Raw genomic sequence first — 57,671 nt, forward strand, 5'->3', positions numbered from 1 at the left:
GGCGGTTAGAGGTTCGACTCCTCTAGGGTGCATAAAGCGGTAGCTTTAGATCGGGAAGTAGCTCAGCTTGGTAGAGTACTTGGTTTGGGACCAAGGTGTCGCAGGTTCGAATCCTGTCTTCCCGATATTATGGCGGTGTAGCTCAGCTGGCTAGAGCGTCCGGTTCATACCCGGGAGGTCGGGGGTTCGATCCCCTTCGCCGCTATATTGTTGATCTTGTTGGACCTTTAGCTCAGCTGGTTAGAGCTCTCGGCTCATAACCGAGTGGTCGTAGGTTCAAGTCCTACAAGGTCCATTGTTATCTTGGAGGATTACCCAAGTCCGGCTGAAGGGAACGGTCTTGAAAACCGTCAGGCGTGTAAAAGCGTGCGTGGGTTCGAATCCCACATCCTCCTTAATATTAACGCGGGATGGAGCAGCTCGGTAGCTCGTCGGGCTCATAACCCGAAGGTCGTAGGTTCAAATCCTGCTCCCGCAATTTGGCTCGGTAGCTCAGTTGGTAGAGCAATGGATTGAAGCTCCATGTGTCGGCGGTTCGATTCCGTCTCGCGCCATTTCTTTTAATAATAAGCGGGTGTAGTTTAGTGGTAAAACTACAGCCTTCCAAGCTGTTGTCGCGAGTTCGATTCTCGTCACCCGCTTTGAACATAGGTTCTTTACCAAGTTTTTAACTTGGGCGCGTAGCTCAGGTGGTTAGAGCGCACGCCTGATAAGCGTGAGGTCGGTGGTTCGAGTCCACTCGTGCCCATTTTGGAGAATTACTCAAGAGGCTGAAGAGGACGGTTTGCTAAATCGTTAGGTCGGGTAACCGGCGCGGGGGTTCGAATCCCCCATTCTCCGTATAATTTCGAAGTTTGAGATGTCATCTCAAACTATTTTTTATATTTTTGAAGGTTTTGTCTATGTTCTTGAATCGATTCTTTAAAATTTTTAGTTTTGTGTTTGTTTTAACTGTTTCAGGAATTTTATTTCTTTTTCCATCTGTTAGAACTTCGATTGTTTTAAAATCTTCTGATCTATTAGCTATTGTTGATAAGACAGTATCGGTACCATTTGTTTTTGTGGAATCTAAGGCAAAGGATTTAAAGAATTTATCTGAATTAAATGATGAAAACCGTTCGTTAAAATCACGTCTTTATCAAAAGGATATAGACCAGTCAAAACTTAACCGTTTGGAATCAGAAAATAGAGAATTAAAGGATTTGATGTCAATCAAGAATTCTGTATCGGGTTCTAAACAAGTCGTTAGTGAGATTATTGACCGTAATTATGGTTCGTGGGATCAGGAATTTGTTATTGATAAAGGTAGTTCAGATGGAATTTCTGATTCTATGTTTGTTCTTTCGTCTGGTGGCGTCATTGGTGTGGTAGAAAGTATAGAGAAACATTCTAGTAAAGTAAAATTATTAGTCGAAGATACTATTTCTTCACAACACCTGACGTTTAAAATTGAGAGTCAAGGTCAATCTATTTTTGCCTTATTAAATGGTTATGATGAGAAGACGGGTGAGTTTCGGTTGTTGCAAATTGGAGATCCAGTTGAAATTAAAAAAGGATCTCTGGTTTCAACAAGTGGTTTAGGAAAATATAAGAGTAGTGACTTACCTCTTGGTACAGTGACTTCTACTCAAAAGGCATCTGATCAGTTAGGGCAAGAAATTCGTGTGAAACCAAAGGCTAATTTAGATGTCAATCGTTATGTACTATTGATCGGAGAGTAGTGTGAAAGTCATACGTAAGTACCATTTTTTCCCTTTAATCTTATTCTTATCTTTATTTGTTGACGGGCAGATCTCTCTTCTTATTTCTCGTTTCTGTCCAAACTCCTTTGAACCTACTTCATTTTTATTTCTATATGGTTTTATGTTATTGAGTCTCTATTTCTCTGAGATAGCTAGTATTTGGTGGGGAGTCTTCTTTGGTTTTTGTTTTGATGTGTATTTTTTACACACTCTAGGAATTGCCTTCCTAGTATTTCCTTTACTTCAGGTGATTTTTTATCGGTGTAATCAGATTATTTTAGTCAATCGATTGACTCGTTTTTTTACATTTTTATTAACGATTCTATTATTTCAGATTTTAACAAACCTTCTTTTGGTTCTTTTTATCGGTATAAAATTTAACTGGATTACACTAATTATTTACCAAATTTCCCCAAGTTTAATTTTGAATGTACTTCTATTATTAGTATTACAGCCTTTACTTGAAAAGATTTATTTATAAACTCGCAATAAAAATGTAACAATAGCGTAATATAAAATTTCAAAAAATTTGTTATACTAGTTAGTGTCTTATTAGAAAGGGAAAATTTATCTAATGAAGAAAAAATTATTTGCCACAATCTTATTGAGTACAGTTGCTTTATCACAAGGTGCTGTCGTAGCTGGTGTATCAGCTGATTCAACAGATGATAAGATTGCTGCTCAAGATAACAAAATCAATAGTATTAATCAACAACAACAAAGTGCACAAGCTCAGGTAGATCAAATCCAAGGTCAAGTATCTGAAATTAAACAACAACAAGAAAATCTTCAAGCTGAAAATGACCGTTTGAATGAAGAATCTGAACGATTGTCAGCTGAGATCGATGAGTTGTCAAAAAATATTGTTGCTCGTCAAGAATCACTTGCAAATCAAGCACGTAGTGCTCAAACAACTGGAACTGCAACAAGCTATATTAATGCGATTGTTAGCTCTGGATCTTTGACAGAAGCTATCTCACGTATTTCTGCTATGAATGAAATTGCAGATGCTAACAACAAAATGTTGCAAGAGCAAAAACGTGATAAAGAAGATATTGCACAAAAACAAAAAGAAAACAACGACGCTATCAATACTGTTATTGCAAATAAACAGCAATTAGAAGATGATGCGCAAGCTTTGTCAACTAAAGAAGCTGAGTTGAAAGTGGCACAATTGAATTTGGCAGCTGAAAAATCATCTGCTGAAAACGAAAAGAACGCTTTGTTGCAACAAAAAGCTGAAGCTGAAAAAGCAGCGGCAGCAGCGGCAGCAGCTGAGGCAGCTTACCGTGCAAAACAAAAAGAACAACAAGCAGCTGTAAAAGCTTCTGCTAATACAACTCTTCAAGCACAAGTTCAGGCAGCAGCACAAACACCTGCTGCAACACCAGCGGCTGCACAAACTCAAGCAGCAGCTCAACCTGCTGTTCAAACTCAAGCAGCAGCAGCTCCAGCAGCTCCAGCAGCAACTGTTTCTCGTCCAACTTATAGTACATCTGCATCATCTTATCCAGTTGGTGAATGTACATGGGGTGCGAAGACATTGGCTCCATGGGCTGGTGATTACTGGGGTAATGGTGGACAATGGGCAGCAAGTGCAGCGGCAGCAGGATTCCGTACAGGATCTCAACCACAAGTTGGTGCCATTGCATGTTGGAATGATGGTGGATATGGACACGTAGCAGTTGTTACAGCCGTTCAATCTACAACGAGCATCCAAGTCTCTGAGTCTAACTATAATGGTATCCGTAGTATTGGGAACTACCGTGGTTGGTTTAACCCAACAACAGCACAAGGTACTGTTACTTATATCTATCCAAACTAAGAATTACACTGAAGCAGAACATTTGTTCTGCTTCTTTTTTGATAGAATTTAGGTAGTGATAGATTTTGTAGTTTCCATAAATTAATATTTGAATATTTGCTTAAAAAGCGATAAAATGGTTACAGGAGAAATTTGTGCTGACTGTACAATATGGTTTTAGATTTTACTGGAGGAAATCATGTCATTTTCTGATTTAATGCTCTTTGCTTTGTCGTCAAATCAAGAATTGGCTCAACGTGTGTCTCGAGAAATGGGACTACCACTTGGAAAGTCAACGGTTCGTCAATTTTCTGATGGAGAAATTCAGGTTAATATTGAAGAATCAATCCGTGGGAAAGATGTTTATATTTTGCAATCCACTAGCTCGCCGGTTAACGATAATCTAATGGAAATTTTGATTATGGTAGATGCGTTGAAACGGGCTAGTGCGCAATCCATTAATGTGGTGATGCCATATTACGGCTATGCTCGTCAAGACCGGAAAGCTCGAGCTCGTGAACCAATCACTTCTAAGTTGGTAGCCAATATGCTTGAGGTTGCTGGTGTTGATCGCCTCTTGACAATTGATTTGCACGCCGCTCAGATTCAAGGTTTCTTTGATATTCCTGTTGACCACTTGATGGGTGCGCCTTTGATCGCCGACTATTTTGAACGTCGTGGGATGATTGGGAAAGACTATGTTGTTGTCAGTCCAGACCATGGTGGTGTGACTCGTGCTCGAAAATTAGCTGAATTTTTGAAGACACCGATTGCGATTATTGATAAACGTCGAAGTGTCGATAAGATGAATACGAGTGAAGTGATGAATATCATTGGGAGTGTTGAAGGCAAGACTTGTATTTTGATTGATGATATGATTGATACAGCTGGTACAATCTGTCATGCCGCGGACGCCCTTGCAGAAGCAGGTGCTGTTGAAGTTTATGCGAGCTGTACTCACCCTGTTTTATCAGGACCAGCGATGGACAATATTCAAAAATCAGCCATTAAGAAGTTGGTGGTGTTGGATACGATTTATCTACCGGAAGATCGATTAATTGATAAGATTGAGCAAATTTCGATTGCGAAACTCCTTGCAGAGGCCATTGTTCGCATTCACGAAAATCGCCCTCTTTCTCCTCTATTTGAAATCGGAAATGCCAAAAAATGTTAACAATAAGGAGGCTGGGTAACTGGCCTCTTTTATTTAGGAGGATATACAAATGGAAATCAGAAAATGGTTGGAAAATCTAAAAAAAGAAAAGAAACGGAAAAAACTGGTTCAAGCAGCTAAAGAACTAGAAGCAAAGGCTGATCCTAGTTTGCCCAAGAAACGATTGCCAAAAAATGGGGTGGTGAAATAGGATAGAAAAGATTTCTATTTTTTAAATACATTTTTATATATGAATAGAGTATTTTTCCAAGATGGTTTTAAATTCGTAGTTCTATATCTCAAATGGATCAAAAGATTAAACTTTTTTTAAAAAATAATGGAAAAAGTCTTGACATAGGCAGAATATCCTAGTATACTAGTCATAGTTACGAAGTAACGAATAATTTTTGAAAAGAAAAAAGGAGATAAAACAATGAAAAAAGTTTTATTATCATCAGTAGCAGCTCTTGCAGTATTTGCTGCAGCAGCACCAGTTCTTGCCGAAGGTGGAGTCAACGGTGGAGCTAACAATCCTAGAGGACCTCAAGATACTGACGTCGCTTCAAAATACTATGATCAATCTGAATTTGTAAGTGCTCGTACAGTTGAAGAATACCTTAACGGTCACATGGACGAAATCAAAGCTGAAGCAGCGGCTGATCCAGCAGTAGTAGCAGCTAAAGCTGAATTTGATGCTGTTGAAGGTGGTTCACACCTTTACGGAGAAAAGAAAGCAGCTTATGAAGCAGCATTCAATACTGCATTCTTGAACGTACGTAACAAATATGTACAACAATTCCAAACTGTTCAAAACACAGCTAAGAAAAAAGAAGGCCGTTACTATATCTTGAATGAAACTCCAGAACAAGCTAACGCTCGTTACTTGAAAGAACATGGAATTAATCCAGAACAAGCTAACGCAGACGCAGCTAAAGCAGACGCAGCTAAAGCTGACGCAGCTAAAGCAGAAGAAGCAGCTAAAAAAGCAGAAGCTGGTAAAGCTGGTTCAAAACAAGCTGGTAAAGCTCTTCCAAAAACAAGCGCAGTTAAATAATTTGATTATTAATTAGCTCGTAAAATATCACTGGACCTTCGGGTTCAGTGTTATTTTTTAGAAAAAATCATCAAGAGGAGATCAATCAATGAAAAGAGCTGGGGAAAAAAGTTCAAATAAATTGGGTCTTGTAATTGCTGCTCTTGTTGCAGTTGTTGTTCTTGTTGCTGGATTTATTTTCTTTAATCCATTTGGAGGAACTAAGTCATCTGGCACGGCTAAAAAAACAACTGGAACAAGCTCAACCAAGCAAGAAACTAAATATGAACCAAGCCAAGAAGAAAAAGATTACTTGAAAAATCGTTTTGCTCAGTTAACAGCTGTTAACCCTGAGGCAATTGCTTATGTCTATGCACCGGGTACTGAGTTGGATGAACCTGTTGTACAAACCACTGACAATGAAACTTATTTGAATAAGACGTTTGATGGTGGAAATGAACCATACATGGGGACAGTCTTCATGGATATGGACAACAAGAAAGACTTCAGTGATCGTTTGACTTGGTTGTTTGGTCATGCTCGTGGTAGTAAGGTCGGCGATCATCGCATGTTTAATGATGTCAACTACTATGACAAACAAGAGTATTTGGACCAACATCCGTATGTTGTGATTGAGACACCAGAGCGGAAATATTATTATGAAGTAATGGGATTGGTCATTGTCCCAGAGGACACCGCTTTCTACCGTACAAGCTTTACTGATGACAATGATTTTACGACACAATTGAAGAATATCTATGAGTCAGCTCGTACGAAGAATCCTAATATCAAGATCAAAGCATCTGATAAATACTTAGTATTGTCAACTTGTCGTGAAGAGGATGAAACCATTCGTTCTAACCTCTACCTTCGTCAAATTCCTGATTCAGAAATGAAGGATTTTGTGGCAAAACATGCGGATCAATTGAAATATGTGGCAACACGTGGTCAACAATAATGGCTTGAAAGACTTAGCATTGCTAAGTCTTTTTTTCATGGAAGGATTTTTGAAATGTCCTTTGGTGGTCAGCAAAAGGTGGGGATCTGGCTTGTTCTTTTGCGATGGGGTCCTATTTATAGTATAATGAATATAAGTGTTTTTGGAGGTGTTCTATGGATTTAACGAAACGTTTTAATAAAAATCTGAATCGGATTGAAGTTTCTTTGATTCGTCAGTTCGATCAATCAATTTCTTCCATTCCTGGTGTCTTGCGTTTGACTTTGGGGGAACCGGATTTTACAACTCCTGAACATGTAAAAGAAGCAGGAAAGGCTGCCATTGATGCGAATTTTAGCCATTACACTGGGATGAGTGGTTTGCTGGCTTTGCGTGAGGCTGCGAGTCAGTTTGTGGCTGATAAATATGGTATTTACTACCGTCCTGAAGATGAGATATTGGTGACGATCGGTGCGACTGAAGCCCTATCTGCAACCTTGACAGCAATCTTGGAACCTGGGGATGTAGTACTTCTTCCGGCGCCGGCTTATCCTGGTTATGAACCGATTGTGAATTTGGTTGGGGCGGAAATTGTCGAAATTGATACGACAGCAGATCGTTTTGTCTTGACTCCTGAAAAGTTGGAAAAGGCCATTCTAGAGCAGGGTGAAAAATTGAAGGCTGTTATTCTCAATTATCCAGCTAATCCAACGGGTGTCACTTATTCGCGCGAACAGATGGCAGAATTGGCTGCTGTCCTAAAAAAATATGAAGTCTTTGTGATTTGTGATGAAGTTTATTCAGAGCTAACTTATACTGGAGAAGCGCATGTCTCTATGGCCTCCTTTATTCCTGAGCAGACCATTGTTATCAATGGCTTGTCCAAATCTCATGCCATGACAGGCTGGCGACTTGGCTTTATCTTTGCCCCGGCTGCGTTGACGGCCCAACTCATCAAGAGCCATCAGTATTTGGTAACGGCTGCTGGAACCATGAACCAGTATGCTGCGATCGAAGCTTTGACGGAAGGTCGAGATGATGCGGAACCGATGAAGAAGGAATATGTGAAGCGTCGGGATTATATTATCGAACAGATGTCCGCGCTTGGGTTTGAGATGATTAAGCCAGATGGTGCCTTTTATATTTTTGCTAAAATCCCAGCTGGTTATAATCAAGATTCCTTTGCTTTCTTGCAGGATTTTGCGCGTGAAAAAGCGGTTGCCTTTATTCCTGGTGCTGCTTTTGGTCAATATGGCGAAGGTTATGTGCGTTTGTCGTATGCAGCCAGCATGGAGGTTATCAAGGAAGCTATGAAACGCTTGAAGGAGTATATGGAAGAACATGCTGGAGTCAATTGAGACCCGGGGCATTGTGCTGTATAATCGGGAATTTCGTGAGGATGACAAATTGGTCAAGATCTTCACGGAGAAGTCAGGTAAGCGGATGTTTTTTGTGAAACATGCGGGAAAATCACGATTGAATCCCATGTTACAACCTTTGGTAACGGCGGATATGTTGCTGAAAATCAATGATGATGGCTTGAGTTATATTGATGATTTTCAAGATGTGCAGGTTTATAAGAAAATCAATGCAGATCTTTTTGCCCTTTCTTATGCGACCTATGTTCTGGCGCTTGCAGATGCAAGTATTCAGGATAATCAGGTGGATCCAGCCCTGTTTGCTTTTTTGGAAAAGACCTTGTCTTTGATGGAAGAGGGACTGGATTATGAGGTTTTGACCAATATTTTTGAGATTCAGATTCTATCACGATTTGGAGTTATCTTGAATCTGCATGAATGCTGTTTCTGTCATCGGGTTGGACTTCCTTTTGATTACTCTTTTCGCTATAGTGGGGTCCTTTGTCCGGATCATTATGATCAGGATGAGAGACGCGCTCACTGGCATCCGAATGTTCTCTATTTATTGGATCAGTTTCAAGCAGTACGATTCAATGAGTTAGAGACGATTTCTCTACAAGCAGAGATGAAAGCAGCTCTGCGTCAGGCAATTGATCAGTTGTATGAGGAGTATGTAGGGATCCATTTAAAAGCTAAAAAGTTTATCGATTCCTTGAGTGATTGGGGAGCGATTATGAAAGATTCATCTGGAGGTGAAACATGAAAAAAATTGCAGTAGATGCAATGGGGGGCGATAATGCACCTCAAGCCTTGGTAGAAGGTGTGAATCAAGCCATTCGTGATTTTGATGATATTGAGATTGTCTTGTATGGCGATGAGGCAAAAATCAAAGACTATTTAACCGCAACAGAACGTGTATCGATTGTGCATACGGAAGAAAAAATCGATTCAGATGATGAGCCAACGCGGGCCATTCGTCGGAAGAAACAGGCTTCGATGGTCTTAGCTGCCAAGGATGTGAAGGATGGTGAGGTCGATGCCATGCTATCTGCGGGGAATACAGGTGCCTTGTTGGCAGCAGGTTTCTTTATTGTTGGCCGCATCAAGGGCGTGGAACGTCCAGGTTTGATGTCGACACTTCCGACGGTTGATGGTCGTGGGTATGACATGTTAGATTTGGGTGCTAATGCGGAAAATACACCGGAGCACTTGCATCAGTATGCTGTGATGGGGTCCTATTATGCTGAAAATGTTCGTGGGATTCAAAAACCGCGCGTGGGTCTATTGAACAATGGGACAGAAGCTAGTAAGGGAGATCCTTTGCGCAAGGAAACCTACCAATTGTTATCTGAGGATGAGTCGATTCATTTTGTTGGAAACGTGGAAGCGCGTGACTTGATGGATGGCGTTGCTGATGTCGTTGTGGCGGATGGTTTCACGGGAAACGCTGTCTTGAAAACGATGGAAGGAACGGCTTTTGGGATCTTGAAGCAATTGAAACAAGCAATTGCCACAGGAAACTGGAAGGCGAAATTAGGAGCTTTTCTGCTCAAGGACCGTTTGAAATCATTGAAGCAAACCTTGGATTTCTCAGATGTTGGAGGAGCGGTCTTGTTTGGTCTTCAAGCACCTGTTGTTAAAACGCATGGTTCGAGTGATGCCAAAGCTGTCTATAGCACGATTCGTCAGATTCGGACCATGTTAGAGACAGATGTTGTTGGAAAATCAGTGAAGGAATTATCGAAGGAAGGGTAATGTATGAGTAAACAAAACGAAATTTTAGTTACAATTGAGGAATTTCTCAAAGATCGCAAGGGTCCAGACTTTCAAGTATCTTTGGAATCTGACTTACGTAAGGATTTACAGGCGGATTCTGTTGAATTGATGGAATTTATTATCAATCTTGAGGATGAATACCAAATTGAGATTCCGGACAAGGCTATTGATGAATTTAACACAGTAGGGGATGTTGTCGACTATATCGAAAAACGAACTGCTGGTCACTAATGAAAAAGGGATCGTTCAGAGATTATTCTGGATGATCTTTTTTTCTGTCCTTTTTATTCGGATTCTGCTTATATTGTACGGAATTTTATTGAAAATACACTTTGTATGTGATAGAATGAAGGTGATAAAATACGAAAGGCGAACAAAGTCATGACCAATCAACTGATTTATACTGGAAAAGCTAAGGATATCTATACTACTGAGGACGAAAATGTGATTAAGTCGGTCTATAAGGACCAGGCAACCATGCTTAATGGGGCTCGTAAGGAGACTATTAAGGGAAAAGGTGTGCTAAATAATCAGATTTCGTCTCTTATTTTTGAAAAATTGAATGCTGCGGGTGTAGCTACTCACTTTATCGAACGTATTTCTGACACAGAACAACTCAACAAGAAAGTAAAAATTATTCCTTTGGAGGTGGTTCTTCGTAATGTGACTGCGGGTTCTTTCTCTAAACGTTTTGGCGTGGAAGAAGGTTTGGACTTGAAAACTCCAATCGTTGAATTTTACTACAAGAACGATGATTTGGATGACCCATTCATCAATGATGAGCATGTGAAGTTCTTGGATATTGCCAATGATGAGCAAATTGCCTATATCAAGGAAGAAACACGTCGCATCAATGAATTGTTGAAGGATTGGTTTGCACAAATTGGTCTTCGCTTGATTGATTTCAAATTGGAATTTGGTTTTGATAAGGATGGCAAGATCATCTTGGCAGATGAATTCTCTCCAGATAATTGCCGCCTTTGGGATGCTGAAGGGCACCATATGGACAAGGATGTTTTCCGTAGAGATTTGGGTAGCCTAACGGATGTATATAAGGTTGTGTTAGAGAAGTTGCAAGACTTGAAATAATTTGGTTGAAACGGAAAACCTTCGTCTTCAAGAGCATTTTTGAATAGAAGTAAAGGAAATAAAATGGATAAACGTATTTTCGTTGAGAAAAAAGCTGATTTTCGTGTGAAATCGGACTCTTTAGTAAAAGAATTGCAGCATAATCTTCAGTTGAAAACCTTGAAGGATCTTCGGATTGTTCAGGTTTACGATGTTTTTGGTTTGGCAGAGGACTTGTTTGCGCGTGCGGAAAAACACATCTTCTCTGAGCAAGTGACCGATACTGTTTTGGATGAAGCTACGGTTCAGACTGATCTTGAGAAATATGCTTTCTTTGCGATCGAAAGCTTACCTGGTCAATTTGACCAACGTGCGACATCTTCACAAGAAGCTTTGCTGTTGTTGGGTAGTTCAAATGACGTAACAGTGAATACAGCGCAATTGTACTTGGTTAACAAGGATATCGATGCGAATGAGTTGGAAGCTGTTAAAAACTACCTTTTGAACCCAGTGGATTCTCGTTTCAAAGATATCACTGTTGGCATTGCGAAACAGGATTTCTCTGAGTCTGACAAGACCATTCCAAGCTTGGATTTCTTTGAAAGGTATACGGCAGAAGATTTTGCACAGTATAAGGCTGAGCAAGGATTGGCAATGGAAGTGGATGACCTTCTCTTCATTCAAGATTACTTCAAATCCATTGGACGTGTACCAACTGAGACTGAGCTTAAGGTTTTGGATACTTATTGGTCTGACCACTGCCGTCACACAACTTTCGAAACTGAGTTGAAAAACATCGACTTCTCAGCTTCTAAATTTGAAAAACAATTGCAAGCGACTTATGACAAGTATATTGCCATGCGTGATGAGTTGGGACGTACCGAAAAACCTCAAACCTTGATGGATATGGCGACTATTTTTGGCCGTTATGAGCGTGCTAATGGTCGTTTGGATGACATGGAAGTGTCTGATGAAATCAATGCCTGCTCAGTTGAAATTGAAGTGGATGTCAATGGTGTCAAAGAACCATGGCTTCTTATGTTCAAGAATGAAACACACAACCACCCAACGGAGATTGAACCATTTGGTGGAGCGGCTACTTGTATCGGTGGTGCCATTCGTGACCCATTGTCAGGTCGTTCATACGTTTACCAAGCCATGCGTATCTCAGGTGCTGGTGATATCACGGCTCCAATTTCAGAAACTCGCGCTGGTAAATTGCCACAACAAGTGATTTCTAAAACAGCGGCTCATGGTTATTCTTCATATGGTAACCAAATTGGTCTTGCAACAACTTATGTTCGTGAATACTTCCACCCAGGTTTCGTTGCTAAGCGTATGGAGCTAGGTGCAGTTGTCGGTGCGGCTCCTAAGGAAAATGTTGTCCGTGAAAAACCTGAAGCAGGTGATGTGATTATCTTGCTTGGTGGTAAGACTGGACGTGACGGTGTCGGTGGTGCGACAGGTTCTTCTAAAGTTCAAACGGTTGAATCTGTTGAAACAGCTGGTGCTGAGGTTCAAAAAGGGAATGCCATCGAAGAACGTAAGATTCAACGTCTTTTCCGTAATGGGGAAGTGACCCGTCTGATCAAGAAATCAAATGACTTTGGTGCCGGTGGTGTCTGTGTGGCGATCGGTGAATTGGCAGATGGTCTTGAAATTGATCTAGACAAAGTGCCATTGAAATACCAAGGTTTGAACGGTACAGAAATTGCTATCTCAGAATCTCAAGAACGGATGGCTGTAGTGGTTCGTCCAGAAGATGTAGATGCTTTCGTTGCTGAATGTAACAAAGAAAATATTGATGCTGTTGTCGTTGCAACAGTAACTGAAAAACCAAATCTTGTCATGCACTGGAATGGTGAAACCATCGTTGATTTGGAACGTCGTTTCCTTGATACAAACGGTGTACGTGTGGTTGTAGATGCTAAGGTGGTTGACAAGGATGTCAAGCTTCCAGAAGAACGTCAAACATCTGCTGAAACCCTTGAAGCGGATACTCTTGAAGTCTTGGCTGACCTGAACCATGCCAGTCAAAAAGGGTTACAAACCATCTTTGATAGCTCGGTTGGTCGTTCAACAGTCAATCACCCACTTGGTGGTCGCTACCAAATCACACCAACGGAAGCTTCTGTACAGAAATTGCCAGTCCAACATGGCGTGACAACAACTGCATCTGTTATGGCGCAAGGATTCAACCCTTATGTAGCAGAATGGTCTCCATATCATGGCGCTGCTTATGCGGTCATCGAAGCCACAGCTCGTTTGGTTGCTGCTGGTGCAAACTGGTCTAAGGCTCGTTTCTCTTATCAGGAATACTTCGAGCGTATGGATAAACGAGCAGAGCGTTTTGGTCAACCAGTCTCAGCTCTCCTTGGATCAATCGAAGCTCAGATTCAACTTGGTTTGCCATCTATCGGTGGTAAAGACTCGATGTCTGGTACCTTTGAAGAATTGACAGTACCACCAACCTTGGTTGCTTTTGGGGTCACAACTGCAGATAGCCGTAAGATTCTTTCTCCAGAATTCAAAGCTGCTGGTGAAAATATTTACTACATTCCTGGTCAAGCTTTGGCACAAGAAATTGACTTCGATCTTATCAAGTCTAACTTTGCTCAATTTGAAGCCATCCAAGCTGATCATAAAGTCACATCTGCATCAGCTGTCAAATATGGTGGTGTCGTTGAAGCGCTTGCTCTTGCAACATTTGGGAACCATATCGGAGCAAACGTCGAATTAGCTGACCTTGACACTAGCTTGACAGCCCAATTGGGTGGATTCGTCTTCACATCGCCTGAAGAAATTGCAGGTGTTGCCAAGATCGGACAAACAGTGACTGACTTTACACTCACTGTCAACGGTGTAACGCTTGATGGACACAAACTTGACAGTGCCTTCCAAGGTAAATTGGAAGAGGTTTACCCAACGGAATTTGCACAGGCAACTGAGCTGGAAGAAGTACCTGCAGTGGCATCAGATGCTGTGATTAAAGCTAAAGAAACAGTTGATACACCAGTGGTTTACATCCCAGTATTCCCAGGTACTAACTCTGAGTACGATTCAGCTAAGGCCTTTGAAAAAGAAGGTGCAAAAGTTAACTTGGTACCATTTGTCACACTGAATGAAGAGGCGATTGTCAAGTCTGTTGACACTATGGTTGACAACATCGAAAAAGCCAACATTATCTTCTTTGCAGGTGGCTTCTCAGCAGCGGATGAACCAGATGGATCAGCTAAATTTATCGTGAACATCTTGCTCAATGAAAAAGTACGTGCAGCCATCGATCACTTCATTGAACGCGGTGGTTTGATCATCGGTATCTGTAACGGATTCCAAGCCCTTGTTAAATCAGGTCTTCTTCCATACGGTAACTTTGAAGATGCAAGTAGCACCAGTCCAACCCTCTTCTACAATGATGCCAACCAACACGTGGCTAAGATGGTTGAAACACGGATTGCCAACACCAACTCACCATGGCTTGCTGGAGTGCAAGTTGGGGACATCCATGCCATTCCAGTATCACACGGTGAAGGTAAATTTGTCGTGACAGCTGAGGAATTCGCAGAGCTTCGTGACAATGGTCAAATCTTTACCCAATATGTTGACTTCGAAGGTAAACCAAGCATGGATTCTAAATATAATCCTAACGGATCTGTAAATGCTATCGAAGGTATCACAAGTAAGAACGGTCAAATTATTGGTAAGATGGGTCACTCAGAACGTTTCGAAGATGGTCTCTTCCAAAATATTCCAGGAAATAAAGACCAACATCTCTTTGCATCAGCGGTTAAATACTTTACTGGAAAATAAAAGGTATACAACATGACATACGAAGTTAAATCTCTTAATGAAGAATGTGGTATTTTTGGGATCTGGGGACACCCAGATGCTGCAAAACTGACTTATTTCGGATTACACAGTCTTCAACACCGTGGTCAAGAAGGGGCGGGGATCCTTTCGAATGATGCGGGTCAACTAAAACGGTATCGTGATACGGGTCTTCTCTCAGAAGTATTTCGAAATCCTGCTAACTTGGATAAGTTAACAGGAACGGGAGCGATTGGCCATGTTCGCTATGCGACAGCTGGGGAAGCTTCGGTGGATAACATCCAGCCCTTCCTCTTTCGCTTTCATGATACCCAGTTTGGACTGGCCCACAACGGGAATTTAACCAATGCCAAGTCCCTTAAACGGGAGTTGGAAAATAACGGAGCGATCTTTAGCTCAACTTCTGATTCAGAAATCTTGGCCCACTTGATTCGTCGGAGCCACAACCCTTCTTTCATGGGTAAGGTGAAAGAAGCCTTGAATACGGTGAAAGGTGGATTTGCTTACCTTCTCATGCTGGAAGATAAGCTGATTGCGGCCTTGGATCCAAATGGTTTCCGTCCTCTTTCGATTGGGAAAATGGCCAATGGCGCTATCGTAGTTTCCTCTGAAACCTGTGCCTTTGAAGTGGTTGGTGCTGAGTGGATCCGCGATGTGAATCCAGGTGAAGTCGTGATCATCGATGATAACGGCATCACTTACGATAACTATACAACGGACACCCAATTGGCTGTTTGCTCGATGGAGTATATCTACTTTGCCCGTCCGGACTCCAATATCCAAGGGGTCAATGTCCATACAGCACGTAAACGTATGGGCGCTCAATTGGCACGTGAATTCAAACATGAAGCAGATATTGTGGTCGGTGTACCTAATTCATCACTTAGCGCAGCCATGGGATTTGCGGAAGAATCTGGCCTACCAAATGAAATGGGCTTGATTAAAAACCAATATACCCAACGGACCTTTATTCAACCAACACAAGAACTACGGGAGCAAGGGGTTCGGATGAAGCTCTCTGCCGTATCCGGTGTCGTGAAAGGCAAACGGGTTGTCATGATTGATGATTCTATCGTACGTGGGACAACATCACGTCGAATTGTGAAGTTATTGAAAGAAGCAGGAGCTACAGAGGTCCACGTAGCAATCGGTAGCCCAGCCCTTGCCTACCCATGTTTCTACGGGATCGATATTCAAACACGTAAGGAATTGATTGCTGCCAATCACACAGTAGAGGAAACACGCGATATTATTGGTGCAGATAGCTTGACGTATTTGTCAATCGATGGCTTGATTGATTCTATTGGAATTGATACAGATGCTCCAAATGGCGGTCTTTGTGTGGCTTACTTTGATGGAAAATATCCAACGCCTTTATATGACTACGAAGAACGCTATGTGGAAAGTTTGAAAGAACATACTTCTTTCTATTAAGAGCAGTGCAAAAGAAAAGGAATGAAACAAATGACAAATAAAAATGCGTATGCACAGTCTGGTGTGGATGTTGAAGCGGGTTATGAAGTTGTTGAACGGATCAAAAAACATGTGGCTCGTACGGAACGTGCGGGTGTCATGGGAGCTCTTGGTGGTTTCGGTGGCATGTTTGATCTTTCAAAAGCAGGTGTCAAAGAGCCTGTTTTGATCTCAGGTACAGATGGTGTTGGTACTAAGCTGATGCTTGCCATCAAGTACGACAAACACGATACGATCGGTCAAGACTGTGTGGCCATGTGTGTTAACGATATCATCGCTGCAGGTGCTGAGCCCCTTTACTTCCTTGACTATATCGCAACTGGTAAAAATGAACCAGCTAAATTGGAACAGGTCGTTGCTGGTGTTGCAGAAGGTTGTGTGCAGGCTGGTGCAGCCCTTATCGGTGGGGAAACAGCTGAAATGCCTGGTATGTATGGTGAAGATGACTATGATTTGGCTGGGTTTGCTGTCGGTGTTGCAGAAAAATCTCAAATTATCGACGGTTCAAAAGTGGCTGAAGGGGATGTGATTCTTGGACTTGCTTCAAGCGGTATCCACTCAAATGGTTACTCACTTGTTCGTCGTGTCTTTGCGGACTATACAGGTGAAGAAGTTCTCCCTGAATTGGAAGGGAAGAAACTTAAAGACGTTCTTTTGGAACCAACTCGTATCTACGTCAAAGCAGCTTTGCCACTCATCAAAGAAGAATTGGTTAACGGAATTGCCCACATCACAGGTGGTGGTTTCATCGAAAATGTACCACGTATGTTCTCAGATGACTTGGCTGCTGAAATTGACGAAAGCAAAGTGCCAGTTCTTCCAATTTTCAAAGCCCTTGAAAAATATGGCCAAATCAAGCATGAAGAAATGTTTGAAATTTTCAACATGGGGATTGGTCTCATGCTTGCAGTGAAACCAGAAAATGTGGAACGTGTTAAAGAACTTCTTGACGAACCTGTTTATGAAATCGGTCGTATTGTGAAGAAAGATGGCGCAAGTGTGGTGATTAAATAATGGTGATATCACCATTTTATACGGAGAAATTGTAGAAAGGAGTGTTTAGTTAGCTAGCCTAACTGAACACGGGACTCATTTTCTAGGAAAAAAGAGAAATTATTTTGTGTGCAAGCACCCAGCAATGATTTCCTATTTTTCTACGAAACTGTTCGGCTAGCCGAAACGTCCCTTTGTATCGAATATGAAAATCGCTGTATTTGCCTCTGGCAACGGCTCAAACTTTCAGGTGATTGCAGAACAATTTCCAGTAGAATTTGTCTTTTCAGATCACCGGGATGCCTATGTCTTAGAACGTGCCAAGAACCTTGGTGTGGCTAGTCATGCCTTTGAACTCAAGGAATTTGACAATAAAGCAGCTTATGAAGAAGCTATCGTCAAACTCTTGGATGAATACCAGATTGACTTGGTTTGTTTGGCGGGTTATATGAAAATCGTCGGTCCAACCTTGCTAGCAGCTTATGAAGGCCGTATCATCAATATTCACCCGGCTTATCTCCCTGAATTCCCTGGTGCTCATGGCATTGAGGATGCTTGGAATGCAGGTGTTGCTGAGAGCGGTGTGACCATTCATTGGGTGGATTCTGGTGTTGATACCGGTAAGGTTATTCAGCAAGTGCGCGTGCCGCGCCTTGAAGGGGATACCCTTGATACTTTCGAAACTCGCATCCATGAAACAGAGTACAAGCTCTATCCAGAAGTCTTGGAACGTTTGGGAGTAGCACGAAAATAAGGAAGCCATTGATCGGAAAGAACATTTTCGACTGTAGCAGATAAAGAACTTTTTTAAAAAGGAAAAGAAAGAAAATGACTAAACGCGCACTAATTAGTGTTTCAGACAAAGCGGGCATCGTTGAATTTGCCCAAGAACTTAAAAAACTTGGTTGGGACATTATCTCAACAGGTGGGACTAAAGTTGCCCTTGACAATGCTGGTGTTGATACCATTGCCATCGACGATGTGACTGGTTTCCCAGAAATGATGGACGGTCGTGTGAAGACCCTCCACCCAAATATCCACGGTGGTCTCCTCGCTCGTCGTGACCTCGATAGCCACCTTCAAGCAGCTAAGGACAATAATATCGAATTGATTGACCTTGTTGTGGTCAACCTTTACCCATTCAAGGAAACGATTCTTAAACCAGACGTAACTTACGCGGATGCGGTTGAAAACATCGATATTGGTGGGCCATCCATGCTTCGATCAGCAGCTAAAAACCACGCTAGCGTAACAGTTGTGGTAGATCCTGCTGACTATGCCGTGGTTTTGGACGAATTGGCAGCCAACGGCGAAACAAGTTACGAAACTCGCCAACGTTTGGCAGCGAAAGTCTTCCGCCACACAGCAGCCTATGATGCTTTGATCGCAGAATACTTCACTGCTCAAGTGGGTGAAGAAAAACCTGAAAAACTCACTCTGACTTATGATCTCAAGCAACCAATGCGTTATGGGGAAAACCCTCAACAAGACGCAGACTTCTATCAAAAAGCTTTGCCAACGGATTACTCTATTGCTTCCGCTAAACAGTTGAATGGGAAAGAATTGTCCTTCAACAATATCCGTGATGCGGATGCCGCTATCCGAATCATCCGTGATTTCAAAGACCGTCCAACCGTTGTGGCTCTTAAACACATGAACCCATGTGGGATTGGTCAAGCTGACGACATCGAAACTGCTTGGGACTACGCTTATGAGTCTGACCCAGTATCCATCTTCGGTGGTATCGTCGTTCTCAACCGCGAGGTAGATGCTGCGACAGCTAAGAAGATGCATGGTGTTTTCCTTGAAATCATCATTGCACCAAGCTACACAGACGAAGCGCTTGAAATCTTGACTACCAAGAAGAAAAACTTGCGGATTCTTGAGCTACCATTTGACGCTCAAGATGCTAGTGAAGTGGAAGCAGAATACACTGGTGTTGTTGGTGGTCTCCTCGTTCAAAACCAAGACGTGGTCAAAGAAAGTCCAGCTGACTGGCAAGTGGTTACCAAACGCCAACCAACTGAGACAGAAGCGACAGCTCTTGAGTTTGCTTGGAAAGCTATCAAGTATGTGAAATCAAATGGTATTATCGTGACCAACGACCACATGACACTTGGTGTTGGCCCAGGTCAAACCAACCGTGTGGCTTCAGTCCGCATCGCTATTGACCAAGCCAAAGACCATCTTGATGGTGCTGTTCTTGCTTCAGATGCCTTCTTCCCATTTGCAGATAATGTGGAAGAAATCGCTAAAGCAGGGATTAAAGCGATCATCCAGCCAGGTGGATCAGTTCGTGACCAAGAGTCAATCGAAGCGGCTGATAAATACGGCTTGACCATGATCTTTACAGGAGTCAGACATTTTAGACATTAATCAAAAAGGCTGGGCAAAAAATGTCCAGCCTTTGATGTTTGATAGGAATAACTGCAAGACGCAGTGGTTGATTGCTCAAAGCACTGCTTTGAGGTGGCGGATAGGACTTGCGAAGCAAGTTTCCTAAATCTTTTTTCGCTTTTTAAGCTCCAAAGATAACCTAATGAAGGAAACAAAGTTTCCTTTATCCACAACCTTCAACAGTCTCCCAGACTGTTGAAGCTGTGCGGGGTGGGAAGATTGAAAAGGTTTGGGGAACCTTTTCAACCTTTTTTAAATAGTCTGAGTTCTTTCCCACTCCCTTTCTGCTGGTTATGAAGACCTTAATCTGGGTAGATGTAGGTGACGGTTCCCCAGATGGGGTTGGTTGGATCGAACCAACCACGGAAGTTGTCGATATAGCGATGGCCGTTGTAGTTAGCCTCTTGGATCTGAATTTTTTGGTCATGTTCGACGTCTGTAACCAAGGCAACATGGCCATATACCCCATTGTCCCAACAGGCGATGGCACCGACCTCGGGGGTATCTCCTGTCCGGAATCCAGCAGCGCGTGCACTAGCTGCCCACATGCCGCCATTTCCCCACCAGTTGTGGGCCCAAGGGGCTAATTCTTTGGCTCCCCAGGTACATTCACCGATCGGATAGGTGTTTCCCGGGTGTGTCGCGAGTGGAGTGAGCTTTGGCTTTGCCTTTTCCACTTGAAAGCTAGTGGGGAATAGCCCTTTTAGTTGTCCCTGGCTTTTCTGATAGACATGTAGGTGAAATAACCCGCTTCCCTTGTGTTTTTGAGCCTGAAAGCGCAGTTGGAAATGTCCAGGTGCAATCTTCTTTGCGGGATACCAGACCAGATCATCTTGCCCATTTTCTTCAGACCAGATGGGGAAGACAATCTCGTCAACGTCTTCGAACAACTTTAGGTCTACCTCAAATTCTTGTGAGGAGATGGGTGTGATCGTAATCTTGGGTTGGGAGGAAGCCAGGTCTTTTTGCTGGACGCTGGTCGTGAGAGGGTAAAGGCCGGTTAGCTGTTCATTTGCCTCCACCCCATAGACATGGACATGATAAAGTCCGGCTTGATCAGAATGATTGGTCAATGGCACTTGTAGGTCAAATCCCTTGTCACTGCGTTCTACAGGATACCAAATCAGGTCATCTTGGCCATTTTGGTCAGACCAGACGGGAACTTGGATCTTTTGATACTTATCCGGGACGTTTCCAAGATGAATCATCAGCTGCCCTTTTTCGGCATAGATAGCATTGGTCGCTTGATCTGCATGGGCAATAGAGGCTTGCATCCCCCATGTCGCACAAGTCAGCACGACAAATTTTTTGATTGTTTGCATAATACTCCTTTTCGTCAATTAGTAGGTCTCACCTATACTATTCGGAAAAAAATGAGAAATAGGAGAAAATAGCAAAAAATGTTTGGGTTCTACTGGAAATAGGAGACTTTTGCTGAAATCATTAGAATAAAACGAACGATTATGATATAATTTAATAAAATAATTCGCAAAAGAGGTTCGAGATGAAACTTTTGGTTGTTGGATCTGGCGGTCGTGAGCATGCGATTGCTAAGAAATTGTTGGAGTCTAAAGACGTTGAGCAGGTTTTTGTGGCTCCTGGTAATGACGGGATGCGATTAGATGGTCTGGATTTGATCAATATCGGAATTTCCGAACATTCTAAGCTGATTGACTTTGCAAAAGCGAATGATATTGCTTGGACCTTTATCGGTCCAGATGATGCCCTTGCGGCTGGTATCGTGGATGATTTCAATGCAGCGGGTCTCAAGGCTTTTGGTCCGACCAAGGCTGCGGCTGAGCTGGAGTGGTCTAAGGATTTTGCTAAGGAAATCATGGTCAAATACGACGTTCCGACAGCAGCCTATGGCACATATTCAGATTTCGAAGAAGCCAAGGCCTACATCGAAGAAAAAGGAGCTCCAATCGTCGTCAAGGCAGACGGCTTGGCCCTAGGGAAAGGTGTCGTCGTTGCGGAGACAGTTGAGCAGGCAGTTGAAGCCGCTCACGAGATGCTTTTAGACAATAAATTCGGTGATTCAGGTGCGCGTGTGGTCATCGAGGAATTCCTTGACGGGGAAGAGTTCTCTCTCTTTGCTTTTGTCAATGGGGATAAGTTCTACATTATGCCGACGGCTCAGGACCACAAACGTGCCTACGATGGCGACAAAGGTCCTAACACTGGTGGGATGGGTGCCTATGCACCAGTTCCTCACTTGCCACAGAGCGTGGTTGACACAGCGGTTGACATCATTGTCAAGCCAGTTCTTGAAAGCATGATCAAAGAAGGGCGTCCGTACCTAGGTGTCCTTTACGCGGGGCTAATCTTGACAGCTGATGGACCGAAAGTCATCGAGTTCAACTCTCGTTTTGGAGATCCTGAAACGCAAATTATCTTGCCTCGTTTGACATCTGACTTTGCGCAAAATATCACTGACATTTTGGATGGAAAAGAGCCAGCCATCACTTGGACGGACAAGGGTGTGACATTGGGCGTGGTTGTAGCTTCAAACGGCTACCCACTCGCTTATGAGAAAGGTGTCAAGCTTCCAGCCAAGGCAGAGGGCGACATCATCACTTACTATGCTGGTGCAAAATTTGCTGAAAATGGTCAAGACCTTCTCTCAAATGGCGGACGCGTCTACATGCTTGTCACAACAGCGGACACCGTCAAAGATGGTCAAAATATCATCTATAACCAACTCGACAAACAAAACACAGAAGGCCTCTTCTACCGAAACGATATTGGTAGTAAGGCTAACAAATAAAACTCTTTGAAAACCTTCGATTGCCTGTGTTAAAGCTCCTTGCTGAACGTTAGTTCTATCTTCGTCGCTTTGCCTTGTCACTCTGTGGTTTTCTTCGAGTTTTCAAATATCATTGCTATTTTAGGCGACGAAGTCGCCAAACCCGATAATGGTCGCCGTGGTGAAAAGACCAGAACAGTTTCTGTTCTGGTCGGGGGAAACATTGAGACCTTAGGCTCAATGTTTAGGAATGAAACCGAAGGTTTGCTTCCGTCCCCACCACCTAAGACCATTATCAAAAAAGGAGAAAAAATGAAACCAGTAATTTCCATTATCATGGGCTCAAAATCCGACTGGGCAACCATGCAAAAAGCAGCTGAAGTCCTCGACAACTTCGGTGTCGCTTATGAAAAGAAAGTTGTTTCCGCCCATCGGACGCCCGACCTCATGTTCAAACATGCCGAAGAAGCACGTAGCCGTGGCATCAAGGTCATCATCGCGGGTGCAGGTGGCGCAGCTCACTTGCCAGGGATGGTTGCTGCTAAAACAACCCTTCCAGTTATCGGCGTACCCGTCAAATCACGTGCTCTTAGCGGTGTAGATTCGCTCTATTCCATCGTTCAGATGCCAGGTGGGGTACCTGTTGCAACCATGGCAATCGGTGAAGCTGGTGCGACCAACGCGGCCCTCTTTGCCCTCCGTCTCCTTTCAGTAGAGGATCAGGCTATTGCGACAGCGTTAGCAGATTTCGCAGAAGAACAAGGAAAAATCGCAGAGGAGTCTACAAATGAGCTCAACTAAAACCATTGGCATCATCGGTGGTGGCCAGCTCGGTCAGATGATGGCAATCTCAGCTATCTACATGGGCCACAAGGTTATCGCCTTGGATCCAGCAGCGGATTGCCCAGCCTCTCGTGTGGCGGAAATCATCGTGGCCCCTTACGACGACGTAGACGCCCTTCGTCAGTTGGCTGATCGCTGTGATGTTCTCACTTATGAATTTGAAAATGTCGATGCTGACGGTTTGGACGCTGTTATCAAAGAAGGACAGCTCCCACAAGGAACTGACCTGCTTCGCATCTCCCAAAATCGCATTTTTGAGAAGGACTTTCTTTCCAACAAAGCACAAATCACTGTGGCCCCTTACAAGGTCGTAACTTCTAGCAAAGACTTGGCAGATATCGACCTCTCGAAAAATTATGTCCTTAAGACAGCGACCGGTGGTTACGATGGCCATGGTCAGAAGGTCATTCGCTCAGAAGCAGACTTGGAAGAAGCATACACTTTAGCGGACTCAGCAGACTGCGTTTTAGAAGAGTTCGTCAACTTTGACCTTGAAATTTCGGTCATCGTGTCTGGAAATGGCAAGGACGTGACGGTTTTCCCCGTTCAGGAAAATATCCACCGCAACAACATTCTTTCAAAAACCATTGTACCCGCTCGCATTTCAGAAAGTCTAGCTGAAAAAGCCAAGGCCATGGCAGTGCGAATCGCAGAACAACTGAACTTGTCTGGTACACTTTGTGTAGAAATGTTTGCGACAGCTGATGATATCATCGTCAACGAAATCGCGCCACGCCCACATAATTCAGGGCACTACTCAATCGAAGCTTGCGACTTTTCACAGTTTGATACCCATATTCTAGGAGTTCTCGGAGCACCACTTCCTGCTATTCACCTCCATGCGCCTGCTGTCATGCTCAATGTACTCGGCCAACACGTCGAAGCTGCTGAAACATATGTGACAGAAAATCCAAGCGCTCACCTCCACTTATATGGTAAACTAGAAGCAAAGCACAACCGCAAAATGGGACATGTGACCTTGTTTAGTAGTGAACCAGATAGTGTGGTTGAGTTCGGGAAAGGGATTGATTTTTAAGTGAAAATCGCGATTCTAGGACTTGGAGTCATCGGGACCACTTATGCCTACGCCTTTCAAAAAGCAGGCCATCAAGTGGAACACGTACTGAGAGATAGTAAGAAAAGTACAGCTCCGAAGGAGTTGTCGGTTGATCTACTAGATGGTCGCTATCATTCCAAAGGTGAGAACAAACACGACACCTATGAGGTTCATGTGGCGGAAGCTGATTCGGAATATGATTTTATTTTTCTGAGTGTGCGTCATGGTTTTGTCAAAGAAGCTGTGGAGACCTTGCGAAAAAATAATATCAAAGGCACCCTTGTTTTCTTCTGTAATTTCTGGGATACTCGAGAAGAGGTCCAAGAGTGGGCAGGGGATTACGACTATATTCTGGCCTTTCCGACAGCGGGTGGTCATATGCAAGAGGACCATTTGGATGGTGTCTTGTTTGACCATTTAATGCTCGAAGGTGAGCAAAAAGCACACATTTCTAACTATGCGGATCTGACGGATTTACTGACTTCTGCAGATTTGAAGTGGGAAGTTCCTCATGATATGGTTGAGTGGATTTGGATTCACATGGCGATTAATGCGGGTGTTACTTCGACAGCTGCTCGTTCAGGGAATCTGGAAAACCCAGAAGAATTGGCTTTGAACTTGATGAATAGTTCTTCGGAATTATCATTAGCCATCAAGGCCATTCGAGAAACTTTGAAAGTCGTAGAAGCGCGTGGGGTGAATTTGAAGCTTTATAAGGCAGAACTCTTACCCTACAAAATTCCCGCTTGGATAGCCGGCAAAGCCATGAAAGTCATGTTTGCGAAAAATGAGCTGACCCGAAAAATCATGACCTTACACAATGATAAACAGGACATCTTCTATTGTTGTCAAAGTGTTTATCAGACTGGTCAGGAGTTAGGTGTCAAGATGCCTATTCTGGAAGCAAATATGAAGGGCATTTCGATTTAGGAGGTTTTATGATTCAACTCATTGTCAACGCATTTGTCGAAAAAGAGAAGACAGGAGCGGTCGTCGAAGTCTTATATGCTAGTAGCGATCACGAAAAAGTAAAAGCTAAGTATGAAGAGCTGACTGCTCAATATCCTGAAAACTATTTAGCTATCTATGACGTCCCGCTGGATACGGATTTGAATACACTCGATCACTATCCATCTGTGTGGATCGGGAAAGAAGAATTTGAATAAAGTGATTGCCGCTTGCTAACTGATGTAAAACATCAAAAGAAAGGAAAATTAAACATGATTGATAGATATAGCCGCCCAGAGATGGCGAACATTTGGACTGAAGAAAATAAATACCGTGCTTGGCTTGAGGTGGAAATCTTGGCTGACGAGGCATGGGCTGAATTGGGAGAAATCCCTAAGGAAGATGTGGCTTTGATTCGTGAAAAAGCAGACTTTGACATCGACCGTATTCTTGAAATCGAGCAACAGACTCGTCACGATGTGGTTGCCTTCACACGTGCGGTTTCTGAAACGCTTGGTGAAGAACGTAAGTGGGTTCACTATGGGTTGACATCTACTGACGTGGTCGATACGGCCTATGGTTACCTCTACAAACAAGCCAACGACATCATCCGCAAGGATCTTGAAAACTTCCTCAACATCATCGCTGACAAAGCGAAAGAACACAAGTTCACTATCATGATGGGTCGTACCCACGGTGTGCACGCTGAGCCTACAACTTTTGGTCTGAAATTGGCGACTTGGTACAGCGAAATGAAGCGCAACATCGAGCGTTTCGAGCATGCGGCTGCTGGTGTGGAAGCTGGTAAGATTTCTGGTGCGGTTGGTAACTTTGCCAACATTCCACCATTCGTTGAAAAATACGTCTGCGACAAATTGGGTATCCGTGCTCAAGAAATCTCTACACAGGTGCTTCCTCGTGACCTTCACGCTGAGTACTTTGCAGTTCTTGCGAGCATCGCAACTTCTATCGAGCGGATGGCGACTGAAATCCGTGGTCTTCAAAAATCTGAACAACGTGAAGTGGAAGAGTTCTTTGCCAAAGGTCAAAAAGGATCTTCAGCAATGCCACACAAACGTAACCCAATCGGTTCTGAAAACATGACAGGTCTTGCGCGTGTGATCCGTGGTCACATGGTAACAGCTTATGAAAACGTAGCCCTTTGGCATGAACGTGATATCTCTCACTCATCAGCTGAGCGTATCATTGCACCAGACACAACCATCTTGATTGACTACATGCTCAACCGTTTCGGAAACATCGTTAAGAACTTGACAGTCTTCCAAGAAAACATGATTCGCAACATGAACTCTACATTTGGTTTGATCTTCAGCCAACGTGCCATGTTGACTTTGATTGAAAAAGGGATGACACGTGAGCAAGCTTACGACCTTGTTCAACCGAAGACTGCCCAATCATGGGATAACCAAGTAGACTTCAAACCACTTCTTGAAGCAGATCCAGAAGTAACTTCACGCCTCACTCAAGAAGAAATCGACGAAATCTTCAACCCAACCTACTACACTAAACGGGTGGATGAAATCTTCGAACGCATCGGTTTGGGTGACTAATCGCAACGAAAAAGGGAATTTGAAAAATAGACGAAAGAGGCTGGGACAAAAGTCCTAGCCTCTCAATTATTTTTGGATTGTCGAGCAAGACGCAGTGGTTGAGTGGTCTCTACTACGCTGATTTCATCAGCTTTTACAGCCCTACTCAACTGTGCGGAGGTGGGACGACGAAATCGAATTCTAACGAATTACCGATTTCTGTCCCACTCTCTTTTTAAACTTTTTATAGCTAAACTATCACTAATTATATATATTTTTAAAGAGGTCTTTAGAAATCGTTTTCAACATGCTATACTGGAGCTATAAAAAAGACCGAGATGTCTCAGTCTTTTTGGTTCTTAGTGATCGCGGTCACAGGAGATGAACTTGATCTTGTAGTAGTCACCGCGTTTATAGGTTTCCGTGTATTCAAGGATTTGGCCAGTAGCTTCTAACTTGGTCGTCTTCACTTGTTTGACCGTTGGGAAATTTTCGTCGATCTTCAATACTTTAGCAACCTTGCTTGGTGTAGGAAAGACGATTTCGTTGACTTCTTCGAAGTGCTCATCATTCATATGAATGTGATAGTCTTCTTTGAAGCGATCATAGATAGAGCTGTAGTATTCCAAATTTGGATAGTTTGGATTGATGTATTGTTCAGGAATATAGGTTTGGTGGAAGATATAGGTATCATCCCCTGTCTGGCGAGTCCGTTCGATCTTATAGTAGAACTGCGTTGGGTTGAGGCCTAGTTTGTCTAGGATGCTCAAGGTATTTCCACGTTTAATAGAGAGAACTTTGACTTTGGCCTTTTGGATTGGGAAGGTTTCAACATCTGAAAATTCTACCAGTTTGTGTTTTCGAGCACGAGAAACAAAGGTTCCCTTTCCTTGCTGACGGACAATGTAGCCATCGGCGGCGAGGTCGTTCAAAGCACGGACAACGGTGATAGAGCTGACATCATAAATTTTGATGAGTTCAGCTTCCGTATAAAATTTATCTCCATTTTCAAATTTTCCGGAGATAATTTGCTGCTTCAATTCATCTTTGATGTGTTGGTACTTTGGAATTGCCATAGTGCTACCTCTCTTTAGATTTCTCTTATTTAACCCTATTTTAACATATTTTTTATAAAAGTGTTGACATTTTTTAAATAATTTATTATATTAATAAATGAAAAGGGTTACATATAAGAAAGGGGGGCGTTTATGGGAGTTTTTGAGATTCGCGATGCTTTCTATTTAAAAGGTCAACCCTTCAAGATTTTGTCCGGAGCGATCCATTATTTCCGAATTGACCCAGCAGACTGGTATCATTCCTTGTATAATCTAAAGGCTTTGGGGTTTAACACGGTTGAGACCTATGTCCCTTGGAATGCGCATGAACCCCGCAAAGGGCAGTTTGACTTTAGTGGTCGATTGGATCTAGAGCGTTTCATTCAAACCGCCCAATCCCTTGGACTTTACATGATTGTAAGGCCGTCGCCCTTTATCTGTGCAGAGTGGGAATTTGGTGGATTACCAGCCTGGCTCTTAGAAGAAGACCTGCGAATCCGCTCATCAGACCCAGCCTTTATCGAAGCAGTGGATCGTTATTATGATCGCTTGCTTGGCTTGTTGACACCCTACCAAGTGGATCAGGGTGGTCCAATCCTCATGATGCAGGTGGAAAATGAGTACGGCTCTTATGGAGAGGATAAGGATTATCTTCGTGCCATTCGGGATTTGATGAAGGAAAAAGGCGTGACCTGTCCTCTCTTTACATCAGATGGACCATGGCGAGCAACGCTAAGAACAGGAACCTTGATCGAAGAAGACCTCTTTGTGACGGGAAACTTCGGTTCCAAAGCAGCCTATAACTTCGGTCAGATGAAAGAATTCTTTGACGAATACGGCAAGAAATGGCCCTTGATGTGTATGGAATTCTGGGATGGCTGGTTTACCCGCTGGAAGGAACCCGTGATTCAAAGGGACCCAGAGGAGTTGGCAGAAGCTGTCCATGAGGTCTTGGAGCTTGGTTCCATCAACCTCTATATGTTTCATGGCGGAACCAATTTCGGCTTCATGAATGGTTGCTCAGCTCGGGGAACGCTCGACTTGCCACAGGTGACGTCCTATGACTATGGGGCTTTGCTCAATGAGCAGGGAAATCCGACGGAGAAGTATTATGCTATTCAAAAAATGATGGCGACCTATTATCCGGAATACCCACAGCAGGAACCGCTCATCAAAGAGTGTTTGCCAGAACAAACCTTGCAACTGGCAGCCAAGACTAGTCTTTTTGGAAATCTGGACAATCTGGCTCAGGTTGAGACCAGCCTTTATCCTGAAAAGATGGAAGAGTTGGGGCAAACCACAGGTTATCTCCTATATGAGACAGACCTTGAGTTGGATGCGGAAGAAGAAAGACTGCGCATCATTGATGGTCGGGATCGGGTACAGATTTACCTGGATGATCAACATGTAGCAACGCAATACCAAACAGAGATCGGTGAAGATCTTTTTATCAAAGGAAAAAAGAAAGCGGTTACGAATTTAAAAATCTTGCTTGAGAATATGGGACGTGTCAACTACGGGCACAAGCTCTTAGCTGATAGCCAGCACAAGGGCATTCGCACAGGTGTCTGTGTAGATTTGCACTTCCATCTTCATTGGAAGCAGTACCCACTGGATTTACAAGATCTCAGTCAGCTCGATTTTTCAAAGGAATGGCAGGCAGGTGCTCCAGCATTTTACCGATATGATTTTCAGCTGGACCACACCCTTGATACTTATCTGGATATGACAGGATTTGGGAAAGGGGTCGTCTTTGTCAATGGCCATAACCTTGGCCGCTTCTGGGAGGTCGGACCGACCACTTCACTTTACGTGCCTCATGGTTTCCTCAAAGAAGGAGCCAATAGCCTGATCGTCTTTGAGACAGAAGGGCGTTACCAAGAGACACTTCAACTTGTTCAACAACCTACATTCAAAGAAGTAAAGGGGGAAAACTTATGACTATTGTAGGATGCCGTATCGATGGACGTTTGATCCACGGGCAGGTAGCCAATCTTTGGACTACCAAACTAAATGTTTCACGTATCATGGTGATCGATGATGAAGTCGCTCAAAATGATATTGAAAAAAGTGGCTTGAAACTAGCGACACCACCTGGTGTTAAGCTCAGTATCTTGCCAGTCGCAAAGGCTGCGGAAAATATCTTGGCTGGAAAATATGATAGCCAACGACTCTTTATCGTAGCTCGCAAACCTGATCGTTTCCTTCGTTTGATCGAAGCAGGCGTTCAGCTTGAAACGCTGAATGTCGGCAATATGTCTCAATCTGATGAGACACGTGCGATTACCCGCTCGATCAATGTGGTGGACGCGGACGTGGAAGACTTCAACAAGATCCACGAAAAAGGTGTAAAGATTACGTCTCAGATGGTGCCAAACGACACTGCAGAAGACTTTATGAAGTTATTAAAGTAAAAGAAAATTTTTAGGAGGAAATTGTCATGATACAATGGTGGCAAATTTTACTACTTACTTTGTACTCAGCTTATCAAATCTGTGATGAGTTGACGATTGTTTCATCAGCAGGATCACCAGTCTTTGCTGGTTTCATTACAGGACTTGTCATGGGGGATTTAAAGACAGGTCTATTTATCGGAGCTTCTCTTCAATTGACAGTGCTCGGTGTAGGTACTTTCGGTGGAGCTTCTCGTATTGACGCAACATCTGGTGCCGTTCTTGCGACTGCCTTCTCAGTAGCAAAAGGGATTGATCCAGAGATTGCTATTGCTACAATCGCTGTGCCGGTAGCAACTTTGTTGACCTACTTTGATATTCTTGGTCGTATGACTACAACTTACTTCGCTCACCGTGTAGATGCTGCGATCGAACGTTACGACTATAAAGGAATTGAACGCAACTACCTTCTTGGTGCTGTTCCTTGGGCTCTTTCTCGTGCCCTTCCAGTCTTCTTCGCGCTTGCCTTTGGTGGTTCTTTCGTAGAAACTGTTGTTACAGGTCTTGCTAATGTACAATGGTTGGCAAACGGTCTGAAACTTGCAGGTCAAATGCTTCCAGGTCTTGGATTTGCGATCTTGCTTCGTTACCTTCCTGTTCGTCGTAACCTTCACTACTTAGCACTTGGCTTTGGCTTAACAGCAATGTTGACAGTGCTTTATAGCAATGTTCAAAGCCTTGGTGCTGCAGTGTCTAGCATTGTTGGTTCTGATGTGTTCGCTAAACTTCCAAAAGAACAAGCTATTACTTTTGTTAACAACTTCAAGAGTGTATCTATGATTGGTATTGCCATTATCGGTATCTTCCTTGCAGTACAACACTTCAAAAACAGTCAACGTACAGTCGTAGCTGCTCCAGCAAGCAATGTAGAAAGCGGGGAAATTGAAGATGACGAATTCTAATTACAAACTAACAAAAGAAGATTTTAAACAAATCAACAAACGTAGCCTCTTCACCTTCCAATTGGGTTGGAACTACGAACGGATGCAGGCTTCTGGTTACCTTTATATGCTTTTACCTCAGTTGCGTAAAATGTATGGTGATGGCACTCCAGAATTGAAAGAAATGATGAAATTGCATACGCAATTCTTCAATACTTCACCATTCTTCCACACCATTATCACTGGTTTTGACCTTGCTCTGGAAGAAAAAGATGGTGTCAAATCAAAAGATGCGGTGAACGGGATCAAGACAGGTCTCATGGGACCATTCGCTCCTCTTGGGGACTCAATCTTTGGATCATTGGTACCAGCTATTATGGGTTCAATCGCAGCAACTTTGGCTATTGCAGGAAACCCAGCCGGTATCTTCTTGTGGATCGCTGTGGCAGTTGCTTATGACATTTTCCGTTGGAAACAGTTGGAATTTGCCTATAAAGAAGGGGTTAACCTCATCAACAATATGCAAAGTACCTTGACAGCTTTGATCGACGCAGCTGCCGTTCTGGGTATCTTCATGGTTGGTGCCTTGATTGCCAGCATGATTGGTGTTGAAGTTTCTTGGACTCCACACATTGGGGACAAAGCGATTGAAATTCAAGATATGCTCAACCTTATCTTCCCACGTTTGGTACCAGCTATCATCACAGGTGTAATCTACTGGTTGCTTGGACGTAAGGGTATGAACTCTACAAAAGCTATCTTGCTCATCATCCTTGCAGCAATCGCATTCTCAGCATTTGGCCACTTCTTCTTTGGAATGGCATAATGGAGTAAGGTATGGCAAAAGAGTTAGTATTGGTCAGCCATGGTCGCTTTTGTGAAGAGCTCAAAGCGAGCACAGAGATGATTATGGGACCACAAGAATCCATCCATACGGTTGCACTCTTACCAGAAGAAGGACCAGAAGACTTTACTGCTAAATTAGAAGCAACAGTCCAAGGTCTAGAAGACTATATTGTATTTGCCGATCTCTTGGGAGGAACTCCTTGCAACACCGTGAGCCGCTTGATCCTTGAAGGACGTGCGATTGACTTATACGCAGGGATGAATCTTCCGATGGTTATCGAATTCATCAATAGTAGCCTGACTGGTAATGAAGGGGACTACCCTGAACGTGCAAAAGAAAGTATTGTCAAGGTCAATGACCTCTTGTCAAACCTTGATGATGATGAAGATGAGTAGGTTGGTATGGGAGTCTGGGAGCATCATCTCAGGCTCCTTTCCCATTTATCAACGTTAGATTGTAGAAAGGAACAACAGTTTCTATGTTAGACTATACAAAAGAAGACTTGCAGGAGCTAGGAGCAGAGATCACAACACGTGAGATTTACCAACAACCAAGTGTTTGGAAAGAAACGGCTCGCTTGTACCAAGAAAGAAAAGCGGAAATCAAATCTTTCTTAGAAAAGATTGGGCAAGAGCATGACTATATCAAGGTCATCTTGACAGGGGCAGGAACCTCAGCATATGTGGGGGATACCTTGGTTCCTTACTTGCAGGAAGTGCACGATGAACGCCACTGGAATTTTCAATCCATTGCGACGACGGATATCGTAGCTCATCCTCAAACCTATTTGAAAAAAGAGGTTCCAACGGTTTTAGTATCTTTTGCCCGGAGTGGCAATTCGCCAGAAAGTGTCGCAACCGTGCAGTTAGCTCAAGACTTGGTTGATGAGCTCTATCAGATCACCATTACCTGTGCCGAAGAAGGGAAACTGGCCCAGCAAGCCCACGGAGATGAGCGCAATCTCTTGCTTCTCCAACCAAAAGAAACCAACGATGCTGGCTTTGCGATGACCTCTAGCTTTACCTCCATGCTCTTGACAGCTCTCTTGGTCTTTGATCCAAGCGAGGAAGAGATCAAAGAAAAACGAGTAGAAGAACTGATTCATCTGTCTGAACAAATCTTGGAGCAGGACCGTGCGGTCAAGGAAGTGGTCGATCTAGACTTTGAGCGCGTGATCTATCTGGGAGCAGGACCTTTCTTTGGCCTAGCCCATGAAGCCCAGCTCAAGATTTTGGAATTAACAGCAGGAAAAATTGCAACCATGTATGAAAGTCCTGTCGGATTCCGTCACGGTCCGAAATCCCTCATCAATGACCAGACTCTGGTCCTGGTATTTGGCTCCATTGATTCTTATACCCGTCAGTATGATCTGGACTTGGTTCGCGAAGTTGCAGGAGATCAAATTGCCCGTCAGGTCGTTCTCTTGGCTGATCAAGCTGCAGGGATCGAGCATGTACGGGAAGTGTTGGTGGAAGCATCAGCAGACTCATTAGATATCTACCGTGCCTTCCCTTACATTATCTATGGTCAATTGATTTCTCTTTTGACTTCGCTCAAGGTGCAAAATCGCCCAGACACACCTTCACCGACTGGTACCGTCAATCGGGTTGTTCAAGGGGTGATCATTCATCCATTTCATAAAGAATAGCCACTAATTTTCTATAAAAAGTGGAGTGTTTCTTCTTGTGAAACTGATACAATGGAGAAAAACAGTGAGAGGAGAAGGTTAGTGAAACAGTATCAAGAAAGCGTGTTTGGGGAATGGCAAAATCAAGAGGTTCGGGCTTATCGCCTCGAAAATGACAAGGGCTACCAATTATCTGTCATGACCTATGGGGCGACGATCTTAGAATATGTGACACCGGATAAAGAAGACCAGTTTACGAATATTATTCTAGGCTTTGATCGCTTTGAGGACTATGTGGGCAATAGCCCTAAATATGGGGCTAGTATTGGCCCGGTAGCAGGCCGGATTGCAGGGGCAAGTTTTGAACTTAATGGAGAGACCTATCATTTGGAAGCTAATAACGGTGCTAACTGCAACCACAGTGGACCGACGGGCTGGGACAGTGCCTTGTTTAGCGTTGAGTCGGTAACGGATCAGGAAATCACTCTGTATACAGAGCGTGCAGATGGTACCGGCGGTTTCCCTGGAAATCTCAAGATCTGGGTAACCTATGGTTTGACGGAAGATGGTGAACTTGAGATTGCCTATCGGGTAGAAACGGATCAAGATACCTTGGTCAACCCGACCAACCACAGCTATTTCAACCTATCTGGGAACTTCACCCAGCCGATCAATGACCATGTCTTTCAGATCAACCATCAAGGGCTTTACCCTATCCATCCAGACGGTGTTCCTCTTCAGACCGTGGATAGAGAAAGTCCGGTTGTCCAGCATCTCTACCAAGCCATGCTCTTGGAGGATCTTTTTAAGGACTCTGATCCGCAAATCCGCCTGGTAGAAGGATTAGACCATCCATTTGCTCTTCCAGAAGGGCATGAAAATGCTGGCTTTCTTTACCATCAGCCATCTGGACGTTTCTTGACCTTCAAGTCAGAAGCCCCAGCCTTGGTGGTATATTCAGCCAATTTCGTAGACGAAACGGTTCATCTGCAAGGCCAACCAATGGTGCAGCACAATGGCTTGGCTCTAGAATTCCAAACAGTGCCAGATGCCATTCACAGTGATCAGGCTGAAAAGGTCATCTTGAGAGCAGGTCAAGTCTTCACCAGCAAGACTAGCTACCATGCCATCGCTAAGAAATAAGGAGGAAAGGGGTGACCCAAACAAGAATGTGAAATCCTTGCTTGGGACATCCTCTTTTTCTCGAAAAAAATTTTTTAGAAAAACTATAAGGAAAGTTTAAGCTTCCTATCGTATACTAATACCATCATCAAAGACCTCCTAACTTTGAATGATAAAACTCCTAAAACTTTTTCATAATAATCTCCCTATAAGAGCCACCAAAACCGGTGGCTTTTTCTATGTACCTTAGCGAACGTTAGTGAGCTTAGGTACATTGACGCAGTTCGAACGCTAGTGAGAACTACGATCTTTAAAAAATTAATGAGGTGAACTCAGAGAGTTCAACCGAACCAAAGGTACCGAAGTATTTTAATAGAGCGTAAGCTCTTTATTTTTTTGCACAGAAAAAAGCTCCTTGAGAAAATCTCAAGGAGCAGTGGAATGACTACTTGCCCGTTGCATCAGACACTTTTTTGAATTTTGCTGAAATAACCGTATTTAGATTATTCCGTCCATCGCGTTGCTCAATCGTCAACGTTAAAATATCTCCATCAATAGAGTATTTATACGTAGTTTCTTTAGCGACAGGTCCAATGGACATGGTTGCAAGTTGCACAATATTGATAGCTTCTGGGAAGATAATCGTTTGGTTTGCTGTATCTAATTTACCGTTCTTCAAGACAGAATGAATTTTAGCATTACCTTTATCAAATTCATAAGTTGTATTGGGCAAGTCCTTAGCGCCATCCTGTAGATTGACTGATAATTTGGTAAATTGATCTTTAATATATTCGTCTTTCGTTTGAGTCACTTTAGATGCATCTTTTTGTTTTAAGTAATCGTAGAACCTTCCAAAACCATCTGCTAGAGATACAGTATAGTCGAATTCAACAGATGTATCTGTAATGTTCAACGTTGGTTTTAAATCTTTCCATGCCTCAGGATAGATCAGCTTGATAGCCGAATCATCATTGTCAAAATCTTTAAAGGCTAAGCTACGTTCAAGAGCTGGTCGGAAGTCGATGGCTTGCCATTTTCCTTCAATTGGAACGGGGTCTTTTTGAGTAGTGCTTCCTTTACGTTTGAAGTGTAGTTCATAGTGAACTGGAAGATTATTTTTCTTCGCTTTTCCGTCAATCGTGACATAAAGCATGTCGTCTTTTAATTTGTAGTGATATGTGTTTGGCGAAACGCGATTTTCACCGAATGAGAAGAAGAATGAGTTTGCTACGGAAAGTCCTTCATCAAAGGTCATTGTTTTGGCACCTTGATCAATAGAACCCGTTGCTTCGTAGCTAAACACGCCAGTATCTTTATTCATGCTGACTTTGTATTTCTTAAAGTCGCCTGCAAATCCTTCATGAGAGTCATACATGATTTTTTTGAATTCTTCTTCAGTCTTGCCTCTAGCTTCTGTTGTGACAGTGGAGAAAGCTTTAATAAAGTTATCAATGTTATAGTCGTATTTAATGGTTGCCGTGTTGTTTTCAATCTTCATGTCCATTTTGAAGTCTTTAACAGATTCAAGCAAGTGTGCAAAGTGGATTCCATGGAGGGTATAGGCTCCGATGGATTCCGTTAAAGCATCGAGAGTATCGACTAATTCCCATTCGCCATCAATCGTTTCGACTTTTGCTGTTTCTGATTTAGCGGCATTTTTAGAGCCACTTTGTTTTTGAGAACAAGAAGCTAGTAGGAAGACTGAGAGCAGAGCAACGAATGCTAAAAATAATTTTTTATAACGTCTAATCATCGCTAGACCTCCTTAAAATAGATGATTGTATTACGCTTATATTATACGTGCAACACAATTGTTTTGCAAGGGCTTTCAAACGAATCACAATTTTGTTTTGTAACTTGACCGATTATTCAACATAAGAAACGGAAAAATTGTATGTAGCAGAGTACCCAATAGACGAGATTCTCAAGGCTTCCTAAATTATTTTTTTGCACAGAAAAGAGGCTGGGACAAAAGTCCTAGCCTCTCAATTATTTTTGGATTGTCGAGCAAGACGCAGTGGTTGAGTGGGCTCTACTACGCTGATTTCATCAGCTTTTACAGCCCTACTCAACTGTGCGGAGGTGGGACGACGAAATCGAATTCTAACGAATTACCGATTTCTGTCTCACTCTCAGTGAGTTATTTAATTAGTTTTAGGATCTGAAACTTTCTTGAATTTCATTGGATAAACAAGATGAGCACCAGTTTCATCGTACGTTTTCTCAGCATACATTGTAAGGATATCACCATTCAATTCGTAGTGATAAGTAATTGGTACGTCTGTAGAATTAATATAAAGAGGTAGAACTCCAAAGATGTTTGGAACTTCAGGGAATACGATCGTTTTTGCTTTCTCGTTTAAAACCCCATCATTTAACGTTGCAGTTAACACTTTTGTATTGTTATCAAACGTTCCAGTTTGATGTTTAAAGCTTTCAAATTTCTTTTCTCTTACGCCTAGAAGGATGGCAGTAGCTTCTTCTTTTGTAGGGTATTTATCTTTATTCTGTTCAGCATAAAAATCAATATACTTATTCATATCGGCACTATAAGAATAAGTTACATCTGTTCCTGTAATTTTTAGAGTCGGAACGATATCTTGGAAGGCTTCAGCAACCTTTAATCGACTATTAGCATCACCATAATAAATTAAGAAAGTACGTTCCACTGTATCTCTAAAATCTACAGCTTTCCAGTCTCCTTCGAGTGAGACTGGGGCCGGTGCTACTGTGGTAGTTTCTGCAACTGTTGTAGTCTCAGCGGTTGTTTGTTGTTGCTGTTGTTTCTGTTGCCCACATCCTGATACAAATAGAAGAGCAAGAAGGGAAAACATCCATAGGGAACTTTTTTTCATATTGTTCATGATTGATCACTCCTTCTAATGTTTGTCTCCTACGTAATTGAAACGAAGACGTATTACTCTAAAATGACTTTGTTCATCATTACCTTCAGCATAAAGTGTTAGTTGGTTACCTTCAACGGTGTAAGTATAAGTAATGGGTACAAGCGAGTTATACGTGGTTCCCATAACAATTCTACTTAAAAATGTAGGTGTTTCAGGGAACGTAATAGTGTGTTTCTGCGTATCGATTTCGCCAGTTAGAGAGTAATCATAGGCATCATTAGGTTCGTCAAGAGTAATCTTTGTATGTTTCAAATTTGGAATATAGTTCTTAAATTCAGCAGTTTTATTTTTTAAATACGATTCATAATTTGCTTTGTTCTCTCCTGTTGCAAATGCTTGATCCTCATACAGTTCTCTGTAATCAAAATGGTACTTCAATTCAACGGTTTTATCTTTAATAGTCATCGTCATCTTAACCTTATCGAAGTCATCAAGCATCAGTACAGCGGCAAGTTTTTTGATATTAGAAGCTAGGAATACTTTCTGAATGGTCATTTGTTGGTCAGTCCATTTCCAAGTTCCTTGTTGATCCTTTGTAAGATCTTGTGGTGCTTTTATTGTTTGAGGAGATTTATCTGTTTGAGAAGACTTATTTGTTTTAGAAGACTGCGATGGAGAAGACTGACATCCCGCAATAAGGAGCACTGCAAAGAATGCCAAGAAACCGAAAAGGATCTTCTTTGTTTTAGTAAACATAAATTTACCTCCTAAACGTTGTTGCTTTAATTTTATCATTAAAGGAAATAATTATAAAGTGAAATGGTGAGCGAGATATGAAGAAGAAGGGACCGTATAATAAAAAGAAAGGTTGACGATGAGGGCAACTGTTCAACTTTTTCTAACGAACGACGGTGAGAACCAGGATCTTTAAAAAACACATTCTATTTATGGTACCGAAGGTATCATTTTTTGCTATAATAGACTGTATGAGTAGAATTTTAGACAATGAAATCATGGGCGATGAAGAGGCCGTTGAACGGACGCTGCGCCCGCAATATTTACATGAATATATTGGTCAAGATAAGGTCAAGGACCAGCTGAAAATCTTTATTGAGGCGGCTAAGCTTCGGGATGAAGCACTGGATCATGTCCTTCTTTTTGGCCCTCCGGGACTGGGGAAAACCACCATGGCCTTTGTCATTGCCAATGAACTGGGTGTCAATCTCAAGCAGACTTCTGGTCCTGTCATTGAAAAGGCTGGTGACTTGGTAGCCATCCTCAATGATCTAGAGCCGGGCGATGTCCTCTTTATCGATGAGATCCACCGTCTTCCTATGTCAGTCGAAGAAGTGCTTTACAGCGCCATGGAAGATTTCTACATCGATATCATGATTGGTGCTGGTGAGAGCAGCCGGAGTGTCCATCTGGACCTTCCTCCTTTCACCTTGATTGGGGCAACGACGCGAGCTGGTATGCTGTCCAATCCCTTGCGTGCTCGCTTTGGAATTACGGGGCACATGGAATACTATGAGCAAGATGATTTGACAGAGATTGTCGAGCGGACCGCCGAAATCTTTGAGATGGAAATTACCCACGAAGCTGCCGAAGAGCTTTCTCTTCGTAGTCGGGGGACCCCTCGGATTGCCAACCGGTTGCTGAAACGAGTGCGCGATTTTGCTCAGATCGTGGGCGATGGCTTGATTGATGATACCATTACCGACAAGGCCCTCTCTATGCTGGATGTGGACCATGAAGGACTGGACTATGTCGATCAAAAGATCCTGCGGACCATGATTGAGATGTACGGCGGTGGCCCGGTCGGGCTTGGGACTCTATCGGTCAATATTGCTGAAGAGCGAGAGACTGTAGAAGATATGTATGAGCCTTACTTGATTCAGAAAGGCTTTATCATGCGGACCCGGACAGGGCGCGTGGCGACTCGCAAGGCTTACGAACACCTGGGTTATCCCTACAATGGAGACTAGAAGAAGATGCTGACGGAAGAAGCGATAGTAAAGCAAATCCAAGCGGATCCGGAGATGATGACTGTCTTGGCTATCATTCGAGATCTCAACTTGGCAGATGCCTGGTTAGCGGCGGGTGCGGTGCGAAATTTCATCTGGAACCAGCTCTCTGGCAGACCAGGGTTTGACGCGACAACCGATATGGATCTGGTCTTTTATGTCCCTACGATCAGCTATGAGGAGACTTTTCAGATCGAGCAAGAATTAAAGAAGACCTATCCTCAGTACGCTTGGGAAGTCAAAAATCAAGTCTATATGCACCAGCATAGTCCGGGGACGGCTCCTTATCGCAGTGCTTGTGACGCGGTTTCTAAATACCCCGAGCAGTGTACGGCTCTTGCGGTTCGCTTAAGGAAAAATGGTCAGCTAGAGCTCTTTCTCCCTTATGGGACAAAGGATATCGAGGACTTCATTGTTCAGCCAACTCCGCATTTTTTAGCCAGTCCAGAGCGTTTAGCGGTTTATACAGAGCGGATGAAAAAGAAAAATTGGCAGAGTAAATGGCCTCTATTAGAGGTTCGTTTTCCAAAATAGAGAAACAGATCAGATTTGAAAAAGGAATCTGATTTTTCTTTAAAATGATGGAGCCCCTTTGTCATCTTTCTGTCACATTTTTGTTATAATAGTAATAGTATGCTAGTTTTCCATAGTGGAAAGCCAAGAGCTCAGCTAGGTTGGGCAGTCCGAACAAGGAGTTAGGTGGAATCATGAAAAAAATCGTCTTTGTCTGCTTAGGAAATATTTGTCGGAGCCCCATGGCGGAGTTTGTCATGAAGGACTTGACGGATCAGTATGAGATTGAAAGTCGGGCCACCTCGAGCTGGGAACATGGCAATCCCATCCATCGGGAAACCCAGAAAATCTTTCAACAATACCAGGTCCCGTATGATCCAGCCAAGACGTCCTTACAGATCAAGGAAGAGGATTTTTACAACTTTGATTTGATCCTAGGGATGGACGAAAACAATGTAGCAGATCTGAAGCGAATGGCTCCTGCAGGAACAGAACACAAGATTCATCTTTTTGCTGCTGAAAGTGTGCCAGATCCGTGGTATACCGGTGATTTTGAGGAGACCTATTCCAGAGTCCTGAGCGGCTGTAAGGCTTGGTTAGATCAGTTAGCAACTTCTTAAGAGTTTGATATGTGAGAGAATACAGAATATGAAAGAATTTTATGAGACTTATAAGGTCTATCTGACAAGAAAAAATTTAGAAATAGCAGCATTAGTCGTGATTATTCTATCTGCTTTGATGGTTTTCCTTTCAGCCATTCCAGGTCAGGGCGTTTTGACCTTGGATAAGGGGGCGATCCGTTACGACGGAAGTTTGGTCCGTGGCAAGATGAATGGCAAGGGAACCGTCACCTTTAAAAATGGGGATACCTATACAGGTAACCTCGTCAACGGCTCTTTTAGTGGCTATGGTAAGTTTAAGTCCAAGGATGGTTGGACCTATGAAGGGCAGTTTGTTAATGGCCAGCCGGAGGGCAAAGGCACCTTAACCACAGAAGCCAACGTCGTATACAAAGGAACATTCAAGCAGGGGATTTATCAAAATGCGCATTAAATGGTTTTCACTAGTCCGTGTTACAGGACTCTTATTGGTATTGCTTTACCATTTCTTCCAAAAAGCCTTTCCTGGAGGCTTCATTGGGGTAGATATTTTCTTCACCTTCTCAGGATTTTTGATTACAGCGCTCTTGATCGATGAATTTGCGCGCAAGCAAGGAATTGACTACCTGGCATTCTTGAAACGGCGCTTTTACCGGATCGTTCCACCCCTTGTCTTTATGGTCTTGGTCGTGATGCCCTTTACCTTTATGGTCCAACGGGACTACGTGGCTGGTATTGGGACTCAGATTGCGGCGGTCTTCGGTTTTGTGACCAATTTCTTTGAGATGGCAACGGGTGGTAGTTACGAAAGCAACTTCATTCCGCATCTCTTCCTTCATACCTGGAGTTTGGCTCTAGAAGTGCATTACTATGTGCTCTGGGCACTTTTGGCATGGTTCTTGGCTAAACGGGCTAAGACGGTTGGAAAGTACCGAGGTATGCTCTTCCTGGCGTCCAGCGGGCTCTTTCTCTTCACCTTCTTGTCCATGTTCATCCGCGCCTTTCTGACAGCTAATTTCTCCACCATCTATTTTTCTAGCTTCACTCACATCTTCCCCTTCTTTGCGGGATCATGCCTAGCAACGGTGACAGGGATTGCCAATGTCAGCCCGAACTTTACAAAGCTGGTGCAGTCTTGGAGCATGAAAAAGACCTTATCGGTCTTGGGTGGAAGCTTTGCCTTCTTGTTTGTGCTCAGTCTTTTCTTGCCATTTGATAGCTTGTGGACCTATCTATTTGGCTTTTTAGCAGCGACAATCGCAGCTTGTGCCATGATTCTTTCGGCCCGCATTCTCCATGAGAAGACGCCAGATAAAAAAGAACCAGCCATCCTCAATTTCTTGGCAGATACCAGTTATGGTGTCTATCTTTTCCACTGGCCTTTCTTTATCATCTTCTCTCAACATTTGGGAAATATGATGGCAGCCCTTGTGACGACGATCGTTTCCTTGATTCTAACGGCTCTGTCCTTCTATATTTTGGAGCCAACCATTGCAGGCAAGGAGCCTCGTGTCTTTGGTATGAAGATGGATCTTAGCTTTTTGACCAAGCCGATCTTTTACCTCATGATTCCATTAGCTCTCTTGATGATCGGGATCTCTGCCTTTGCACCAACCGTTGGAGCTTTTGATGAGAGTTTGGTAGTGAGTGGGCTCAATCAAGCAGACAGCAAAATGCAGGTCACACGGACGCAGGTGGACAATGCGACGGCAACAGACTATAACGTCTCAAATGGTGTGACCATGATCGGTGATTCGGTTAACTTGCGAGCGCAGGACTACCTGACTAAAGCCATCCCGGGTATCCAGATTGATGCGGTGGTGAGCCGTCAGTTGGAAAATGGAATGAAGGTCTTTGAGACCGATATCTCCAATAAAGTTCTCCTAAAAAATGTGGTCATTGCCCTAGGAACCAATACTGTAAGCAACTACAAAGAGTTGCTGGATCAGTATGTTGAAAAACTTCCAAAAGGCCGTCGCTTGATCCTTGTGACACCATATGATGGTCGCTATGCCAACGATCAGTCCAGTGAATCGGTTCAAACTCGTCTTTATGAGTTGGAACTAGCTAAGAAATACGACTTTATCACCATTGCGGACTGGTACCAAGTAGCAATTGAAAATCCAAACATTTGGGTGGGAACAGACTCTGTTCACTTCAATATGGAAACCAATGGTGGGGAACTCTATGCTCAAACAGTCAAAGAAGCCCTTGATAAGGCCGAAAAAGGTCCGGTCAAGAAGTAACAATGCTTCTCTGAAACTGAAACAAAACAAATCCTAACAAAATAAAACAAAAAGCAACTTTTTACTTGTAAAAAGCTGCTTTTTTTAGTAAGATCAAGAAAACGCTTACAAAAATCAATTGAAAATATCACTTTGTGAAGAAAAAATTTTTTTAATTATTTTTTCACAATTTTGTTAAAGAATTGCTTTTACAGCAATAGAATTGATAAAACTTTCACAAACTACAAAAAATTCTTTGTGAAAGTTGCTTGGAAGTGTTTACAAAAATCTCAAAATAGAGTACAATTATATTGTGAAATAATTAACAAATCGAAATTTCTTACACTATTCTTGAAAATTTCCGAAAACGTGAAAAAGTTCTAGAAAAGGATAAGGGTTTCAAACATTGGAGGAAAGCATCAAATGGCTGATAAAAAAACTCTCTCACCTGAAGAAAAGAAACTCGCTGCTGAAAAACACGTAGACGAGTTGGTGCAAAAAGCGCTCGTAGCGCTTGAAGAAATGCGCAAATTGAATCAGGAACAAGTAGACTACATCGTTGCAAAAGCATCTGTAGCTGCTCTTGACGCACACGGTGAGCTTGCTCTTCATGCCTATGAAGAAACTGGTCGTGGAGTCTTCGAAGACAAGGCGACGAAGAACTTGTTCGCTTGTGAGCACGTTGTAAACAACATGCGTCACACCAAGACAGTTGGTGTCATTTCAGAAGATGACGTCACTGGTTTGACTCTTATTGCTGAGCCAGTCGGAGTTGTCTGCGGGATCACTCCTACAACAAACCCAACTTCAACAGCAATCTTTAAAGCCTTGATTTCATTGAAGACACGGAACCCTATCGTCTTTGCCTTCCACCCATCTGCTCAAGAATCATCTGCTCATGCAGCACAAATCGTACGCGATGCAGCAATTGCAGCTGGAGCACCTGAGAACTGTGTGCAATGGATTACCCAACCTTCTATGGAAGCAACGAGTGCCCTGATGAACCACGAGGGAGTTGCTACGATCCTCGCGACCGGTGGGAACGCCATGGTGAAAGCAGCTTATTCTTGTGGAAAACCAGCTCTTGGGGTTGGTGCCGGAAACGTACCTGCTTATGTTGAAAAATCAGCTAACATCCGCCAAGCAGCACACGATATCGTCATGTCTAAATCATTTGACAATGGTATGGTCTGTGCGTCTGAACAAGCGGTCATCATCGATAAAGAAATCTACGATGAGTTTGTTGAAGAATTCAAATCTTACCACACTTACTTTGTTAACAAAAAAGAAAAAGCCCTTCTTGAAGAGTTCTGCTTCGGCGTAAAAGCCAACAGCAAGAACTGCGCGGGTGCGAAATTGAATGCGGACATCGTTGGGAAACCAGCAGCATGGATCGCTGAACAAGCTGGCTTCACTGTACCAGAAGGAACCAATATCCTTGCGGCAGAATGTAAAGAAGTTGGTGAAAAAGAACCGTTGACTCGTGAAAAATTGTCACCAGTCATCGCTGTTTTGAAATCTGAAAGCCGTGAAGACGGAATTAACAAAGCTCGCCAAATGGTTGAATTCAACGGTCTTGGTCACTCAGCAGCCATCCATACTGCTGATGAAGAATTGACCAAAGAATTTGGTAAAGCAGTTAAAGCTATTCGTGTGATCTGCAACTCTCCTTCGACTTTCGGTGGTATCGGGGATGTTTACAATGCCTTCTTGCCATCATTAACACTTGGATGTGGTTCTTACGGACGCAACTCTGTTGGGGACAACGTTAGTGCCATCAACCTCTTGAATATCAAAAAAGTCGGACGCCGGAGAAATAACATGCAATGGATGAAACTTCCTTCAAAAACATACTTTGAACGTGATTCAATTGAATACCTACAAAAATGTCGTGACGTTGAACGTGTCATGATCGTTACAGACCACGCTATGGTAGAGCTTGGTTTCCTTGATCGTATCATCGAACAGCTTGACCTTCGTCGCAATAAGGTAGTTTACCAAATCTTTGCAGACGTTGAACCAGATCCAGATATCACAACTGTTGAACGTGGTACCGAGATCATGCGTGCCTTCAAACCAGATACTATCGTCGCTCTCGGTGGTGGATCACCAATGGATGCGGCCAAAGTTATGTGGCTCTTCTATGAACAACCAGAAGTGGACTTCCGTGACCTTGTACAAAAATTCATGGATATCCGTAAACGTGCCTTCAAGTTCCCATTGCTTGGTAAGAAGACGAAATTCATCGCCATCCCAACAACTTCCGGTACAGGATCTGAAGTAACACCATTTGCCGTTATCTCTGATAAAGCCAACAACCGTAAATACCCAATCGCAGACTACTCATTGACTCCAACAGTTGCCATCGTAGACCCTGCCTTGGTATTGACAGTTCCTGGATCTGTTGCAGCAGACACTGGTATGGACGTCTTGACGCACGCGACTGAAGCTTACGTATCACAAATGGCAAGCGACTACACTGATGGTCTTGCTCTTCAAGCCATCAAACTTGTCTTCGAAAACTTGGAAAGCTCAGTCAAGAATGCGGACTTCCATTCACGCGAAAAGATGCACAATGCGTCAACGATCGCAGGTATGGCCTTCGCCAATGCCTTCCTTGGTATTTCTCACTCAATGGCCCACAAGATCGGTGCGCAATTCCACACCATCCACGGACGGACCAATGCGATCTTGCTTCCATACGTTATCCGCTACAACGGTACACGCCCAGCCAAGACAGCTACATGGCCTAAGTACAACTACTACCGTGCAGATGAAAAATACCAAGATATCGCTCGTATGCTAGGACTTCCATGCTCTACTCCAGAAGAAGCCGTTGAAGCTTACGCAAAAGCTGTATACGAACTCGGTGAACGCTGTGGTATCGAAATGAACTTCAAAGCACAAGGAATCGATGAAAAAGAATGGAAGAAACATTCTCGTGAATTGGCCTTCCTTGCTTACGAAGATCAATGTTCACCAGCTAACCCACGTCTTCCAATGGTAGACCATATGCAAGAAATCATCGAAGATGCATACTATGGTTACAAAGAACGTCCAGGACGTCGTAAATAAGAAGCCGACGAACAACTGATGTTTATCAGCTATCCCTCACTCGTAAGAGTGGGGGATTTTTGCTATTTGGGTCCAAAACTCGTTTTTTCATAAAAAATTAGACTTTTTTTCAGAAATTGTGTTATTTTTATAGCATTCCGAGCTATTTTATGTTACCCTATAGTGTGTGAATCTGCCTGTAGCTGAAGGGTTATGGTCCTTTTTCAGTTATAGGAAACGAAAAAATAAATCCAAGAAAGGAGGCCATCTCAAATGGAGTTAGAAGGTGACGTGCAAGGAAGACAAGATCAGGCACAGAAAATTATTGAAATGCCCCAACGAGATCGGGAAACTTCCACTTCAGAAAATCAGCCATCATCTGCTTCAGTGGTCTCCATGTATGGGCAGGAAAAGCCAAGCATTTCTAGCCTCCATCAGCAACTAGCGAGCGCGTCTGGAACCCAGACCATTCAATTGCGGGAGGAATTGGTGCTGGCGGTAGCGCAGAATGCTTCAGCGCAAGCAACTGCCTTTGAGGCAGAGGTCAAGGATAAGCTGGAAGAGGCCAAGGAGACGGTTTCTCATAAGGTCGCTGAGGTGTCACAAATGGCCCACAGCATGGCCCAATTTTTAACAGACGCAGAAGTGGAGCAACTATTAGGAGAGTTCTCCATGGATGCTTGTTGGGACCAAGCGGTAGAGGCGGAGAACCTCGCCCAAGCAAAGGCCTATTCCACTCGCTTGTCAGATTTGGCAGGTCAGCTGGAGGCTGCATCAGCTCAATTGGTGGACTTGGACAAGGGACAAGCGACGGCCTTTGATTTTTCATAAGTAGGAGAAAAAGATGTTAGAGATCCTGGGAGAGGACAGAGAACGAATTGAGGAGCTCCATCGAGAGATTAAAAAGGAGCAAGAGCGGATTGCGATCAGAAGTTTGATTGCAACGCAGAAAGCCTTGATGATGTTGGAAGGGATGAGTTTGCAGGTAACCTTGGGCGGTCAATCCGAAAAGATGCGCTCTTTTGCTACAACGACCCTAGTTAGTGATTTGAAAGATGGATTTACAGGAGGAGCAGCGGACGCGGTAGAAACAGCACTGAAAGCAGTGAAGAAGCCGATTTTATTGAGTCCGATTAAAGGAGGTATGTGATGTACCATTCAGGAAATAGTGAATTAGAACAACTAGAAGATCGACATTACCGCTTCAATCAAAAGCTCAGTGAGTTGGAGTGGGATTATGCGGATATGCGTATGGATGTCCGCCAACATACAGAAAATTTAGTGGACTGGCTGAGTGCCTTGCATTTTCAAGCGCCAAGTGCGGAGGCCCAAAGTGGCTTGGAGCGTTTATTTGCCTTGCAAGAAGAGTTTGAGGCAGAACTCAAGCGCTATGAAGAGCGTTTAGAAGAAGAGCGTGAGCGCGAGCAGCAAGAGTACTATAAGCAGCGCCAACAATTAGAACAAGGTGATTGAAACATTCCTCTGGTATAGATAAGGGGAATGTTTTTGTTTGCTCAAAAAACTTTTAAAAATGTGCTCATAAATTCTTGCAAGCGATTACTTAGTATGTTATAATATTCACAAAGAAACGAAAATAAAATGGTTTTATCAAACCAACAAAAGAGGAGTCGCTTATGAAAGCTGCAACTTATGTATCTGCAGGCAATCTGCAACTGCTGGATCAAGCTCACCACCCACCACTTCAAACTCTCAGAAGTCGAAAAGGCCTATGATGTCTTTAAACATGCGGGTGAAAACCATGCACTCAAGGTCATTATCGAAAATGATATCAATGAATGAATTGGCAACTAATATTTGTTCATAGTTTTTTTAGACGGACCAGAGATATTCTGGTCCTATTTTCAGTCCCAAATAGCCGATAATTCCTTGCAAAAAAAATTCCTTGTCTTATAATATAAGTGTAGAAAACGAATACATTAAGAGAAAGGTGTAATCTTATGAAACGGTTTTGTTATCATCGTGAATTCTGGATGGACTTCCATTTCTGGATCTTGGTCTTGCTTATAGTAGCTGTGGTTATGACGATGCAGGCTTCGCTTTCGGTAGTGAGCCTAGCTTATCTTGCTTTTGTTGGGATTCTGATTCTTCTGCAGGTCTTTCAACCGTCTGTATCGACACGGCAGTACCCAGAAGGTAGCTACCATTTCAATTGGACCTTCTATCGCGATACTAGACTGTATATCAATCTCTTTTTATTAGCAGGTCTCTTGGCAGGCCCAATTACTTCATCGGATATGGTCTATTGGATCTTGCTTGGAGCCGTCGTCGGCTCTATCGGCTTTGTATTTGTTGTAAAGGAAAAAGCGACTCAAAAGATGGCTTAGGAAATCAACATGTCCTAGATCTCTGAAACTAGTTTCAGAGATCTTTTTATTTTTCCCTAAAATGTGAAACTATAATCCAATTGCATGATTAATATTGTAAGCGCTTTAAAAATAGATTATAATCAATTTACAAGTACTCGAGTTGCCTTATTATCAAAGGAGAAGGAGTTATGTCAAAGATTACAAAAGATGAACTGATTGAACAAATCAAAGACGGCATCATTGTTTCTTGTCAAGCTCTCCCTCATGAACCGCTCTATACAGAAGCAGGAGGAGTCATTCCTCTCTTGGTCAAAGCGGCTGAACAGGGTGGAGCTGTCGGAATCCGAGCCAATAGTGTCCGGGATATAAAGGAAATCAAGGAAGTGACCAAGTTACCAATTATTGGGATTATCAAACGTGATTACCCACCTGAAGAACCCTTTATCACGGCTACTATGAAAGAAGTCGATGAGCTGGCAGCTTTGGATATCGCAGTCATTGCTCTTGATTGTACCAAACGTCCCCGTCATGATGGTCTTTCGATTAGTGACTTTATCCATCAAGTCAAAGAGAAATATCCAGACCAACTCTTGATGGCTGATACCTCTACTCTGGAAGAAGGATTGACAGCAGTCGAAGCGGGAGTAGACTTTGTCGGAACGACCCTTTCGGGCTATACGGACTACAGTCCAAAGGTTGATGGTCCAGATTTTGAACTGATCCATCGTCTCTGCCAAGCAGGAGTAGATGTCATCGCAGAAGGCAAGATCCACTACCCTGATCAAGCCAAGAAAATCCATGATCTCGGGGTTCGCGGCATCGTTGTAGGTGGTGCCATTACTCGACCAAAAGAGATTACAGAGCGCTTCGTCGCAGCCTTAAAATGAGAAAACAAAACAGTAGATTGAAGGAGGAGGAGACCGAATAGAGAGTAGTCGAATCTGAAACATGAACAAGAATAGGCGTCCTCATTGAGGATAACCCCCTGTAAGAGTAATCTTACCGCAATCGTGAGGAGAAATCACATGAAAATGAAAAAAGTATTGTGCTCGTTGGTAGCTGGTGCAGCTCTTCTAGCACTCGCAGCTTGTGGCTCTGGCGGAGGATCAAAATCAGAATCTTCTGGAGGAAATTCTGGTAAAACAGAAATTACCTGGTGGGCATTCCCAGTCTTTACTCAAGAAAAAGCAGAAGATGGTGTCGGAACCTACGAAAAATCAATTATTGCAGCTTTTGAAAAAGCGAATCCAGATATCCACGTGAATTTGGAAACGATTGACTTCAAGTCAGGTCCTGAAAAGATCACAACGGCTATTGAAGCAGGAACTGCTCCGGATGTACTCTTTGATGCACCTGGACGGATCATTCAGTATGGTAAAAATGGAAAATTGGCTGATTTGAACGATCTCTTTACCGAAGATTTTGTCAAAGATGTCAATAATGAAAATATCATCCAAGCCAGCAAGGCAGGCGACACAGCTTACATGTATCCAATTAGTTCAGCACCATTCTACATGGCGATGAATAAGAAGATGCTCAAAGATGCAGGCGTGTTGGATCTTGTCAAAGAAGGCTGGACAACAGACGACTTTGAAAAAGTCTTGAAAGCCTTGAAAGACAAAGGTTATACACCAGGATCACTCTTCAGTAATGGTCAAGGTGGAGACCAAGGAACTCGTGCCTTCATTGCCAACCTTTATGGCGGTTCTGTTACTGATGAAAAAGTAACCAAGTATACAACAGATGATCCAAAATTTGTCAAAGGTTTGGAAAAAGCTTCTAAATGGATCGATGACGGCTTGATGATGAATGGTTCTCAATTCGATGGTGGAGCAGACATCCAAAACTTTGCGAATGGTCAAACTTCATACACTATCTTGTGGGCGCCTTCACAAAACGGTATCCAAGCTAAATTGTTGGATGCAAGTAAGGTTGAAGTAGTAGAAGTGCCATTCCCATCTGACTCAGGCAAGCCAAAATTGGAATACCTTGTCAATGGATTTGCAGTCTTCAACAACAAGGATGAAAAGAAAGTAGCAGCAGCTAAGAAATTTGTTCAATTCATCGCAGACGACAAAGAATGGGGTCCTAAGAACGTTGTTCGTACAGGTGCCTTCCCAGTTCGTAGTTCATTTGGTAAATTGTATGATGACAAACGGATGGAAACCATCAGTACTTGGACTCAATACTACTCACCATACTACAACACAATCGACGGCTTTGCAGAAATGCGTACACTTTGGTTCCCAATGTTGCAATCTGTTTCAAACGGGGATGAAAAAGCAGAACCAGCTTTGAAGACCTTTACTGAAAAAGCAAACGAAACGATCAAGAAAAAATAGATCATCTATGAAACTCAAATGATCCTTTCATAGAAATAAGAAAGCATAGGCCCCCTCGATTTCTTATCTCCATGTGTAGATTGAAAGAGGGGGTCTTCGTGTTTTCGCTCTCCTAATTATCATATGTAGGAAGGGGCAGTGCCATCCGTTCCACATAGGAATCAAGGAAAAAATAGAAAAAGAACATCAGGAGGTGCCTTATTGTGAAGGTAAACAAAATCCGAATGAGGGAGACGCTCGTTTCCTACGCATTCCTAGCACCCATTTTAATTTTCTTTACGGTCTTTGTCCTAGCCCCCATGATCATGGGCTTTGTGACAAGTTTCTTCAACTATTCTATGACATCCTTTAAGTTTGTCGGTTTAGAAAATTATTCCCGCATGTTTGCGGATAAGGTCTTTGTGAAGTCCTTGATCAATACCGTCATCATCGTTATCGGATCCGTTCCGATCGTCGTATTGTTCTCCTTGTTTGTGGCTTCTCAGACCTACCATCAAAATGCGATTGCGCGTTCCTTCTATCGTTTCGTCTTCTTCCTTCCAGTTGTTACAGGGAGTGTAGCGGTAACGGTTGTATGGAAATGGATCTATGATCCACTATCAGGGATTTTGAACTTTGTATTGAAATCTGGACATGTCATCAACCAAAACATTTCTTGGTTGGGGGACAAGCACTGGGCTTTGATGGCCATCATTATCATCTTGTTGACCACCTCTGTTGGTCAACCGATCATCCTCTACATCGCAGCTATGGGAAATATTGATAATTCTCTCGTAGAAGCAGCGCGTGTGGATGGTGCGACAGAATTTCAAGTTTTCTGGAAGATCAAATGGCCAAGCTTGTTGCCAACAACCTTGTACATTGCCATCATTACGACCATTAACTCTTTCCAATGTTTCGCCTTGATCCAATTGTTGACATCCGGTGGTCCTAACTACTCAACGAGTACCCTTATGTACTACCTCTATGAAAAAGCCTTTAAACTATCTGAATATGGTTATGCCAACACCATGGGCGTCTTCCTTGCGGTGATGATTGCCATTATCAGTTTTGCGCAATTCAAGATCCTCGGAAACGACGTAGAATACTAAAGAAAGGAGCCTCAGATGAAACCAACACAAAAGAAACCCATCACTGCCTTTACAGTGATTTCAACGATCATTTTGCTCCTTTTGACAGTCTTGTTCATTTTCCCATTTTATTGGATTTTGACAGGGGCCTTTAAGTCTCAACCAGATACCATTATGATCCCACCTCAATGGTGGCCAAAGACACCAACCATGGAAAACTTTCAACAGTTGATGGTACAAAACCCAGCCCTACAATGGTTGTGGAATAGTGTCTTCATCTCCCTTGCAACCATGCTTTTGGTGTGTATGACCTCTTCCTTGGCAGGTTATGTCTTGGCTAAGAAACGCTTCTATGGGCAACGAATTCTCTTTGCTATCTTCATTGCAGCCATGGCCCTTCCGAAACAAGTTGTCTTAGTTCCATTGGTACGGATTATCAACTTTATGGGGATTCATGATACCCTTGCAGCGGTTATTCTACCATTGGTTGGATGGCCATTCGGGGTTTTCTTGATGAAGCAATTTAGTGAAAACATCCCAACAGAACTCTTAGAATCTGCTAAGATCGATGGTTGTGGAGAGTTGCGGACTTTCTGGAGCGTTGCCTTCCCAATTGTCAAGCCGGGATTTGCAGCCCTTGCCATCTTTACCTTTATCAACACCTGGAACGACTACTTTATGCAATTGGTAATGCTGACCTCTCGGCATAACTTAACCATTTCTTTAGGGGTAGCAACTATGCAGGCCGAAATGGCCACCAACTATGGCTTGATCATGGCTGGGGCAGCCCTAGCTGCAGTGCCAATCGTTACGGTCTTCCTCGTGTTCCAAAAATCCTTTACACAAGGGATTACCATGGGAGCGGTCAAAGGATAAGTCCTCTGCTTGGACAAACGATAGTTGTGTACAGATCGGTTTTCTAGGCTGAGAAGTATCGAAAGGATGAGAATATGATATTTGATGATTTAAAAAACATCACCTTTTACAAAGGAATCCACCCCAATCTGGATCAGGCGATTGACTTTCTCTATGAGCATCGGAAGGATTCTTTTGAATTGGGGAAATACGATATTGATGGGGATAAGGTCTTTCTCGTCGTTCAAGAAAATACCCTCAACAAAGCAGAAAATGATCGCTTTGAACACCACAAAAGATATGCCGATTTGCATCTATTAGTAGAAGGGCATGAGTTTTCGAGTTATGGATCTCGTGTGACAGGTGAGGCTATCGCATTTGATGAAGCATCGGACATCGGTTTTGTCCATTGCCAGGAGTCTTATCCGCTTCATCTAGGCTATCATAATTTTGCGATTTTCTTTCCAGGGGAGCCTCACCAGCCCAATGGCTATGCAGGGCAAGAAGATATCGTGAAAAAATATCTATTTAAAATTGCGATCGATTGATCACATTAGAAAGGAGTGCCTATGTCATCTAAGGGGGCAGGATTGATCAAAACCGTTTTTAACACGGACAATGTAGTGATGCGTATCAGTGAGAAGGTCCTCGACTTGGTAACTGTTAATCTTTTATTTGTGCTAAGTTGTTTACCAGTTCTCACGATTGGAATTGCGAAAATTAGTTTGTATCAGACCTTATTTGCCATTAAGCACCAGCGTCGTGTTCCGGTGATTCGTAGTTATGCGAAGGCTTTTCGGGACAATTGGAAAATAGGCTTGCAACTAGGAAGTTTAGAACTGATTGTTGCAGGTATTTGTCTCTTTGATTTATTCTTATTTTGGGGGCAAACTTCCCTAGCTTTCCAAGCTTTGAAAACCATTTGTTTAGGCCTCTTTCTCTTTCTTGTGTTGATCTTATTGGCTGCTTATCCGATTGCGGCTCGCTACCAGTTGGATTGGAAAGAGTGTTTGCAAAAAGCCATGATTGTGTCAGGCTTGCATTTTCCTTGGTTCTTTGTCATGGGAAGTGCTCTCTTGCTTCTATGTATGGTTCTTGCAAGCTCGGTTTTAGCTTTCCTATTGGGGCTTATGATCTTTTTCTTGTTCGGCTTTTCAAGCTTGGCTTTTGCACAAGTTGGATTAATGGAAAAGATTTTTGCCCAGTACCAAGAATAAAATGAATTCATTAGTGACAAAAGGAGAAAAAATGTCAGATTTAAAAAAATATGAAGGAGTCATCCCCGCTTTTTACGCCTGCTATGATGACCAAGGAGAAATTAGCCCGGAGCGGGTACGTGCGCTGGTAGAATATTTTATCGCGAAAGGTGTGCAGGGCTTGTATGTCAACGGATCCTCTGGCGAATGTATCTACCAGAGCGTGGCCGATCGCAAGCTGATTCTAGAAGAAGTGATGGCAGTAGCTAAAGGGAAATTGACCATCATTGCTCACGTAGCCTGCAACAACACCAAGGATAGCGTGGAATTGGCACGACATGCAGAAGAACTAGGAGTGGATGCCATTGCGGCCATTCCACCGATCTATTTCCGCTTGCCAGAATACAGTGTGGCCCACTACTGGAATGAAATCAGTGCAGCCGCACCCCATACAGACTTTGTCATCTACAATATCCCGCAATTGGCTGGGGTTGCTTTGACACCGAGCCTTTACAAGGAAATGTTGAAAAACCCACGGGTGATTGGGGTCAAGAATTCTTCGATGCCTGTTCAGGACATTCAAACCTTTGCTTCTTTAGGAGGCGACGACCACATCGTCTTTAATGGTCCGGATGAACAATTCTTAGGTGGCCGTCTCATGGGAGCGCATGCTGGGATCGGTGGCACCTATGGTGCGATGCCAGAACTTTTCTTGAAGCTCAATCAGCTGATTGCTGAGAAAGACTTGGAGACTGCGCGTGCCCTGCAGTTTGCCATCAATGACATTATTGGAGTCTTGACATCTGCTCATGGCAATATGTATGCGGTCATCAAAGCGGTTTTGCGCATTAATGAAGGTTTGGACTTGGGATCTGTTCGCTCCCCTTTGACGCCAGTAGTAAAAGCGGATCAAGAAGTGATTCAACGTGCTGCTCAACTCATTCAGGACACAAAAGCCAGATTCCTTTAATCAAAGGAGGTCTAGATGAATCCATATGTTGTAATTGATATCGGAGGGACCAGTATCAAGTATGGTCTAGCCGATGCAAAAGGGCAACTCCTAGAGACCCATGAAATGCCAACGGAGGCTCAAAAAGGAGGACCTCACATTCTTAACACAACAAAGGAAATCGTAGCCCGTTATTTGAAGAAGCATCCCTTGGCAGGGGTGGCGATTTCTTCGGCCGGAATGGTAGATCCTGATAAGGGAGAAATCTTTTATGCCGGCCCACAAATTCCCAACTATGCAGGCACCCAATTCAAAAAGGAAATCGAAGAGACCTTTCAGATCCCTTGCGAGATTGAAAATGATGTCAACTGTGCCGGTCTCGCAGAGGTCACCACAGGCCATGCAAAAGGATCGAACAATGCTGTTTGTCTGACGATTGGGACAGGGATCGGCGGTTGCCTCTTGCTCGATGGTCAGGTCTTTCATGGCTTTAGCAATTCAGCCTGTGAGGTTGGCTATCTTCATTTGCCAGATGGTGCCTTTCAGGATCTAGCTTCAACGACGGCTTTGGTCGAGTATGTGGCAGAACATCACGGTGATCCTGTGGAACAGTGGAATGGCCGCCGGATCTTTAAGCAGGCAACAGAAGGAGATAAGATCTGTATGGCTGGAATTGATCGAATGGTGACCTACCTTGGCAAAGGACTGGCCAATATCGTTTATGTGGTCAATCCAGAGGTCATCGTTCTTGGAGGGGGGATTATGGCCCAGGAAGCCATCCTCAAGCCAAAAATCTATCAAGCCCTGTGTGCCGAACTGGTTCCTAGCCTAGCAGATAAGATCCGTTTGGAATTTGCCCACCATCAAAACGCTGCGGGTATGTTGGGGGCCTACTACCACTTTAGACAAAAACATGAAACATAAAACAAGTCGCGCTGGCGACTTGTTTTTGATTCATCAAAAAAAGCATGAAAGATGAAGAAAACCAGATCTTTCATGCTTTTTAAATAGGGAGACCATATTAAGATTTTCGAGAACGTTGACTAGAAAGTTTTTTGTTTTCCCAGTAGCTATTAAAGACAATTTCCTTTTGTTCTCGGCTTTTATTAAGGAAATGAGCATAGATCAAATCGACCACAATGAGGAGTGGTAAAATAGCAGAAATTCGATCGATATAGGTACTACTAGGAAGAGGTGCGGCCGGTAACACTTCTGTGAATCCTTGGTGGATGGCAGCCGGGTTAGCCGTCACAAGAACCGTTTTAGCCCCTTTTTCTTTGGCGTCCAGGAGACTGTCTGTAATGGAGTTGGTGCCTCCTGACAATGAGAAACCGATGACTAAACAAGAGGAATCGAGAATGCTGGTCGTCCAAGCAAAGCCATCTTGATCAGTCAGGGCTTCACAAACGACGCCCAGTCGCATAAAGCGCAATTTCATTTCTCGAGCGACTAAACCGGAACTACCGATCCCGAAGAAATAGACTCGGTCTACTTGACCGATTAGTTCAGCTACCCGATCTAATTGGGAATCTTTTACCAGACTTTCAGTGACGTTACTGATATGGTGGTAGCGTTGCAAGACGCTGAGAGTGAGTTCGTCATGCACTTGCACCTGTTTTTGATTTTTGGTTTCTTCGTTAAAATGATAGACAAACTCCCGATAGCCGGAAAAACCACATTTTTGAGAGAAACGCGTTAAAGCTGCCTTTGAAACATGGAGTAACTCCGTTACACGAGAAGAGGACAGGGAGTGCTGTCGTGCTTCGGATGATAAAAAATATTGGGCAATGTCGCGTTCCATATCTGTTAACTCAGCTTCATGGCTGGCGATAATGGCGCGTAAATCTTGGTCTTGTTTCACAGCAATCCTCCTTTCTCACGAGATGAAATAACAGGATACTCCTATAATATATTACACATTATAACATGGGTAACCGCTTTATTCAAGTAAAAGAAATCAAGAAATACTGAAACTAGGAACAGGATAGGAGAAAAGAAGAGAACGCTTCCAATCCTGGCAGTAGTGGCTTGTTGGTTATCCACAATTTTCTGAAAATTTCCGGTTGGGCCTGAACAAACGATATGAATTGTGGTATAATTTAAGATAATTGTACTGTTGTTGGAAGAACAATGGTTGAATAAGGAGGTGTGACGATGTCGAATGCAACACTCGAGATGATGCAAGAGATCGAGCAAGCTGCTCAGGGCGTGATCGTAGGCTATGAAGCTCAAGTTGAACAAATCCGAACGGATTCGCGCGATCGACTTGCAACAGTGGCACAGCATTACGATGAGGAAACCAAGCAATTGGTCACAGAGGCAGAAAAAAACGCCCAGGAAAGACTCGTCCGTTTAACGAAAGATCTGGAAGAAACGGTTGCGCGCAATGATGCCAGGGTACAAGAGGCGATGACCGATAAACGAGCTGGGCTAGTTGAAGCCATTGTAGAAAAGGTGGTAGCAAGCTATGGCCGTTAGTCAGATGCAAAAACTGTCCCTCATCTTGCCCAAAGATGACTTGGACAGTCTCCTACTAGCGCTACAGTCTGAGGCAAAAATCCAGATTTATGACCTCAGTGAGCATGAAGAATGGCAGGCTGCCTTTGAGGCAAATACCTTGTCTCAACCCTTGACAGAGGACAATCGTCAAGCTTTGGTAGAGCTGCAAAAACGTCAAGAACAAGTTGAAAAAATGATTCAGACTCTGGAGCCTTATATGCCTGAGAAAAAGGCCCTGCAAGCCCTGAAGGAAGAACCCTTAAGCTTGTCTTTTGATGACTTGCAGGCCCATGGGATGATTCGAGATGAGGATCTCCTATTGACCAAGTTGAAACGCCAATTGCGCGTGTTAGACAAGGCTTGTCAGAAGATTGCGGATGCAAAGGGAGAGATAGAGCGCTTAGAAAAATGGCGACCGTTAGAGGTGACGCCAGCTGCTCTCGCTAATTTTCACTATGTGCATGGCTTGATCGGGACCATT

The 57,671-nt window shown here is 43.2% G+C and carries 56 protein-coding genes, 9 tRNA genes and 1 pseudogene (1 of these 66 running past the window's edge); 60 read left to right on the plus strand and 6 right to left on the minus strand.

Going from position 1 to position 57,671, the window contains the following annotated elements:
• The first annotated feature begins 51 nt into the window (after positions 1–51).
• From QM870_RS06955 to purH, 26 genes are all read left to right on the plus strand, one after another.
• Positions 52–125 (plus strand) — tRNA-Pro (locus QM870_RS06955).
• A 6-nt stretch (positions 126–131) separates the two neighbouring features.
• Positions 132–205, plus strand: a tRNA-Met gene (locus tag QM870_RS06960).
• A 16-nt stretch (positions 206–221) separates the two neighbouring features.
• Positions 222–295 (plus strand) — tRNA-Ile (locus QM870_RS06965).
• Between the two features lie 10 nt (positions 296–305).
• Positions 306–395: transfer RNA gene (locus QM870_RS06970), tRNA-Ser, on the plus strand.
• Between the two features lie 9 nt (positions 396–404).
• Positions 405–478, plus strand: a tRNA-Met gene (locus QM870_RS06975).
• 3 nt (positions 479–481) lie between these two features.
• Positions 482–554: transfer RNA gene (locus QM870_RS06980), tRNA-Phe, on the plus strand.
• 16 nt (positions 555–570) lie between these two features.
• Positions 571–641 (plus strand) — tRNA-Gly (locus QM870_RS06985).
• A gap of 33 nt (positions 642–674) precedes the next feature.
• A tRNA-Ile gene (locus QM870_RS06990) sits at positions 675–748 on the plus strand.
• A 4-nt stretch (positions 749–752) separates the two neighbouring features.
• A tRNA-Ser gene (locus QM870_RS06995) sits at positions 753–840 on the plus strand.
• Positions 841–902: 62 nt separating this feature from the next.
• Entirely contained in the window at positions 903–1,721 is an 819-nt protein-coding gene (gene mreC, locus QM870_RS07000) for a rod shape-determining protein MreC (RefSeq protein WP_195529595.1), read from the plus strand.
• Between the two features lies 1 nt (position 1,722).
• On the plus strand, positions 1,723–2,223 hold the full coding sequence (mreD, locus tag QM870_RS07005; protein WP_195529594.1) for a rod shape-determining protein MreD: 501 nt from the start codon (positions 1,723–1,725) through the stop codon (positions 2,221–2,223).
• 93 nt (positions 2,224–2,316) lie between these two features.
• Entirely contained in the window at positions 2,317–3,567 is a 1,251-nt protein-coding gene (pcsB, locus tag QM870_RS07010; RefSeq protein WP_155200042.1) for a peptidoglycan hydrolase PcsB, read from the plus strand.
• 178 nt (positions 3,568–3,745) lie between these two features.
• Positions 3,746–4,720 carry a ribose-phosphate diphosphokinase gene (locus QM870_RS07015; RefSeq protein ID WP_021154183.1) on the plus strand — a complete coding sequence of 325 codons (975 nt, stop codon included), beginning with the start codon at positions 3,746–3,748 and terminating at the stop codon, positions 4,718–4,720.
• A gap of 49 nt (positions 4,721–4,769) precedes the next feature.
• A complete protein-coding gene (locus tag QM870_RS07020; protein WP_173018797.1) occupies positions 4,770–4,910 on the plus strand; it encodes a hypothetical protein in 141 nt (46 codons plus the stop codon).
• Between the two features lie 222 nt (positions 4,911–5,132).
• Positions 5,133–5,753, plus strand: coding sequence for an amylase-binding adhesin AbpA (gene abpA, locus QM870_RS07025; RefSeq protein ID WP_070594694.1), 621 nt, complete (start codon positions 5,133–5,135; stop codon positions 5,751–5,753).
• An 88-nt stretch (positions 5,754–5,841) separates the two neighbouring features.
• Complete coding sequence (gene srtB / locus QM870_RS07030) at positions 5,842–6,690, plus strand: class B sortase, LPKTxAVK-specific (RefSeq protein ID WP_155168302.1); 849 nt, start codon at positions 5,842–5,844, stop codon at positions 6,688–6,690.
• A gap of 155 nt (positions 6,691–6,845) precedes the next feature.
• Positions 6,846–8,027 carry a pyridoxal phosphate-dependent aminotransferase gene (locus tag QM870_RS07035; protein WP_201089984.1) on the plus strand — a complete coding sequence of 394 codons (1,182 nt, stop codon included), beginning with the start codon at positions 6,846–6,848 and terminating at the stop codon, positions 8,025–8,027.
• Positions 8,011–8,790, plus strand: coding sequence for a DNA repair protein RecO (recO, locus tag QM870_RS07040; RefSeq protein ID WP_049486261.1), 780 nt, complete (start codon positions 8,011–8,013; stop codon positions 8,788–8,790). Before QM870_RS07035 ends, recO begins: the two co-directional genes overlap by 17 nt.
• Entirely contained in the window at positions 8,787–9,782 is a 996-nt protein-coding gene (gene plsX, locus QM870_RS07045; protein ID WP_021154191.1) for a phosphate acyltransferase PlsX, read from the plus strand. The genes recO and plsX overlap by 4 nt, the downstream gene beginning before the upstream one ends.
• 3 nt (positions 9,783–9,785) lie before the next feature.
• Positions 9,786–10,034, plus strand: coding sequence for an acyl carrier protein (locus QM870_RS07050; RefSeq protein ID WP_021154192.1), 249 nt, complete (start codon positions 9,786–9,788; stop codon positions 10,032–10,034).
• A 150-nt stretch (positions 10,035–10,184) separates the two neighbouring features.
• Entirely contained in the window at positions 10,185–10,892 is a 708-nt protein-coding gene (gene purC, locus QM870_RS07055; RefSeq protein ID WP_070594691.1) for a phosphoribosylaminoimidazolesuccinocarboxamide synthase, read from the plus strand.
• A 63-nt stretch (positions 10,893–10,955) separates the two neighbouring features.
• Positions 10,956–14,681, plus strand: coding sequence for a phosphoribosylformylglycinamidine synthase (locus QM870_RS07060; RefSeq protein ID WP_155168305.1), 3,726 nt, complete (start codon positions 10,956–10,958; stop codon positions 14,679–14,681).
• A 12-nt stretch (positions 14,682–14,693) separates the two neighbouring features.
• Entirely contained in the window at positions 14,694–16,133 is a 1,440-nt protein-coding gene (purF, locus tag QM870_RS07065) for an amidophosphoribosyltransferase (protein ID WP_003009289.1), read from the plus strand.
• Positions 16,134–16,163: 30 nt separating this feature from the next.
• Positions 16,164–17,186 carry a phosphoribosylformylglycinamidine cyclo-ligase gene (gene purM / locus QM870_RS07070; protein ID WP_070594697.1) on the plus strand — a complete coding sequence of 341 codons (1,023 nt, stop codon included), beginning with the start codon at positions 16,164–16,166 and terminating at the stop codon, positions 17,184–17,186.
• A 184-nt stretch (positions 17,187–17,370) separates the two neighbouring features.
• Positions 17,371–17,919: a phosphoribosylglycinamide formyltransferase gene (purN, locus tag QM870_RS07075; RefSeq protein ID WP_070594689.1), complete on the plus strand. Its 549-nt coding sequence runs from the start codon at positions 17,371–17,373 to the stop codon at positions 17,917–17,919.
• A gap of 74 nt (positions 17,920–17,993) precedes the next feature.
• Complete coding sequence (gene purH / locus QM870_RS07080; RefSeq protein WP_414369179.1) at positions 17,994–19,541, plus strand: bifunctional phosphoribosylaminoimidazolecarboxamide formyltransferase/IMP cyclohydrolase; 1,548 nt, start codon at positions 17,994–17,996, stop codon at positions 19,539–19,541.
• Between the two features lie 323 nt (positions 19,542–19,864).
• Here purH and QM870_RS07085 read toward each other — a convergent pair whose 3' ends face one another.
• Positions 19,865–20,884 (minus strand): GBS Bsp-like repeat-containing protein, encoded by a 1,020-nt coding sequence (locus QM870_RS07085; RefSeq protein ID WP_414369181.1) that lies wholly within the window; start codon positions 20,882–20,884, stop codon positions 19,865–19,867.
• 182 nt (positions 20,885–21,066) lie between these two features.
• Between QM870_RS07085 and purD the strand changes: the two genes are divergently transcribed.
• The 6 genes from purD to purB all read left to right on the plus strand — a co-directional run bounded on the left by purD (position 21,067) and on the right by purB (position 26,727).
• Complete coding sequence (purD, locus tag QM870_RS07090; protein ID WP_118398201.1) at positions 21,067–22,329, plus strand: phosphoribosylamine--glycine ligase; 1,263 nt, start codon at positions 21,067–21,069, stop codon at positions 22,327–22,329.
• 291 nt (positions 22,330–22,620) lie between these two features.
• Positions 22,621–23,109 carry a 5-(carboxyamino)imidazole ribonucleotide mutase gene (gene purE, locus QM870_RS07095; RefSeq protein WP_003015335.1) on the plus strand — a complete coding sequence of 163 codons (489 nt, stop codon included), beginning with the start codon at positions 22,621–22,623 and terminating at the stop codon, positions 23,107–23,109.
• The gene (gene purK / locus QM870_RS07100) at positions 23,096–24,187 is read left to right on the plus strand and encodes a 5-(carboxyamino)imidazole ribonucleotide synthase (protein WP_118398198.1); all 1,092 of its coding nucleotides are present in this window, start codon (positions 23,096–23,098) and stop codon (positions 24,185–24,187) included. The genes purE and purK overlap by 14 nt, the downstream gene beginning before the upstream one ends.
• Complete coding sequence (locus QM870_RS07105; RefSeq protein ID WP_118398196.1) at positions 24,188–25,138, plus strand: ketopantoate reductase family protein; 951 nt, start codon at positions 24,188–24,190, stop codon at positions 25,136–25,138.
• A gap of 8 nt (positions 25,139–25,146) precedes the next feature.
• Positions 25,147–25,374 carry a hypothetical protein gene (locus QM870_RS07110; protein WP_045760093.1) on the plus strand — a complete coding sequence of 76 codons (228 nt, stop codon included), beginning with the start codon at positions 25,147–25,149 and terminating at the stop codon, positions 25,372–25,374.
• Between the two features lie 54 nt (positions 25,375–25,428).
• Entirely contained in the window at positions 25,429–26,727 is a 1,299-nt protein-coding gene (purB, locus tag QM870_RS07115) for an adenylosuccinate lyase (RefSeq protein ID WP_414369184.1), read from the plus strand.
• Between the two features lie 338 nt (positions 26,728–27,065).
• On the opposite strand, the gene QM870_RS07120 is transcribed toward purB, so the two are convergent.
• Positions 27,066–27,782, minus strand: coding sequence for a GntR family transcriptional regulator (locus tag QM870_RS07120; protein ID WP_031572835.1), 717 nt, complete (start codon positions 27,780–27,782; stop codon positions 27,066–27,068).
• Between the two features lie 132 nt (positions 27,783–27,914).
• Here QM870_RS07120 and QM870_RS07125 point away from each other — a divergent pair, with 132 nt between their 5' ends.
• The 7 genes from QM870_RS07125 to QM870_RS07155 all read left to right on the plus strand — a co-directional run bounded on the left by QM870_RS07125 (position 27,915) and on the right by QM870_RS07155 (position 34,712).
• Complete coding sequence (locus QM870_RS07125) at positions 27,915–29,702, plus strand: glycoside hydrolase family 35 protein (protein ID WP_118398193.1); 1,788 nt, start codon at positions 27,915–27,917, stop codon at positions 29,700–29,702.
• On the plus strand, positions 29,699–30,175 hold the full coding sequence (locus QM870_RS07130) for a PTS system mannose/fructose/N-acetylgalactosamine-transporter subunit IIB (RefSeq protein ID WP_003009322.1): 477 nt from the start codon (positions 29,699–29,701) through the stop codon (positions 30,173–30,175). Before QM870_RS07125 ends, QM870_RS07130 begins: the two co-directional genes overlap by 4 nt.
• A gap of 26 nt (positions 30,176–30,201) precedes the next feature.
• Positions 30,202–31,116, plus strand: a complete 915-nt coding sequence (locus QM870_RS07135) for a PTS mannose/fructose/sorbose/N-acetylgalactosamine transporter subunit IIC (protein WP_049483971.1) — start codon at positions 30,202–30,204, stop codon at positions 31,114–31,116.
• Positions 31,103–31,921: a PTS system mannose/fructose/sorbose family transporter subunit IID gene (locus QM870_RS07140; RefSeq protein ID WP_023920055.1), complete on the plus strand. Its 819-nt coding sequence runs from the start codon at positions 31,103–31,105 to the stop codon at positions 31,919–31,921. The genes QM870_RS07135 and QM870_RS07140 overlap by 14 nt, the downstream gene beginning before the upstream one ends.
• A gap of 11 nt (positions 31,922–31,932) precedes the next feature.
• Positions 31,933–32,337 (plus strand): PTS sugar transporter subunit IIA, encoded by a 405-nt coding sequence (locus tag QM870_RS07145; protein WP_003009328.1) that lies wholly within the window; start codon positions 31,933–31,935, stop codon positions 32,335–32,337.
• 83 nt (positions 32,338–32,420) lie between these two features.
• Positions 32,421–33,590: an SIS domain-containing protein gene (locus QM870_RS07150; RefSeq protein WP_414369187.1), complete on the plus strand. Its 1,170-nt coding sequence runs from the start codon at positions 32,421–32,423 to the stop codon at positions 33,588–33,590.
• A gap of 81 nt (positions 33,591–33,671) precedes the next feature.
• Complete coding sequence (locus QM870_RS07155) at positions 33,672–34,712, plus strand: aldose epimerase family protein (RefSeq protein WP_195190034.1); 1,041 nt, start codon at positions 33,672–33,674, stop codon at positions 34,710–34,712.
• Between the two features lie 424 nt (positions 34,713–35,136).
• On the opposite strand, the gene QM870_RS07160 is transcribed toward QM870_RS07155, so the two are convergent.
• From QM870_RS07160 to QM870_RS07170, 3 genes are all read right to left on the minus strand, one after another.
• Positions 35,137–36,444 carry a hypothetical protein gene (locus QM870_RS07160; RefSeq protein ID WP_201089959.1) on the minus strand — a complete coding sequence of 436 codons (1,308 nt, stop codon included), beginning with the start codon at positions 36,442–36,444 and terminating at the stop codon, positions 35,137–35,139.
• Between the two features lie 391 nt (positions 36,445–36,835).
• Positions 36,836–37,555 carry a hypothetical protein gene (locus tag QM870_RS07165; protein ID WP_414369189.1) on the minus strand — a complete coding sequence of 240 codons (720 nt, stop codon included), beginning with the start codon at positions 37,553–37,555 and terminating at the stop codon, positions 36,836–36,838.
• A 15-nt stretch (positions 37,556–37,570) separates the two neighbouring features.
• Positions 37,571–38,293 (minus strand): hypothetical protein, encoded by a 723-nt coding sequence (locus tag QM870_RS07170; protein ID WP_239665652.1) that lies wholly within the window; start codon positions 38,291–38,293, stop codon positions 37,571–37,573.
• Between the two features lie 230 nt (positions 38,294–38,523).
• On the opposite strand from QM870_RS07170, the gene ruvB reads away from it, so the two are divergent.
• The 19 genes and pseudogenes from ruvB to QM870_RS07265 all read left to right on the plus strand — a co-directional run bounded on the left by ruvB (position 38,524) and on the right by QM870_RS07265 (position 55,615).
• Positions 38,524–39,522 carry a Holliday junction branch migration DNA helicase RuvB gene (gene ruvB / locus QM870_RS07175; RefSeq protein WP_118228649.1) on the plus strand — a complete coding sequence of 333 codons (999 nt, stop codon included), beginning with the start codon at positions 38,524–38,526 and terminating at the stop codon, positions 39,520–39,522.
• A 6-nt stretch (positions 39,523–39,528) separates the two neighbouring features.
• Positions 39,529–40,095 carry a nucleotidyltransferase family protein gene (locus tag QM870_RS07180; RefSeq protein WP_414369191.1) on the plus strand — a complete coding sequence of 189 codons (567 nt, stop codon included), beginning with the start codon at positions 39,529–39,531 and terminating at the stop codon, positions 40,093–40,095.
• Between the two features lie 173 nt (positions 40,096–40,268).
• On the plus strand, positions 40,269–40,694 hold the full coding sequence (locus tag QM870_RS07185) for a low molecular weight protein-tyrosine-phosphatase (protein WP_414369193.1): 426 nt from the start codon (positions 40,269–40,271) through the stop codon (positions 40,692–40,694).
• Positions 40,695–40,722: 28 nt separating this feature from the next.
• Positions 40,723–41,127 carry an MORN repeat-containing protein gene (locus QM870_RS07190; RefSeq protein ID WP_004219557.1) on the plus strand — a complete coding sequence of 135 codons (405 nt, stop codon included), beginning with the start codon at positions 40,723–40,725 and terminating at the stop codon, positions 41,125–41,127.
• On the plus strand, positions 41,117–42,919 hold the full coding sequence (locus QM870_RS07195) for an acyltransferase family protein (protein WP_023920066.1): 1,803 nt from the start codon (positions 41,117–41,119) through the stop codon (positions 42,917–42,919). The genes QM870_RS07190 and QM870_RS07195 overlap by 11 nt, the downstream gene beginning before the upstream one ends.
• A 402-nt stretch (positions 42,920–43,321) precedes the next feature.
• Entirely contained in the window at positions 43,322–45,973 is a 2,652-nt protein-coding gene (gene adhE / locus QM870_RS07200; protein WP_272144879.1) for a bifunctional acetaldehyde-CoA/alcohol dehydrogenase, read from the plus strand.
• A 252-nt stretch (positions 45,974–46,225) separates the two neighbouring features.
• A complete protein-coding gene (locus QM870_RS07205) occupies positions 46,226–46,783 on the plus strand; it encodes a hypothetical protein (RefSeq protein ID WP_070594671.1) in 558 nt (185 codons plus the stop codon).
• A gap of 13 nt (positions 46,784–46,796) precedes the next feature.
• Positions 46,797–47,102, plus strand: a complete 306-nt coding sequence (locus tag QM870_RS07210) for a hypothetical protein (protein ID WP_049472664.1) — start codon at positions 46,797–46,799, stop codon at positions 47,100–47,102.
• Positions 47,102–47,425 (plus strand): hypothetical protein, encoded by a 324-nt coding sequence (locus QM870_RS07215; RefSeq protein WP_003009394.1) that lies wholly within the window; start codon positions 47,102–47,104, stop codon positions 47,423–47,425. The genes QM870_RS07210 and QM870_RS07215 overlap by 1 nt, the downstream gene beginning before the upstream one ends.
• A gap of 210 nt (positions 47,426–47,635) precedes the next feature.
• Positions 47,636–47,752, plus strand: a pseudogene (locus tag QM870_RS07220) (alcohol dehydrogenase); the annotation flags it as partial.
• Positions 47,753–47,910: 158 nt separating this feature from the next.
• The gene (locus tag QM870_RS07225) at positions 47,911–48,297 is read left to right on the plus strand and encodes an ABC transporter permease (RefSeq protein WP_414369197.1); all 387 of its coding nucleotides are present in this window, start codon (positions 47,911–47,913) and stop codon (positions 48,295–48,297) included.
• A 170-nt stretch (positions 48,298–48,467) separates the two neighbouring features.
• Positions 48,468–49,166 carry an N-acetylmannosamine-6-phosphate 2-epimerase gene (locus tag QM870_RS07230; protein WP_070586622.1) on the plus strand — a complete coding sequence of 233 codons (699 nt, stop codon included), beginning with the start codon at positions 48,468–48,470 and terminating at the stop codon, positions 49,164–49,166.
• A gap of 138 nt (positions 49,167–49,304) precedes the next feature.
• Positions 49,305–50,621 (plus strand): extracellular solute-binding protein, encoded by a 1,317-nt coding sequence (locus tag QM870_RS07235; protein ID WP_414369199.1) that lies wholly within the window; start codon positions 49,305–49,307, stop codon positions 50,619–50,621.
• Positions 50,622–50,824: 203 nt separating this feature from the next.
• Complete coding sequence (locus QM870_RS07240; protein WP_003009412.1) at positions 50,825–51,712, plus strand: carbohydrate ABC transporter permease; 888 nt, start codon at positions 50,825–50,827, stop codon at positions 51,710–51,712.
• A 15-nt stretch (positions 51,713–51,727) separates the two neighbouring features.
• On the plus strand, positions 51,728–52,567 hold the full coding sequence (locus QM870_RS07245) for a carbohydrate ABC transporter permease (RefSeq protein WP_414369202.1): 840 nt from the start codon (positions 51,728–51,730) through the stop codon (positions 52,565–52,567).
• A 74-nt stretch (positions 52,568–52,641) separates the two neighbouring features.
• A complete protein-coding gene (locus QM870_RS07250) occupies positions 52,642–53,094 on the plus strand; it encodes a NanQ anomerase/TabA/YiaL family protein (RefSeq protein ID WP_031572775.1) in 453 nt (150 codons plus the stop codon).
• Between the two features lie 21 nt (positions 53,095–53,115).
• A complete protein-coding gene (locus tag QM870_RS07255) occupies positions 53,116–53,763 on the plus strand; it encodes a YesL family protein (protein WP_031572772.1) in 648 nt (215 codons plus the stop codon).
• A gap of 31 nt (positions 53,764–53,794) precedes the next feature.
• Complete coding sequence (locus QM870_RS07260) at positions 53,795–54,712, plus strand: dihydrodipicolinate synthase family protein (protein ID WP_414369205.1); 918 nt, start codon at positions 53,795–53,797, stop codon at positions 54,710–54,712.
• A gap of 15 nt (positions 54,713–54,727) precedes the next feature.
• The gene (locus QM870_RS07265; protein ID WP_003009424.1) at positions 54,728–55,615 is read left to right on the plus strand and encodes an ROK family protein; all 888 of its coding nucleotides are present in this window, start codon (positions 54,728–54,730) and stop codon (positions 55,613–55,615) included.
• Positions 55,616–55,712: 97 nt separating this feature from the next.
• Here QM870_RS07265 and QM870_RS07270 read toward each other — a convergent pair whose 3' ends face one another.
• Positions 55,713–56,552: a MurR/RpiR family transcriptional regulator gene (locus QM870_RS07270; RefSeq protein ID WP_070666687.1), complete on the minus strand. Its 840-nt coding sequence runs from the start codon at positions 56,550–56,552 to the stop codon at positions 55,713–55,715.
• 293 nt (positions 56,553–56,845) lie between these two features.
• Here QM870_RS07270 and QM870_RS07275 point away from each other — a divergent pair, with 293 nt between their 5' ends.
• Together QM870_RS07275 and QM870_RS07280 are read left to right on the plus strand one after the other, a co-directional pair.
• Positions 56,846–57,169 (plus strand): hypothetical protein, encoded by a 324-nt coding sequence (locus QM870_RS07275; protein WP_024055125.1) that lies wholly within the window; start codon positions 56,846–56,848, stop codon positions 57,167–57,169.
• A protein-coding gene (locus QM870_RS07280; protein WP_414369207.1) for a V-type ATP synthase subunit I crosses the window boundary here: on the plus strand, positions 57,159–57,671 show its 5' portion. 1,449 nt of this gene lie beyond the right edge of the window; 513 of the gene's 1,962 nt are visible here — the first part of the coding sequence; its start codon is at positions 57,159–57,161; the stop codon falls past the right edge of the window. The genes QM870_RS07275 and QM870_RS07280 overlap by 11 nt, the downstream gene beginning before the upstream one ends.

It is taken from the genome of Streptococcus parasanguinis (assembly GCF_047463195.1).
Taxonomy (GTDB): domain Bacteria; phylum Bacillota; class Bacilli; order Lactobacillales; family Streptococcaceae; genus Streptococcus; species Streptococcus parasanguinis_R.

Coding starts and splice junctions, on each gene's coding strand:
- QM870_RS07165 (WP_414369189.1), bottom strand. CDS start 37,555: ATGAACAATATGAAAAAAAGTTCCCTATGGATGTTTTCCCTTCTTGCT.
- QM870_RS07120 (WP_031572835.1), bottom strand. CDS start 27,782: ATGGCAATTCCAAAGTACCAACACATCAAAGATGAATTGAAGCAGCAA.
- purE (WP_003015335.1), top strand. CDS start 22,621: ATGAAACCAGTAATTTCCATTATCATGGGCTCAAAATCCGACTGGGCA.
- pcsB (WP_155200042.1), top strand. CDS start 2,317: ATGAAGAAAAAATTATTTGCCACAATCTTATTGAGTACAGTTGCTTTA.
- purB (WP_414369184.1), top strand. CDS start 25,429: ATGATTGATAGATATAGCCGCCCAGAGATGGCGAACATTTGGACTGAA.
- QM870_RS07125 (WP_118398193.1), top strand. CDS start 27,915: ATGGGAGTTTTTGAGATTCGCGATGCTTTCTATTTAAAAGGTCAACCC.
- QM870_RS07050 (WP_021154192.1), top strand. CDS start 9,786: ATGAGTAAACAAAACGAAATTTTAGTTACAATTGAGGAATTTCTCAAA.
- QM870_RS07215 (WP_003009394.1), top strand. CDS start 47,102: ATGTACCATTCAGGAAATAGTGAATTAGAACAACTAGAAGATCGACAT.
- adhE (WP_272144879.1), top strand. CDS start 43,322: ATGGCTGATAAAAAAACTCTCTCACCTGAAGAAAAGAAACTCGCTGCT.
- QM870_RS07170 (WP_239665652.1), bottom strand. CDS start 38,293: ATGTTTACTAAAACAAAGAAGATCCTTTTCGGTTTCTTGGCATTCTTT.
- purN (WP_070594689.1), top strand. CDS start 17,371: ATGAAAATCGCTGTATTTGCCTCTGGCAACGGCTCAAACTTTCAGGTG.
- purF (WP_003009289.1), top strand. CDS start 14,694: ATGACATACGAAGTTAAATCTCTTAATGAAGAATGTGGTATTTTTGGG.
- QM870_RS07150 (WP_414369187.1), top strand. CDS start 32,421: ATGTTAGACTATACAAAAGAAGACTTGCAGGAGCTAGGAGCAGAGATC.
- QM870_RS07245 (WP_414369202.1), top strand. CDS start 51,728: ATGAAACCAACACAAAAGAAACCCATCACTGCCTTTACAGTGATTTCA.
- QM870_RS07060 (WP_155168305.1), top strand. CDS start 10,956: ATGGATAAACGTATTTTCGTTGAGAAAAAAGCTGATTTTCGTGTGAAA.
- QM870_RS07225 (WP_414369197.1), top strand. CDS start 47,911: ATGAAACGGTTTTGTTATCATCGTGAATTCTGGATGGACTTCCATTTC.
- mreC (WP_195529595.1), top strand. CDS start 903: ATGTTCTTGAATCGATTCTTTAAAATTTTTAGTTTTGTGTTTGTTTTA.
- purD (WP_118398201.1), top strand. CDS start 21,067: ATGAAACTTTTGGTTGTTGGATCTGGCGGTCGTGAGCATGCGATTGCT.
- QM870_RS07255 (WP_031572772.1), top strand. CDS start 53,116: ATGTCATCTAAGGGGGCAGGATTGATCAAAACCGTTTTTAACACGGAC.
- purH (WP_414369179.1), top strand. CDS start 17,994: ATGACTAAACGCGCACTAATTAGTGTTTCAGACAAAGCGGGCATCGTT.
- QM870_RS07140 (WP_023920055.1), top strand. CDS start 31,103: ATGACGAATTCTAATTACAAACTAACAAAAGAAGATTTTAAACAAATC.
- srtB (WP_155168302.1), top strand. CDS start 5,842: ATGAAAAGAGCTGGGGAAAAAAGTTCAAATAAATTGGGTCTTGTAATT.
- ruvB (WP_118228649.1), top strand. CDS start 38,524: ATGAGTAGAATTTTAGACAATGAAATCATGGGCGATGAAGAGGCCGTT.
- QM870_RS07195 (WP_023920066.1), top strand. CDS start 41,117: ATGCGCATTAAATGGTTTTCACTAGTCCGTGTTACAGGACTCTTATTG.
- QM870_RS07250 (WP_031572775.1), top strand. CDS start 52,642: ATGATATTTGATGATTTAAAAAACATCACCTTTTACAAAGGAATCCAC.
- QM870_RS07210 (WP_049472664.1), top strand. CDS start 46,797: ATGTTAGAGATCCTGGGAGAGGACAGAGAACGAATTGAGGAGCTCCAT.
- QM870_RS07110 (WP_045760093.1), top strand. CDS start 25,147: ATGATTCAACTCATTGTCAACGCATTTGTCGAAAAAGAGAAGACAGGA.
- QM870_RS07015 (WP_021154183.1), top strand. CDS start 3,746: ATGTCATTTTCTGATTTAATGCTCTTTGCTTTGTCGTCAAATCAAGAA.
- plsX (WP_021154191.1), top strand. CDS start 8,787: ATGAAAAAAATTGCAGTAGATGCAATGGGGGGCGATAATGCACCTCAA.
- QM870_RS07160 (WP_201089959.1), bottom strand. CDS start 36,444: ATGATTAGACGTTATAAAAAATTATTTTTAGCATTCGTTGCTCTGCTC.
- QM870_RS07130 (WP_003009322.1), top strand. CDS start 29,699: ATGACTATTGTAGGATGCCGTATCGATGGACGTTTGATCCACGGGCAG.
- QM870_RS07190 (WP_004219557.1), top strand. CDS start 40,723: ATGAAAGAATTTTATGAGACTTATAAGGTCTATCTGACAAGAAAAAAT.
- purC (WP_070594691.1), top strand. CDS start 10,185: ATGACCAATCAACTGATTTATACTGGAAAAGCTAAGGATATCTATACT.
- QM870_RS07145 (WP_003009328.1), top strand. CDS start 31,933: ATGGCAAAAGAGTTAGTATTGGTCAGCCATGGTCGCTTTTGTGAAGAG.
- QM870_RS07180 (WP_414369191.1), top strand. CDS start 39,529: ATGCTGACGGAAGAAGCGATAGTAAAGCAAATCCAAGCGGATCCGGAG.
- purM (WP_070594697.1), top strand. CDS start 16,164: ATGACAAATAAAAATGCGTATGCACAGTCTGGTGTGGATGTTGAAGCG.
- recO (WP_049486261.1), top strand. CDS start 8,011: ATGCTGGAGTCAATTGAGACCCGGGGCATTGTGCTGTATAATCGGGAA.
- QM870_RS07265 (WP_003009424.1), top strand. CDS start 54,728: ATGAATCCATATGTTGTAATTGATATCGGAGGGACCAGTATCAAGTAT.
- QM870_RS07020 (WP_173018797.1), top strand. CDS start 4,770: ATGGAAATCAGAAAATGGTTGGAAAATCTAAAAAAAGAAAAGAAACGG.
- QM870_RS07275 (WP_024055125.1), top strand. CDS start 56,846: ATGTCGAATGCAACACTCGAGATGATGCAAGAGATCGAGCAAGCTGCT.
- QM870_RS07260 (WP_414369205.1), top strand. CDS start 53,795: ATGTCAGATTTAAAAAAATATGAAGGAGTCATCCCCGCTTTTTACGCC.
- QM870_RS07205 (WP_070594671.1), top strand. CDS start 46,226: ATGGAGTTAGAAGGTGACGTGCAAGGAAGACAAGATCAGGCACAGAAA.
- QM870_RS07035 (WP_201089984.1), top strand. CDS start 6,846: ATGGATTTAACGAAACGTTTTAATAAAAATCTGAATCGGATTGAAGTT.
- QM870_RS07085 (WP_414369181.1), bottom strand. CDS start 20,884: ATGCAAACAATCAAAAAATTTGTCGTGCTGACTTGTGCGACATGGGGG.
- QM870_RS07235 (WP_414369199.1), top strand. CDS start 49,305: ATGAAAATGAAAAAAGTATTGTGCTCGTTGGTAGCTGGTGCAGCTCTT.
- purK (WP_118398198.1), top strand. CDS start 23,096: ATGAGCTCAACTAAAACCATTGGCATCATCGGTGGTGGCCAGCTCGGT.
- QM870_RS07135 (WP_049483971.1), top strand. CDS start 30,202: ATGATACAATGGTGGCAAATTTTACTACTTACTTTGTACTCAGCTTAT.
- QM870_RS07230 (WP_070586622.1), top strand. CDS start 48,468: ATGTCAAAGATTACAAAAGATGAACTGATTGAACAAATCAAAGACGGC.
- abpA (WP_070594694.1), top strand. CDS start 5,133: ATGAAAAAAGTTTTATTATCATCAGTAGCAGCTCTTGCAGTATTTGCT.
- QM870_RS07185 (WP_414369193.1), top strand. CDS start 40,269: ATGAAAAAAATCGTCTTTGTCTGCTTAGGAAATATTTGTCGGAGCCCC.